The sequence below is a fragment of the Neobacillus driksii genome (assembly GCF_013409995.1).
Lineage (GTDB): Bacteria > Bacillota > Bacilli > Bacillales > Cytobacillaceae > Neobacillus > Neobacillus driksii.
Genome location: NZ_JACCBX010000009.1, coordinates 57,672 through 115,342, shown reverse-complemented (window position 1 = coordinate 115,342; position 57,671 = coordinate 57,672). Strand labels below are relative to the sequence as shown.

Here is a 57,671-nt window from a genome sequence, read left to right as displayed (position 1 = left end):
AAAAAGAATAACACTTGTATCTTCTTCCACTAATTCGAGTGTACCGTGGAAAAATTCAGCTGCATGAATCGATTTAGATTTAATCCATTGCATTTCCTCTAAAATACACATTGCGTAGGAGTACGTGTTCCCCCATAGGTTCCCTGCACCTACTAGCATGTGGTAATCCGTATCTTTATGCTTAATTGCAAATTGTTCAGCATGAGAATCGAATGCTTCCATTGCCTGAACCATACCTTCAGGTAAATTGGCAATTTGTTCTGCAAATTGATCATATTGCGGGAATTCATCATGATTATGGATAAACCGGAATGTCAGCAGCTGTAAGTAAACAAAGAAGGTATCAAATGAGTGCTTTTCATCAGGAGCCAGGATGCAGTGATCAACAGTTTGCGCCAATGGAGTATCTGGTTTAGCCACAAATCCAATGGTCGTTGCCCCCTTATCCTTACAGTATTGTGCTGCTGCTACCGTTTCCTGAGTTGTACCGGTTACGCTGGCAAATATACAAACAGAATCCTTAGAAAGATGGCGATGATTCATTACCATTAATTCCGCCGCAATCACAGCATGAACCTCGAGAGAAGAATTAGATTTTAAGATGTACTCAAATGGATACATCATCGCAACCGTACCGCCGGAGCCAATCAAGAAAATATTTTTAAACCCCTTAGCGGAAACCTCATCAACAGCCCTCTCAATTTCCCCTCTCTTCTCCAAAGATTCCTTCCCGACAATTTTCAAGAACAAATCGCGATCAAACTTCAACATAATTTCCAGCCTCCTAAGTTTGTATTTTCGGTGCTAGGCACCAATCGAAAATTATTTTAATTGCATTTCTTCCTATTAATAAGGCACTTTCCACATGTATCTTCTGGTACTAAGTGGGTGGTTGCGCTCTTTTGCCAGTTCGTCTGCGAATTGGCGGAGAAGAGCTTGTAATGCAAACGGTGCGATGTATCCTTTTACACTGTCAGCAATAGTTGTCAGATTAAGAGCTTTGGCATCAAGGACAATGACTCTTTCCCCATAATTTTGTGTGAATTCTAGTGAGCGTTCTTCTAATGGGCGGGTTTCATCTAACCCTAGTAGAACAATAAATGGAACGTTCTTATCTAAAACTTCGAACGGACCGTGGAAATACTCACCTGCATGGATCGCATGGGAGTGGATCCATTGCATCTCCATCAAAATACAGATCGCAAACCAATATGCAATTCCGTAATTAGCACCACTTCCCATCGTGTAAATTACTTTTTCATCTTTATAGGATTTTGCTAATTCTTGGGCCTGGGGTAAAAACTTCGCCTTTTCTATATCTATTAAAGATCTTAGATCTTCTAAAGAAGAAATCAGGTCCATGAACTTCCCGTTTCCATCTTTGGCAGCTAAGAGCCCAAAAACCAGTTCCAGCATGATAGCGGAAGACTCATTCAAATAACTAGCTGACTCTCGGTCATCATAGACAATCACATGTTCAACTGCTTTGGCTAATGGTGAGTCACCATCAAACGTTAACCCAACCGTTAGAGCTCCTTTGTCACGAGCATAAAGGGCGGCTTCCACTGTTTCTGGCGTTTTTCCAAAGTGTGAGCATAAAATAACTAATGATTTCTCATTAAGTTTTTTCGGATTTCGATAAAGAAACTCGTTAGAACTATAAAGATAAGAATCTATGTTTTCACTCTCTCGATCTAGCACATATTTGCTGGAGTACATAAGAGATGATGAACCGCCGCATGCCACTAAAAAGACTCTGGAAATATCTCGTTGCTTGAAAGCATTTAATGCTTTTTGTACATCTACTAACATTTTAATCCTCCTTTTATTTGTTGAACTTCACCGTTTCAGTTTCATGGTGTGTATTTAGGAGCCTTTGGTATGTTCCAAAACAAATGATGGCAAATCCACATATGAAAATACAAGAATACAAGAGTACAGATGGACCAAACCCATCATAAAATAAACCGCCTAACAAAGGGCCAATTGTTCTGCCCGCATTGGCTGCTCCACTGACCAAACCTTGATACATACCACTTTTATCATTTGGGGCTAAACGGTCCGCAATGGCTGGAACTGCTGGAAATATAAGAATTTCACCTATCGTAATAATCACCATTGCTGTTACAAATCCTCCATATGCTTGACTATTCGCAAGTACCGCGAAGGTAAGCATAAACATGATGACACCACATAATAGCTGTACCATCATTGTTATATTTAATCTGGCCATCAGCCATTGAATCAATGGCTGGCCACATAGAATGAGCAGGCCGTTAATAGTCCACAAAGTACTATAAGCTGACAAGGAAAAACCTAGCAGATGCATATAGGTTGAAATACTGGTTTGCCATTGAATATAGGTGACCCAGCAAAACATAAAGCCTAAACAAAGAATGAGTAAAGAATAAAAGCTTGGGGTATATCGCCTTTCAATTTTTAGCTTATTGACCGGACCTTTCCTATTCGTTAATTCATGAACTTGCTCTGGCTCTTTCAATCCGAACCAGATCACAAAAATAAAGATGAGATAGGTTATTCCGTTGGCCCAAAAGACATATTGGAACGAAAATTGGGCAACGGTTCCACCTTTAACGCTGTCCCTATTGCTACGCCAAGATTAAGAACAAGATAAATTAGGTTAAAGCTTTTTCTCCCGCCTTTCTTCCACACAATACCTGCAAGTGCATAGATAGGTGGAAATATGGTTCCAATACCAAGTCCAAGGAGAAACATCGCCACGATATAGATGGGCCATGGCAGGCCAATTGATATAAAGAAAATCAGTAAAGCCGATGATATGACTCCAAAGAGCAGTGTTCGTTTCCCACGAATCCGATCGTACAAATATCCGCCAAGGAAGCTGCCAAAAATTTCAGCTGCGGAATGAAACATTAAGACAAAACCAGCCTCTGATAACGTCCTGCCCATGCTTTGGGTAATATAAATGGTGTGAAGTGGCCAAAGAAAAGCCATTCCTGTTGAATTAATGAACAGTGCAATAAGTAAAACTTTAAAATTTCTTGGATAATTTCTCCAAAATGACATCAGTAAAAACCCCTTATATCAGGCTTCCAATTAAGAACAACCAGCCATTACATGAAATATGGTGACAGGGTTTTTAGAGTAGCTTCAAATGCTTTATTTGGGTCTAATAAATATTGTGAAGAAGTAAATTCTAAGGTGAGCGCCCCAATATATTGATATTTAACAAGGGTGTTAATATAGTCGTCCAATGGCAGGCTGCCATCTCCCCACGCCAAATGTCCTGTTGGATTGCCGTCAATAAAGTGAATATGAATCAAATCATCCTGCAGTTGTTCAAAATAATCCGCTAAATTCTCACCTTCCACCGCAAGTGGGATGGTATCCACCATACCTTTTAAAAAAGGTGAAGATATGGAATTTAGCATTTCTTTCAGGTCTGGTAACGTATTAATCAGGTTGGATTCAATTTTTTGTAAAGGCTCTAACGCTAAAACAATACCCTTTTTTTCAGTTAGCTGCTCGATCGAATCTTTTGTTCTATTCCAGGCTTCTTCCCTGCTTTCGTTACGATACCCCCAGCCGGCTGTTACTAATACCATAGGTGTTTCCAATTCCACCGCTGTATCGATTGACTTTTTAAAATATGCAATACTCCTTTCGCGGAGGTTCTTTTCCTTTGCCGCAAGATTAATAGGGTACATGCACTGTTCTGGAGTAAAGCAGACTACTTTCAACTCCCTCTGATCGATCTCTCTTTTAATATTGCTGATTTCCGAAATAGTTAAATCCTCAACATATAAGTGTGGTGCTGCTCCCCATAATTCAATTTGTTGTACCTGATACTTCACCATAGCATCCAAAAAACATTCTAAAGGGTAGTGTAAGTAATGAAAGTTCATCCCTGTGATTTGAGACCTCTTGATACTTCGCATTGGATTCCTCCTTTTAAAAAAATAATTTCATCATCAGTATGGTATATACCATTTATATTGCAAGTGAATCGGTATATACCATTTAAATTGCCATTAGTGATAAAAGATTGCAAGAACGAATAGGAAGGTAAGCATGCTTTCCTATTCAGTTCCCTCTAATCTTGCGGTTGCTATTACCCCTTTACACTGCCCGCTGTTAAACCGCGAACAAATTGTTTTTGGAAGATGATATAAGCAATAATCATTGGCAGAGCAGAGATTGCCAAACCAGCCAACTGAATTCCGAAATTCGTATTCAACTGACTCCTTAAATTCATAAGTCCAACAGGAATGGTTCGGAGGCTGGAGTCCTCTACAAAGACTAATGCAAACATAAACTCATTCCAGACATTCATTCCTGTTAATAGTGCACAGGAAGCAATAATCGGTTTCCCCATTGGAATAATAATATGACGGTAGACCTTCCATGTATTACATCCATCGATAATCGCGGACTCCTCTAACTCCCTTGGAATCGATAAGAAGTAAGATCGCATTAAAAAGATCGAAAAAGGTAATTGAAACGCTACATAAGGTAGAACTAATGCCCAATACGTATTGTAAAGCCCAAACCCCTGCAATAATTTATATAGAGGAATTAAGCTCACTTGCGGGGCAAGCATCAAGCCACTTAAGATTAGAATTAATACCAGGTTCTGACCTTTAAACTGAAACCGGCTTAATCCATAGGCAGCCATTGATCCCAGCAATAAGACCGTAATGACCGAGACAACCGTTACGTAAACGCTGTTTAAGAAAAACTGTCCTATTCCTGCATCCCAAGCGGCTTTGTAATTTCTCCAAAACCATTCTTCTGGAAGAGACCATGTGTTAAGGAAAAAATCACTATTTGATTTTAGTCCGCTCAGTCCGAGCCATATGATAGGGTAAATGATAACCAATGCAAAAATACTAAACCATACTAGGACAGCACTTTGGAAGATTCGATTCTTTATCGTCATGCTAAGTTTAGGGCTGCCCGGTCTAAATTCCGTGACATTATCTGTTTTAACAATCGGGTTACTCTTTGCAGTCATTCTATTACACCTCCTGTCCCGATTTTCCTAATTTTAATTGGACTAAGGAAAGGGTCAGAGTGATGACGAAAACAACCGTTCCTATGGTGGAGGCATATCCCATCTCATCGTTCCGGAAAGCAGATCGATAAAGCATGGTCCCTAAAACTTCCGTAGACCGGCCTGGTCCCCCGGAAGTCATAATATACACTTCATCAAATACCTTGAACGCACCAATAACAGTAATTACAGATCCAACTAAAAGCATTTCTTTGATCTGCGGTACAGTAATATTAAAAAATGTTTTTATCCGAGAAGCTCCATCAATCATGGCTGCTTCATAATATTCAAACGGAATTTTTTGCATAGCTATCAAAAAAAGCATAGCCATATACCCTGTGTACTGCCATTGTGAAACTGCAACCACTGCGTAAATCGCAACCTCACTATCTCCTAGCCAGGAACGAGCCCATTCCGCCTGCCCAATGGCTTTCAATGCACCATTGACTAAACCTACTTCTGGATTATAAAGTAACTGCCATAATAAGCCTACTACAGCTATGGAAATAACAGAGGGAATAAAGAAGACTGTTCGAAAAAATGGCTGAAACCTTCTAATCAATTTATCTTCTAAAATCGCGGCAATAATTAACCCGCCGCCTACTTGAAACACTAGCGAAATAATGGCGTAGAGAGAATTGTTTTTCAACGCAGTATAAAATACAGGATCCTTAAACAGCCTAATGTAATACTCCAAACCAACAAATGTTCTTCCTGCATCAAAGGAATTCCATCTAAATAAACTATTATAAAGATTTAACACAATCGGAAGAAATACCAAAGATAGGATTAGAAATAGTGCTGGTAATATATACAGTAATGCAGTGCGTCTATTTCGAAATGTTCTTGTCATACCTTCTCCCTCCTTAGAGGGGGTAAGCAGGCTGTCCCGCCTACCCTTTCTCTTTCATTTATTGTCTTCCCCTTTTGTTATTCCAGTTCACTTTGTACCTGCTTCGCTACATCTTGAACCTCTTTAATAATGGCATCAGGAGATTTCGATCCATCGAGAAGCAACTGGATATTTGTTAAATACACATCTGCTACTTTTGCGTGTACATCTGTATCAAGCCATTCTGCCATACCTTCGGCTTGTTTCATGAAATCTACACCTTCTGCTACTTCTTTTAAAGCAGTGTCTGGGTTTGTTGCCCCATCAATAGGGCTCGGCCAGCCAATTTGTTCTACAAGTTTTAAAGCACTTTCTTTGCTTGTGAGGAATTTTAAGAATTTAATCGCTTCTTCAGGGTATTTAGTTTTGGAAGAAACGATAAATCCATCTGGCGCACCTGTAATATAGTTTTGGCTGCCATTGCCATCTTCAATGGACGGCATAGGGAAGAAGCCCCAATTCCCTTTCATATTTTTATCCGCATCCGCGAATTCCTCTAACTCTACATAGAATATAGCCCCTTTTCCTGCAAAAAATAATTGCTTTGCCATATCATGGGAACTAGAGTTAGCATCTTTCATAAAATATCCTTTTTTAATTAAATCTGCGAACATTTCCATTGCCTTAACATAACCAGGATCAGTAAATTCTCCAGAACCAGGATTATAGTCTTTCATTCTTACATCCTGTGAAACCATCTTTTGGTTCAAGCCTGTTAAATAGTGTATCGCTGCCCATGGGCTTTGATTTCCGAGAATAATCGGAGTTTCGCCGCCCTTTTTCAACGTTTCCAAAACATCCAAAAATTCATCCCACGTTTTAGGGGCTTCGAGGTTATATTTTTCAAAGATTTCCTTGTTGTAGATAAAGAATTTCCCGTTAAATCGTAATGGAATACCGTAATTTTTACCATCTGACGAGAATGGCTGAAGAGAAGCAGGGATAAAGCTATCCTTCCATGCTGCATCTTCATTCAGGTAAGGTGTTAATTCCAAGGCTGCATCGGCTCGGACAAATTTTCGAGAGAATTCTCCGGACCAAGAAAACATAATATCCGGAACTTCATTTCCGCCTAGAATGACACGTAGCTTATCTTTAATTGGTTCATCTGCAATCGCTTCCATTTTAATCTTTATATCAGGGTTTTGTTTCTCAAATTCTTTTACCACTTCTTCAAAATAGGGAGCAAATTCTGGTTGAGGCCACTTATGCAAAAACTTTAACACAACTTTTCCAGATTCTTCTTCATTAGTGGATGAAGAGCTCGAACATCCAGCTACTAAAAGAGTAAGTACCCACATTGCCACTAACAAAAGTTTTGCTTTTAATTTCATTCCATTAACCCTCCTTATTTTTTTCAAAGAATGTTTGATAAAAAAATTCTAGTAATTACTCCACCCCCGGATATTTATATTTAAAATTTCTTTTCCTCTAGTAAAAGGAAATTAAAATGGGATACCGTAACCGAAAGCACCATCAACCAGGCAGGTTTTCGCTGCGAACTTTGCCCCTTCTTCTAAGCTGCTTATTAGGAGGAGAGCGTGATCTCCCTCTGGATTATCCTTTTTCCCTGCAAGATAATGCAGAATAAACTTTGTAAAAAAGGAATCCCCAGCACCAAGTGTATCCACAGGCTGTATAAAGTGCGGCTTTTGCCGGTAATAGGCTGAGCCGTCATAAACAAGAGCACCTCTTGAACCCATTGTCCCTATCACCAATTTGCTGCCATAGGAATAAACCTGTTTTAATAGATTTTCTACTTCCTCTTCATCCAACTGACCGCAGGATAAAAGACTAACATCAATATATTGACAATTCTTTTTTAACAGGGCATCGTTATAATCGCTAGAAAAATCATAAGACACCATTAGCCCCAATTCTTTTAACTTATGTAACTCTGAATCCATATCACTATAGATGCTGCTATGGGCAATTTCAAAGGTTTTAATATATTCCAGGTCTTCCTGGGTCAAAACAAGCGGATTGTCCTTTTGAATTCCCCCCTCATTCCCCCCAATAAAAACTCTGTCACCATCCACTAAATCTACTGCTGCAAATCCATTTTCACCCTCGTAGTGACGGCAATGAGAAATATCTACTTCCAACTTTTTTAACGTCTCCACTATATGTTCTGCTGCACGGTCATTTCCGAACACACCCATATAGGCTGAATCAATCCCGAACTGCTTTGCATAAACGGCAAAGTTTAAGGCATTCCCGCCTGGGTACATCGTTTTTTTATACAAATATTTATCTACTACATTATCGCCAACTCCAATTACCCTCATTATTTCCCTCCTATTTTTAAATTTGGTATATACCATTTTCTATAATTTGGTATATACCATTTTATCTAAATCTGAAATAAATATTATTTCAGATTTGTTTCAGAATAAAATTTAACAATGTCACTTCTTGTTAATGAGGTGGAGAATTCAATTTCTTTATTATTTTTATCAAATGCTACGGTTTCCTGAAAAATACATGGACTCTCAGATCGAATTCTTAACAGTTTGCTTTCAGTCTCATCAGAAAAAGTAACCTGCATAAATTCAGTACCCTTTACAAGGACGACTCCATATTCTTTTTCTAAAATTTCATATAACGAGTCATTATCCTTTATTATTTTTGATAGACCTGGGCTGTATTTTTTTGGAATAAACGATTCTTCAATAGAAATAGGGGTCTCATTCACAAAACGCAGACGTTTAAGGGCTATTACTATCTCTCCCTGGGACAAAAGAAGTTTTTGTGCTAGTTTGTGTGTTGTTTCCATCTCATTTATAGATAATATTTGTGTACTGGGAGTTAATCCTTTATTTAACATGTTTTTTGTAAAACTGTTAAAGGTAACAAAGTCCATGGTAATTTTGTTATTAGTAATGAAAGTACCTGCGCCAACTCGCCGTTCAACTACCCCTTCTCTTTCTAATACCGACAGGGTGTGCCTGGCCGTCATACGGCTGATTTTATACTGCTCGGCCATTTCCCTTTCAGATGGCAGCTTATCCCCGTGCTTGAGCCTGCCGCTCTCAATATCTTCGAGTATTTTATTTCTTAATTGTTTATAAAAAGGGACTGTCTCCTCATCTCTTATCATTCTATTCATCTTCCATTTCTCCTAATGATTTCTATAAAACTTATCATTCACTTGTGTATTATTTTACCAAAATCAAATCTCAATCACCATATGGTATATACCATTTAAGATTGATTTAAACTATAAAAACACAAATGAAAGAGATGAATAGTATACCTATAAACCTGGAAATAAAGCGTTTTCAAAGTCTGATTGATAAAATCAAGGAAAGTATATTTGATGTATTTAGATTAATTTAAATATTCAGACTTGTCAATAAGTTTCAACTTAAATTTTTAAAATATTTTTTTTGAAAATTATATTATATAAAATAATAACACTAAGGTTTTACCCTATTGCCTTTTATGACTTCAAAGAAACCCAAGAGAAATTTATCCTAGAAGTCATTGATCTCACGATAACACATATTTACACATTTAAATATATTGGAAATGACTAATCTCTGTTGTAATACACCAAATTACTTAGTGTTATCATAATTAAACCATAAGAACAGTTACTCTGGCGTTTCAAAACCCTTTCTAAACAAAAAATACTCACAAAAAGCATTTGTGAGCAATTAAAATTCTTTTATCTATATTAATAGTAACCATACGTCACTTAACCAAAAGATACCTCAACTTTTCCTAACTCGCTAAACTCAGCTGTAAAGACATCTCCCTTTTGAGCCGCAACAGCCGCAGATAGGGCTCCAGATAAAATGACCTCCCCAGCTTTTAACGTAACATCGTAGTCTGCCAGCATATTTGCCAGCCATGCAACACATGTTGCTGGATGACCTAATACATCCGCTCCTGTCCCTTTATTCATGAGCTCTCTATTTTTATAAAGACTCAATTCAATTTTCGTTAAATCCATTCCATTTGGATCCAACCTTTTACTTCCAAGAGCGAAAAGTCCACAAGAAGCATTATCTGCCACTGTATCTTCTAATTTAATTTTCCAATCGGTAATGCGGCTGTCAACAATTTCTATAGATGGAACAATATATTCGGTTGCTTCTAGTACATCTTCTACTGTAGTAGCTCGCCCGATTAAATCCTTTTTCAATACAAAAGCAAGTTCGCCCTCTACCTTAGGGTTAAAAAGGGCATCCATTGGAATAGTACCGCCATTCGGAACTTCCATACTATCTAATAAATGACCGTAATCAGGCTGGTCCACTCCTAATAGTTTTTGCATCGCAAACGAAGTTAACCCGATTTTCTTCCCGACTACATTTTGTCCGTCCTTAACCTTCTGATCAATACTTTGCATTTGAATTCGGTATGCATCATGAATGGTGATACCAGGATACAAATCCGTAAGCGGTGCAACCGACTTTTTGTTTTTTTCTGCTTGAAGTAAATGCTGATAGGCTTCATGCACTTGATTCGTTTCTTGTATATTCATAAAATACCTCCCCCGTTGATCCTTTATCTGCCGATTCCAGACTATGGTCAACTTTCCTTCAAGCCATGATGGAATCTGCTTATTACTCGTAAGCATTACGCTTTTCTCGTTTACAACCACTTCGGTTCGCAAAGAGTTTCGATTATTTTTCAATGTAACTTCATAGTGTCCAGGAGCAGGAAGTGTAAAGTTCGAATCAGGTGTTAAAACACATTCACTGTATACACATGTTAATTCGTAAGAGTGCCCGATAAGATTGCGCAGTTCCTCGACATTCCCTTCTAACAGTTGTTGTCTGATACGAGTCGAACTGATTTTTTTCCCTTTGTACTCGACCTTTTCAACCGTAGTTACTTCTATTCGCCCCCCGGAATTATGTTTCAATGTTTCCATATTCCCTGAACCGCGGCTGCCATAAGAAAAGTCATATCCCGCTACTGCATGAATAACACCCAATTTGATGAGGTATTCTTGAACAAATGCTTGAGGTGACAACCCGGCAAAGTCTTTATCAAACTCTACAAGGTAAAAAATATCAACACCTAGTTCACACAGCCTTTTTTCTTTTTCAGACTGCGGCATTAAATATTGAAAATACGTCTTCCCCTCGATGACTGTTTTCGGGTGAGGAAAGAAACTCATGACTGAAAATGGTACGTTTCGTTCTTTTGCTTCCTGCAATGCGGAGTGAATCACTTTTACATGCCCACGATGGAGACCGTCAAAACATCCAATTGCCATAACATTTGAGCTTGCCAAGACCTGATAAGCAGCCAAATTCTCCTTATTTAAATAGATAGTTTTCATGCAGTCACCTTTCATGTTCCAATGATAAAGTCAGCTTATACCAGCCAGTTCACGATATTTCCCGTTAACGAAAACAAGAGGTTCCTTTTCTTCAAGATGAATATCGGTTACTTTTCCAATAAACAACGTATGATCTCCTTCAACATGGGCCGTAGATACTTCGCAAGCCACCTGTGCACACGCACCTGCTAACGCGGGTTTCCCATCTAGACGATCAAAAACAACTTCACGTGGTTCCTTGATTTGTCCCGCAAAAATCATCGATAGGTCTTGTTGATCCGCAGCCAAAATGTTTACGGTAAAGATCTTGCTGTCCTTAATTTTATTTAAAATTTTCGCTTTTTCTCCAATTGAAATCACAACAAGCTTGGGATCAAGGGATACAGACATGAAGGCATTTGCCGTCATCCCATGTATATCTCCATCAAGTTCTGTGGTAATCACGGTTACCCCTGTTGCGAATTTTCCCATTGCCGTTCGAAACTGATGATCATCCATCACTGTTGCCTCCTAAGATTTTTTTAATAATAACGCTATTATTATTTATTGTTGATTTTCGTGTAGGGTTGATAGGCGGAGAATTTCCGGCTATTGTATATAAAGGAGGCTTTAGAAGCAGATATAAGCGGAGATATTCCGGTTAACTGCTTTAAATAAGACAAAATCCAAGGATTTGAATACAATAAGCGGAAAAACTCCGCCTATTTTTAAGGAAATATGAGTATTTCCCAATATAAACGGAAATTCTCCGCTTATTTCTAAACACAGTGAAATCAACATTCAGTTTTAACAGAGCCTTAATAATAGTAGATAGAAATTATACTTTGCGAGTGAAATTTTTAAATCCATCATTTAATAAATCTTAAAATATTCTCCACGAACGGCTCGGTTTTTTCGATTTGTGTCCAATGTCCGCACTCATTAAATACGTGTAGTTCTGCATGTGGAAGCAATTCTATAAGACGGTAGCTTGTATCTTTAATCGGAATCACTCTATCATTCAAGCCATGGAATAATAGTGTTTGCAGGTTAATGCTTTGGATTTGTTCATCACTTAATGCCAATTCGTCTAGTTTTTGTTGGCGAGGTGCTGGGAACATCGCTGAAAATGCCTCTTTCACCTCAGGTTCCATACTAGCTTCATAGCGGAGACGGACTAATTCTTCATTTTTCGCTGCTCTTTCATCGTAAGAAAATAATTCTATTAATTCGCGCATAGATTGCAAACTTGGCTCGTATCCCCAAACACGTTCTAACCCTTCTGAAATTTCGTGCTTGATGCCGACACTGCCCATTAATATTAATTTTTTCACAAGATCCGGTCTTTGATAGGCAACATGGAGTGCTAATGCACCGCCCATCGAGTTACCGACTAAGTGCACAGGCTCATCAGACACAGATTCTATAAAACTAATTAAATGTTGTACCCATAATTCAACAGTATATTGGTGATTGGGGAGTTTATCTGTCTTACCAAAACCAATAATATCTGGTGCAAATACATGGTAGGATTCACTTAATCGCGGGATAATTAAGCGCCAGTTTGCGAAGGCAGATACACCAGGTCCTGAACCATGTATTAAAATAATTTTTTCTGCACCTGTTCCTTGTTCATGATAGTGTGTGTTAATCCCACTAACATCCATATATTTTGATTGAATCGTCATTACGCATTACTCCTTCCATCTATTAAAAAAGATAGAGGAAACTATGGAAAGCTTCCTCTCGCTTTTTTGTTTCCATTCATTGTGAGCTTGTACGTTAGTGGGGAGTCCATGTTTCCCAAATCAAAAAACTCACCTTCAACTCTGCACCAACGATTATTTTATAGGTGCAGCTTCCTTTTTCCTCACCGGTGTTCCATATTCAAAGAACTCTTGTGGTAAGTTAGAGCCGTACCAAATAATTGCATGCTCTAAATCTTTCCCTTTCCATTCAACCGTTTTCCAGGCTGGATCAAAAATTTGATAACCTGTGTCTCCGAATAATTCAACACGATTGCCCCCAGGTTCGATTACATATAGGAAGTAAGCCTGCGAAACACCGTGTTTTCCGGGACCGGCTTCAATTTTATAGCCGTGCTCCACCAATAATTCACTGACATCCATTAAATGTTGAGGGTACCCATACCAGTAGCAAATATGGTGCAATCTTCCCTTTTCAGCTAACGCGTCTCCCATAATGGCAACTTCATGTACTAATGAGTTTGAACTTAACCATGCGGCAACATCTGTATTATCATTATTAAGAATACGTTCGCGCACTTTAAATCCAAGTGCATTTTCTAAAAACTCAACGTTTTTATTTGTTTCCTTCGCGAGTACATTCACATGGTCTAAGCGACGTACGGGTACACCGCGACATGGACGTTTTTGCGGACGATTCAGAAGCGGTGTTGCTTGCTCTTCAGTCGGTTTGAAATAGTCAACCTCCCAAAGAATTTCCATTTTATGACCATCTGGTGTTGTAAATTGATACGCTGGTCCATGTCCAACATCGCCTTCAATCCACCCTAGTCCATAACCTGTCGCTTCAATTTCTCGTACACGACGCTCTAGCGCTTGCGGAGAAGTGGCACGCCAGGCAACATGCCCAAGACCCGCTTCCTCATTTTCGGTAATGATCAATGTATGATGATAAAAATCCTCGTAAGCACGCATATAAACCGAATTACCTTGTCGGTGCGATTCTTCCATCCCTAAAATTTCTTTAAAAAACCAAACTGATTCTTCTACTTTCGGACTATAAATTTCAATATGTGCCAAATGTGCGACATCAAAAATAGGTTCTTTTATCATATCCATTCCCTCCAGTGTTTTAATTACCAAATTGGGTTTCCTTTAAATCCAAAGATTGACTTGCCGTATGAAGCCATTGCATCTTCGTAATGGTGCGTCGGATGAGAAGCCGCTGTCATAAGGTCACGTACAAATAATTCAGTAGGCTGACCTTTAAATACGGAGTTCCCTCCTAACGTGAGTAAAATACGTAGTGCCATCTCGGAAGTCGTTTTCGCTATATGCCCACGGATCCCAAACAATTTTTCACGTTCTTCTTCATCTAATGTTGTCATGCCATTTTGCTCGTAATACGTTAACTTCTCGCAATATTCATTTGCTAAGCCTTTTAAAGCACTTAATTGTAGTTTTAATTCTGCCAGTACTCGCTGGCTGCTGCCTGCCTCTTTTTCATTTGCATTATTATTGAAAATACGAATCCTGTTTTCTGTTTTTTCTTGGAAAATTTGAATCAACCGTTCAACCCCGCCAATCTGAATAAATTGGAAACCCATTAAAAACCAAGGGATATAGGGGACATTGAAAATTTGATAGTCCTGTTCAAAATTGCCATCTACGGCAGCAGCACCGTTAATGACACGCGTGGCATGGAAAATGTGATTCGGTGGTATGTAAACGTTGTCAACTTTTACCGCGTTACTTCCTGAGCCTCGCAAGCCCATGGCATCCCAGTTATGGATAATTTCCGCTTCCTCCTTATTCAAGATAAACATGCAATATTCCGGCTCTGTGCCATCCTTTAACTTGGCAATTGCGCCTAAACCAATCCAATCACTCCAAAGCACTCCACTGCAGAAGTTCCATTGACCTGAAAGGCGATAGCCTTCGCCATCATCTGTTACTTTCCCGACAGGAGCAAAAACGTCGGCCATTAATCCACCATGATTGTATAATTCATCACGGCTTTCTTTTGGCAAAAACGCAACCCAGGTTTCATGAATCACAAAGAAGTAACTTAACCATGCAGCAGCGACACTATGATTGGCGATTGTCCGGATGATTTCACCAAACGTAAAGTAATCCAAATATTGACCACCATAAGCTTTCGGTCGCATTAGCTTATGAAAACCAGCTTCTTTAATTTTTTCTATCACTTCATCTGGAAGCTTTGAATCTTGATCCGCCTTTAAAGCGTATTTTTCAGCCAATAATCCAACCTCTTTTGCCCTTTTAAGAAGTTCCTCTTTGTTAGGAGTCTTTTTAACTTCTAAAAGATTAACTGCCATATACCTTCCTCCTCTTAAGTAAACGTTTTCAAATCTTATAAAACATCTGCTTCTGATTTGAATTATAATATTTCGAATATTTTAAATATACATACGGAAAATATTGAATTTAGATTGTTTTTAACACATTTACTATTAAATATTTTCTTTCTATAGTTAATTGGAATGCGAAAGTCTATTTTTAAAGAAAGTATGTAAGCTAAATTGTTATGGTAAAAAGAAGAATCAAACGACCAATTTTCTTATTAACGAAGAAAAAGCCGTGTCCATTAAATGTAGGGAGGCCGGTATTGAGGTGATTTTCTAAAAATAAGTGCCAAAATGGTTGTCGTTTTGACATGGTTATTGGTAAATACAAAAGCAAAACTCGCCAAAATGATTGGCGAGTATCTTAATTAGATGAACTTATTTATTTACCCTGTTAAATCCTGATACATTTTCAGTCTTTTCCCTTATCGAATTTAGAATAGTTCTCAATCTTTGTAACCGAATAAGCTGCAAAGTAAAAAGTTAAAAAAATAATAAAATCATATAGAGTAGACCAGTCCTTAGGGTTGTAGAAGTCGATGGCATTAAAGAAATTCATTCCTCCAAATGCCGCAATTGAAGAAAATATGATACCCTTTAACAAGGGATTCATTTTTGGTTTAATTTGTAGCGCTAACATTACTGCAACTGGTGCTAAAGAAAAGTGATAGGGCAAAAATAGAAAAGGTGCTAGAGGGATAATTACCATAGGATATGACCAGAGCCCTAAAGATAGGGCAGCAAGATCTATTGTAAGTGATAATATAATAGTGAGCAGGCCGCCTAAAAGGAGCCGTCCCGTGCTATCTTTCTTCCTAAGTCTAAACCAAACAATCCATGGAACAATAAATAGTGCGAGACCAAACCACCATTGCCATGTTGTGAAAAATTCTTCCCTCACTATTTTTGCAAATAAGGAACTGACCTCATTTAACTGATTATATGCTCTTTCTGATTGAGCGAGCCCCTTCTCAAATGCCAATTTCAATACACCTCCGATAACATAGTAGTAATATAGTTTTTTACAATTAAGCATTAAATTATGTAATGGAGTTTCTTAACAAAAACAGGGGCTAGAATGAAGTGTAGGTCAAAGTTAATGAAAATCCGCTAAACCATAATAAATAACGAAAAGACGTATGCCAATTCATACGTCAATTCGTGAGTGCATTTATTAAGAAAGCTCTCGAAAAACGGAACCCTTATCAATAGACAAGACCCTATAGTTAAATCCGAATTTTCCCTTTTGCTTTTAAAATATTGATTGCTAGAAAAAGTGTGATGCCATTTTGTGTACGAAGTAAATTTCTCTGGATTTTATTCCATAAGTTAATCTGTCTTATTGTGTTAATAGTTTCTGAGCCACTATATAACCCGATCCTCCATTAATCCCATGTCCAGGCCAAGTTGCGGCCCCGAGCATGTACACATTTGGAATTGCAGTCTGATGGCCCGGCTGCCCTGGTAATGGTCTCAAAAGATAACTCTGACCTAAATCATGTGCACCGCCATACGGATCTCCCGGACCAGCATTCGGGTTATATTTAGCAATGGTGTCTGGTGTGACTACGTATTTGCCGATAATCGCGCTTGGGATGTTTGGTATGTGCTTGCTGACCACGTTTAGCACGCGTTCTGTAAAACGCTCTGTCAAATCACGCGACCATCTCCCATCCCCCACATCGATGAGATTTGCAGCATCCCCTCTTGGCCTGATAGGCACTTCTAAGACTTGAATACGCATGATGGCCTTTCCTACAGGTGCCCGCGTAGGATCAAGATTTGTTGAACAGTCAACGGTAAAGGTTGGGTTTGACGGAAGCAGATTAGCTGCTCCTTGGGCAATCGCTAAGGTAAATCCGTCTAGCCCATTTGTTAGATGTGGCTGACCGACACGGTTAAATCGCTTATCCGGCCAGTTTGGCGGCTCACTCAGAGCTAAATGTATTTGCACACAGCCTCTGCCGTATCGATACTGTTTTGCTTGCGCACGCAGTGGTGGTGATATTTCGGTATCGGCTAGTAGCGAGAGATACAGCTGGTCAGGTGTGGTTGAGGCGACAACCGCCTGTTTAGCACGATATTTTTTCCCTTTTGAGGTCCTTATGCCAACTGCTCTGCCATTTTCCACTAAAATCCGCTCGACCTGAGTCTCTGTTAGAATTTCCCCGCCTTTGTCCTTAATAAGCTGAGCTAATGCATGAACTAACTTCTCACTCCCGCCCTCCGGTGTTGGCATTCCGCCGCCCATCAATGCCATCACGGTGAGCGGCACCCAAATTCCACTTCCCACCTCATCTGGTGTGCGGCCAAGGTGAGTAACCCAAGAAGCAAGCATCGCCCTCGTCACTGGTGACTGAAGCGAACTTACCGTATTACGGGCTGTTGAAACAAGCGATGCTGCAATTGGTGAATAACCCACGCCGCCCTCGTGATGAAGTAAACGCTGGATGATAGGCGCAGCTTCCGGGCTGGAAAGATCCATGTTAAATAACCCAAAAACATCGTTTACATAAGGATTCAGCTGTTCAAACATTCCTGCCAGGGCTGTACCGTCACCAGGTGCCAACAGTTCGGCCTCAGCAATGAGCTCCTCAAAAGAAGAAGGAAGGACCGCTGTACGTCCGTCTTCCATCGAAACACCCGTCGGCAGGTTTGTATTTAAATAGCGTAGCCCGCGCGCTTCTAAGTCCTCTTTTAAATCTGCATACGCTGGTCCGGTTGTAAAAAGCGGATGAGCAGCAGCATAGACATCATGTTTGAAACCTGGCAGTGTCAGCTCTTCTGTGCGCAGAAATCCTCCCGGACGGTCATTTTTTTCTAAAACTAATACACTTCTTCCTGCCCGTGTTAAATAGGCAGCCGTGATTAACGCATTATGGCCGCTGCCAATCATAATTACATCAAATTGATCCATCATATCTCTCCTTTTACGATATCTACGTAAAAGAATATTATGGTTTTTAGATAATAAGTACTAAATGTAGGACATTAAAAAAATAATTTAGGACGTCTCTACCATTAAGGGAAGCCTTTCAAAATTTTAAGTAATCTTTCATTAAATTAAAAAGAAAAAAGAGCTGCTATTGGCAACTCAATCTACAACTCAAATTCTTGAAAGTCAAGAAACTCCTGACTAATTTTAAAGTTCTCATGAAGCATTAATAAGTGTATTTATGTCTTTATTTGTAGAATACTTCATATGTTGATTAATTAATATATCAAGACACTGACTACATTTTATTGTCTCTTCACTTTTCAAACTAGTATTTTTTTGCTAATTCAATCATTTTACTCTTCATTCTATCTATACAATTTAGAAGTATAAAATCATGTTCATCCGCATTCATGCTACCACGAGTCTCCTACACAATATTTGAATAAAAACACAAAATTCATTATAAATTAATTTTATTCAATTAAATAGTTTTTTTGGAAGAATATTAAAAAAATGTAACTACCTAACAAATTCCGAATAAACCTTGATAAATAAAGAAAAAGACGTATGCCAATTTATACGTCAATTCTTGTGTCATTTTTTTAGAAAGCACCCGAAAACGGAACCCTTTTCATTAAATCTACATTGCCTAATTGTTAAATCTCAATTTTCCCTTTAGCTTTTAAAATATTAATTGCTAGATAAAGTGTGAAGGCATATTGTGTGTCATTAAGATCATGGTTTAAAATCTCACTAATTTTGGTCAGGCGATAGCGTAAACCGCTAATCGACATCGATAATTCCTTCGCTGTATTGTTAATACTGCTTCCATTATCTATATATACAAATAACGTTTTGATTAACTCAAATTCGTTACTATCTGCTTCTAACAACCTGCCAATATGTTGATTAACGAACCGCTCAATCAACACATCGTCCTGCAATTGAAATAAAACGCTCTCAATTCCCAGATCTTCGAAATAATAGACATTTTTTCGATTGTTCGTTGTACGTAATGCCGCCAATGTTTCGTTATAAAGTGTTACCGTTTGGGCAAACTCTTGGATGACAGAGCTGACACCAACAGAGATCCTATATTTTTGGAAGCGCCGTGAACAATGTCTTAACAATTGATCAATAAACGAGGACTGAGATATATGCAGTCTTTCAAACGACGGGTACTCAATTAATATGATGATTTTGTTGAGTTTTTGTGAAACGATCGAGTTGATAGAGCGTTCTTTCAAAAACAGATGAATATGACCAATCATTTCTTCATTAAACGCTAATTCATTTTCAATGCTTGATTCCTTTACATATCGTTCAAACGTTAGCATCCAATAGGTTGAAGAAGGATTAAAATCTAAATAATAGGCGATTTTATACATTTCTTCCTTTGCTAATCGCCCTTCTAAGATATCATTTAAAAAGCTCCGTTTAATCGTTTGTTCTGTATTAACCTTTATACTTTCATTGAATAAGATCAGTGAAGACGTAATGGCTGCATTTTCAATAATCATATAATCCAGCTCATTAGGGTGATTTTCTCCTATATAAACGAAAGAACAATAGCCTTTAATTTGTTGGCCATAATAAATGGGGGTGCGTAACAATGAGAGCTTTTCGGAATAACGTACAAATGTAGTGTTCGAATCTCTATATTTATTTAAAGCAAGCTGATCCGGAAGGTTTCCTGATTTTACAATGATTTGATTATATTCATCTTCAATAAAGACGGTTAAACCCGTCGTTTCAAATAAAATATCAACCACTTTTTGTATTCCTTGGTTTGACAGTAGTTCCTTAATTAATTGCCGGTGTATATCACTCGCTTTACTTAAATGGTCCCGCTCCATTTTTAATTTTGCTGTTATTTCATCGAGTTCCTTGATCATGCTATTCGCTTGATAGTAACTTAGGTCACTTGTAATTTGATCTCCCCATTTATCAATTGGCATACAAATACATTTGCATTGCTCGTGTCCCATTGCACGGCATTCAACTTCCTTAACCAAAATTGGCTGCTGTAACACTTTCGATAAGTAACCGCTTGCATAACCGCACAAGTTGTGACAAACTGGCTCTTTACTGAGGCCTTTGGCTTTTAAATATTGGGAGGCTTCAAACGTATTAATCCAAAGGACTTCTATAAAATTGCATTTCTTTTGCTCATCAAAGCTCATTTCTAAAATCTCCACTTTATCTAAGTAACCATGCAGCATGTGGAATTTAGGGCCTGCTAATGCTAAATCTAACTCATCGTCCCATTCCAGCGACATGGCTTTTTCCGCATCACTCACCCCACAATGCCAGCCGTAGCGAATAAACACTCCTCTCGTTCGTTCTTCACCAATTATGGTAATGAGCTCATTTTTCAAATTTGTTCTTGCTTCAATCGGGATGGTAATAATTCGCTCATAAAATTCATTCACTACTTTTTCTTTCGGTAATTCAAAAGCATTCTTTATGTGCATTTGCTTAGAACTCATTATTTTACTCAACCCCTTAGTCCGTGCTCAATAGAAAAATGAACTGGTATTATATAATACTATGAAAAAATTCTATTCTCTCATTTTAACATACTCTTCTGAAATTTCAGAAACCCCAAAGGATGGGTACGCTGGGATAATAATGATTTTTCTATTATCACATAGAGGTTTTTAGAACATTTTAATTTCCATTCTCGAATGCTAACATATTCATCATAGGAATTATTGAAAAAGAAAACTCCCATCCATATTAATGACGGGAGTTTTCTTTTTGAGATTTAATTAAAACGTGCTTTTAAGTCTTCGAGAGTAAGTTTACCTGTTTTTTCAATTGGCTTATTGGATGTTGGGAAGTATGGATTGATAGACATGAAATTCTTTTCGACGTAATTGAAGTCAATAATGTCAACGACCCCATCCTTGTTAAGATCTTCTTTCAATCTATCCCCTGAAATTCCAGCATTATTTGCAATAAGCTTTGCGTCATAAATGTCAATTACATGATCTCCATTGACATCTCCAGCTGCAGCCGTATCCGTATAGAGAGTATAGAAATTGCCTTGGATTTTTCCATCAATTGTCCTGCTTAAAGTTAATTTTTTGCTGTATAGGAAATGACCAGGAATATCTACGATTAACGTATAGTCATCTTTCACCGCTGGAATATCTGTAAACGTCATATACCCATTTTCAGAAATATCCGCAGGATGGTTTTTACCGTTTTTATCGACCAGATAAGCCTTTGTTCCAATCTTTGAATAATCTAAATCATAGTTGTCTAAATTAACGGCTTCACCATGATAATAACCTTCTACCCATGAGTGCTGAGAGATGAATTTAAACCTTTCAGCAAATGTTGGTAACGAAGTCTTACTACCAGAGCTTGTTTGATAAGAAGATTCTTGATAATAGAATCCACTTTCTACAAAGTAATTATGGTCGTCGACTACCTTTAATGTGATATCTAATAAATCAATATCATCATTAATCGAAACTGGTATTTTTGTCTTTTTGTCTACAATATCTACAGCAAATGTAGAAAGATTAGACCAAGTATTTTCTGTAATTTGTGGCTTTGCAACGTTAATAGTCCAATTATTTTTCTTTGCAAGATCCTCTAGTTGTTTTGATGGCTTAACGTCTACAACTTTATAGTAATCAGGGACATCGATTGTAACTGAAGCACTTGTTAAATCTTGTGCGTTTTGAACCGTAAATGTATTGACAAACTCTGAACCAAGACTTACACCTTTTGTATTTGGTTTAATGGTAGAATATTGATCTCCTTTATCAATAAAAGTGAAGTCTGGGAAAGTCGGATTACCTGCTGTAGCGTAATCATACGTATAAATAGCTACGTTTGTTGGATTGTTTGCATATTCTTCTGGTAGGACACCAAATTTAAATTCACCATTTGCAGTTGGGAAAAATTCAGCTGTTGGCCAAAAAGAATCTTGATAAGCGTACACGTGATTTGCCTCTTGCGTGATGTCATGCCCTCTACTTTTTAAATAGTCAATCGTATCATCATACAATTTGCCATGCACCCAATACGCTGTATAATCCTGTCCATCATAACTTTCAGTGGTTAAATCTGAACTTGAAAGTTCTTGGAGTCCTGTTTTCTTATCAAACTCCAGTGTTGGAGCTGTATTATCGATCACCATGTCATTATCGATTTTATATGTTTTACCATCTTCTCCTGTACCAATATAAGAAACAATATATTTACCTTCTTTAAGTGGTTCATATTCAAGTGCTAAAGGTTTATTTGGATCACCTGTAAAATGTTTTACTTCACCTGAAAATCCGAAGAAAATTAAGTAATCCGTATCAACTGATGCATTTTCTAAATTAAACGTGCCATAAAACCCAATTGGTTTTCCTTCTACATCACTAACGACTATATCAATCGTTTTCATATGACTATTTAACTTGAAACTGACTGGTGTAAACGGCTCAATGTATGGATGGAAGTTACTAAGGTCATTCGTTATTGCATGTTTAAAAAATTCTACTTTTTCGAATCCAGGTTTTGAATACCGAACATGGAAAGGAATTTGATATTCGGCAGTTTTTGATTCATTTTCAATATAAATATATCCCTGATATACACCCAATTCTGCATTAGCTGGAATGGATATTTCTGCATTCATATTTTTACTCTCATTTCCATTCACTTCAATCGTAGATGGTAATTGAATGGTCACACCACTCTTTGCAGCATCCTTAGAGACACCATCTATTGTTAAAAATTCTACCCTTGTATTATATGTTTCAAGTTCACTACTTAAATTCTTAATAGCAATCGATGTTGTTCTGTTTTGAGTCTCACTTGATTGTGCAATACTACCAAAAGGTAAAGATCCTGAGATGTCATCGATTTCTATTTTTAGTCCTTCTTCGTCCAAGGAAGTCGTCTTATTTTGTACTTCAACTAACGTTGTATTGTGGACTGCCTCATAAGCATCTACACGTCCTGCTCCAACTTCATTCACGTTATACGTACGACCTTTTAAAGGATCAGCCGTATTCATTAGCGCTGCTTTGACATCCGCAACTGTATATTCTGGATGTGATTGTAATAATAAAGCTGCAACCCCAGCAACATGTGGTGTTGCCATGGAAGTTCCACTTAAACTCGCATAACCACTGGAATAATCGACACCATCTTCTGGACTATTAATATATTCTGGAACAGTAGAGAATGTGGACACCCCAGGTGCTACTACATCTGGCTTAATATCAAAGTTATTACTAACTGGTCCACGTGAACTAAAATCAGCTAACACATCACCTGTTGTCATATTTGACTGTAAGTCTGTAAATTTAAGTTTAGAAGTAGGGTCTGCTTTTAATTTTTCTGATAGTTTCACTCCGTCGGTCTTTAACATTTTAAAGGTTGGGACATAACCATTATTTTCACCTAAGAAAAATGGAATCTCTCCATCGGTATCATTATAAATCAATACCGCAACAGCACCTTTTTCCTCCGCAAGTCGGATTTTTTCATCAAATGAAAGCGTACCACGAGAAATTAATGCCACTTTCCCATTTACGTCTTTGCCATTGTAATCCTCTTCTGTACCAATTCCTACCTCAACAACATCATACTCTTTATCTAGTAACTGTAGATAATCGTTACCAAGACCATGCCCCATTAACGTATTTTGAATTGAAATATCTGCTAAATTTGCTTTAACGGTTGGAATATCTGTCGGCACATCACTAGCACCAACAGTGATGGCTAGTGGAGAAGCACCTGGTGAACCTAACGTACCTGGATTTGGACCTGCATTTCCTCCAGCTATAACCGGTATGACTCCTTTTAATGCTGCATTGTTGATTGCTACAGATGTAGCGTCTAGGGAATGATTATTATTATTACCTAATGATAGATTAATAATATCCATTCCATCTTCTACTGCTCTTTCTATACCTGCGATAACCGATGAATCATATCCTGAACCATACTCTCCTAATACTCGATATGCATACAAGTCAACATTCGGAGCAACACCTGTCATGGCATATTCAACATCATTTTTAGGATTAGATGCGATGGTTCCAGCGACATGGGTTCCATGTTCTGTATAGTATGCACTACCATTTATCGTTTCAGGTTGACCAGATGCAAGCCACTCGGCTCTTGTTGTTTCCATTGGATCAGAATCATTTTGAACAAAATCATATCCGCCTTTATAAACATCTTTTAAATCAGGGTGATTATAGTCAATCCCTGTATCAAGTACTCCAACTTTTATTCCTTGTCCTTTTAAGCCCTCATTATGTAAACGATCAACTCCTATATGAGGAAGCGCTGGGGGAATTAATTTTGCAAGTGTTGGTTCTTGTGTAGTAGTCGATTCATTTTTCGGTAAACGAACCACATTGTCTTTCCATATCCTTTTAACTAAACCCGTCTCAAGCAAAGTATTAATTTCACTTGTGGGAATCGTCATAGCCATTCCATTGAATACATTCTGGTACGTCTGTTTAATTTGATATTGAAGTGAATTTTCTTTTATATTTTGGTTTAACTCCACTTTCTTCTTAAAAATTTCAGTTAATCGTTGTTTAAAATATTCTTGTTCCCCTTTTATCTTTTCTGCTTTATTTTTAGATGTACCTTTTATTTTTGATGGCTGTGCATTTTCGACCGGAGCTGTTTTGAACTCAACAATGACATTGGCGGTTTTTTCTTTAAGTGACAATAAACTTGGATCAATGATGAATCCTTCTTGTGGGGTTAATTTTTTTATAGACTGTCGTTGCTCTTCAGTTAGTCCTTTTAAGATCGATTCAGCAGAATTTGAAATCGCATAAGATTTTTGCTGAGGCATTAAATAAGATGTAAGAATGCCAGAGGCTATTACACCTGATACCATAACATTAAGAAATTGTTTCTTTCGATTTTTCATTAAGTAACGCTCCTTCTACTACTTTGATTTCTGCTGCAAATTTTAAATCTATTACTTTTTAAACATAATAATCCAGCAAATTTTCCCTTTTAAAATGATTACATCTTCCTATGAGCATCACATTCCTCCCGAAAGATAGATAGTGTAAAATAAGAGTATGAATAATTAGACAACTCTATTAATTCATATTGTACTGGAGCTTTTATTTGCGGTAAATTGGGGGAATTTTTCTACTAGTTTTCCTTCTTCCACTGCAGAATGTGTCGAAAGCCTTGTGGGATATTGTCAAAATTAGAAGAATGTGAGCGATTTTTTGTAAAATCTCAACCATTTGATTTCTAGAAAATGACAATTAATAAACTATATCGAAAAAATCATTTTTGTACTTGGGGGAATCTTGGTTTTCCTACTACTCAATCACATCCAAATATTTTTCTAAAAGGAGAAATTCAATTATGAATGAGGGGAAAATCATTAAGTTTTATCGGGAAAAATACCAAATGACACAAGAACAATTAGGAAAAGGGATTTGTTCCGGAACTCATATTAGTAAAATTGAGCGTTTACATACTGAATATGCACCTGAAATTATCACCCTTTTATCCCAGAGACTAGGGATAAATATCGAAAATGAATTAATTAAGCTGAATACTATTAAAAATCGTTTAAATCATTGGCATGATGTTATTGTCATGCAATTATTTGATGAAATGAATCTTATTAATCATGAACTTGAGCAAGACGATTTAATTCAAATCTCTGATTTTATCAATCTTTACAAATTACTTAGGGTTAGATATTTACTCATGCATAATTTGACGGAAGAAGCATTAGAAATCATCAATGAACTCCAAAAAAAAGAACATAAATTATCCTCCTATGAAGCTAATCTTTTCAAACACGTTTTAGGAGTTTACTATTTAGCGAAACATGAAAATCTCAAAGCCATTCAAGTATTAAAATCAATAAATGATACAGATTACACTAATAAGGAATATACCTATCATTTAGCAGTCGCCTATCATTTAAATGAATCACCAGTTATGGCTTATTTTTTTGCAGATAAATCGCGACAATTTTTTAAAGAAATTAATAACTATCTTAGAGTCATTGATGCAGAAATGCTTATGGCGATTCAAGTAAAAGATGATGGGGATTTTAAAGAAACGATTCATAGGTTTGAAAGCTTAATCAAAAGCTGTGAACTTTGTCATTCACCTGATCGAAAGGCTAAGGTATTACACAACTTGGCTTTTGAATACTTTAGAAGAAAAAATTATGAATTAGCCCATAAATACTATAATGAGTCAATGAATCTTAAAAATAATGATTCAAGCCCTTACTTACTTTCTTTTGAAGGCTATATTAGGAGTGCATACTATGGGAGTTTACTTCCAAAAGACGAATTATTGCAATTGGCAAATGAAGGTCTCGAAAGAGCTCTAAAGAAAAATGAAGAATTATATATAAACTTATTTACTTTACTCCGTTATTTAATTCAAGATAAAGAACAGGAATACCATCAATACCTGTCCGAATATTCAATACCTTTGTTTAAAAAATTTGGTTTTGTTTATTTAATTAAACGTTCCGAAAAAGAATTATTTAATTATTGTTTTAATCAGAAAAAAACTCGCAGGGCATTAAAGATGGCACATATCTTGATTAATCAATAAATAGAAATGGCATGTCTCATTTAGCGACATGCCTCTTTTATCAAATCATTGTAACAAGGTAAAATACAGTATTAGTTTGATAGGATACATTTGGTTCTTTTAAAAACACATAACAAAAAGAGACCTTCAAACAAAAGTCTCTTTATCGTGGAATAGAGGAAATAAATGAGTTTTATAGAACTTATTATTGATAATAAAGAGAAAAGGAGAAAATGAAAATTGAGAGACCAAATAATCCCAGCGTTAATTGCTTTTGTAGTTGTTTCAATTTTATCTCCACTATTAATTGCTGCTTTGAGAAAACTTAGGCTCCTTCAACCGATAAGAAAAGAACTTCCTTCAGATCATCAGTTAAAAAAAGGCACTCCGTTAATGTTTGGGATTATTCTTTTTGTAGGAATTATGGTATCAATTCTCTTTTCACCTACTCCATTGATGTATTTCTTGTCTATTACCTACATTCTTTTTAGTTTTGTTGGCTTTTTGGACGATTTTTGGAAAGCTTCTCGTCAAGATCCAGGAGGCGTATCGGGTAAGACCAAACTTATTTTTCAATTTATTTTTACGGGTACTTTGCTGTTTTACGTGATCAACGAACTAGGAATCGACACCAGCATTACTATTTTCAAAAATATTTCCTTGGATCTTCCGATGTTGTTATATGTCATTGTCATTACGTTATTTGTCGTAGTTTCTGCAAATGCCATAAATTTCACGGATGGATTAGACGGTCTTTTAGGAGTTGTTGCAATCCCAACATACTTTTTCTTTTTTATGGTTTCAGACAGATCAGAGGTGCAAATTTTTTGTTTAATTATGATTGGATGTTTACTCTGCTTTCTCATATATAATATATATCCAGCCAAAGCTTTTATGGGAGATACGGGATCACTAGCTATAGGGGGGTCGCTTTCATTTCTTGCTGTTCTTGAGAAAGTTGAAATTTTAATTCCCATTTTATTCTTTATATATTTTGCTGAACAACTTTCGGTTATTTTACAAGTTTCCTCATTTAAACTTACTCATAAGCGTATCTTCAAAATGACACCGATACACTATCACTTTGGCTTAAAATATGGGTGGTCCGAAACTACAATTGTCACGGTTTTTGGATTTATTTCTTGGTTTTGTGCTTTTATCTGTTTAGCTTATTGGAGATTTCTTCTATATCCATAAATAACGTTATAATCATTCCAATGAATATTAATGGTAACCATCCTATGCACAATGCAGAAAAGAAATACCAAGGTCGAAAATCTGCCACCACATAAAATGATGTACTAATCAAAACACCGATAATTAAATAAACGGAGAGAATCTCCATTTTGTCATCGAACTCCTTTTTAATATTATAAAAAGGTGCACTTGTTAGGGTACTACATTTTGGCATAATGTTAAGATTTTTTATGTTAAAACGATCTTCCAATTGAAGATCGTTTTAAGTATGAACTCCGCATACCTAGCAACCCTGTATCAAAATACACACGCTATTTCTTTTGTGAAGTAGCGTGTGTATTAGTATGTTATTTGCTTGATCGCACTCCAAAAGTAAACCCGTTATAATTTGATGCCCTATTCAACATTTGAATAGGGTATTCTATTTTCGTTTACTAAAATAATGAAGAAAGAATAAAATTCCTAATTTTACACATAATTAGAAAAAAAGTTTTAGAGGGATTTTTATGAATTTAAAAAATAGTGATAAGGGCAAAGGCGAAGGCTCCAACAGGAGGACCGATCCCATTTGGCTCGAAAGATTATCCCAATCAAATGATTTCGTTCATGAGCATACTTCTTTCAGAGAAGATGAGCCTTTTTGGATTTCATACTATCGCACCCTTATTTCATCAGACATTTTACACAAAGATGTCCTACCCTATTTACAGGAACAGATTCCATTAGCTGAGTTAAAAAGTAGAATCCCCGTTCAAGAAATTATTTTATCGAAAGATACAAATGAAATTATCCAAAATATATTAAATGGACATATGGCCATTCAAAAGCATCAGTCTGATGTAGAATGCTTATTAATTAATATTGCTAATAGTAAATTTCGCGATGTCGGCGTACCAAATATGGAATCCTCGGCGCTAGGACCGCAGGTTGGATTTATTGAAGAATTAGACACTAACATCAACCTAGTTCGAAAAAGATTGCCTGTTCCAGAACTGCACGTCAAAGAAATGAAGGTCGGAGAGCTATCCAAAACAAAGGTAGCAGTCCTTTACATGGATGGAATTGCTGATCCTGAAAATATAAACACGGTCATCCAAAGAATAGAAGATATTCAATATGATCATATACAGGACAGCTCATATATCGCGTCGATGATTGAAGACAATTCTAATTCTTTGTTTCCACAATCCATATCAACAGAAAGGGTAGATCGAGTCGCGGCTGGACTCACAGAGGGAAAAATTATCATCGTAGCAGATGGATCACCCAATCTTGTCATCCTCCCCGTTACCTTAATGGAATCTTTTATAGCCATGGAAGATTATAGCTATTCTTGGATCATTTCAAATTTCTTTCGGTTATTACGACTAGCAGCTATGTTTATCTCGACAATGATAAGTCCTTTGTATGTAGCCATTATGACTTATCACTATGAATTAATTCCGGCTCGTTTACTTGAGACGCTGGTTGGCTCGAGGGCGGCCGTGCCTTTTCCTCCATTCTTAGAGGCGCTTTTTTTAGAATTGATGATTGAAATGGTCAAAGAGGCCGGAATCCGTCTGCCGCTTAAAATTGGACAATCCCTCGGTGTTGTAGGTGGTATTGTAATCGGACAAGCTGTTGTAGAAGCCGGATTAACTAGTAATGTACTGCTAATTTTAGTAGGACTGGGCTCATTAGCTTCCTACACCTCACCTGTATATAAATTTAGTAATACGATTCGGTTTATCAAGTTTCCAGTCATTTTTCTTGCCCAATGGTTTGGTTTGCTTGGGGTTTTTTTAGCCTTTCAATTAACACTGATCCATTTACTACGGTTAACGTCACTTGGGCGTCCATATTTAAGTCAGTATCCAATACGGAATACTTCCTTTCAAGATTTATGGCTTAGGCTCCCTTTTTCCATGCAAAAAGAAAACCCAACAACCTTAAGACCTCAAAAGAAGTGGAAATCAACAGGTAAAGGAAAGAAAATGGGACCGGCGAACGATTTTTATGAATAAATCGTAAAGGGGAAAACAATATGCAAGCAAATATTAGACATCAAGTTTCTCCCTATTTAGTCTTTTTTCTCATTTATAATTCGCAGGTTGGTGTGGGCATTTTAAGCTTTCAAAGGACAATTGCACAAAAAGCAGGATATGACGCCTGGATTGGTGTATTAGCTGCTGGGTGTTTAGTACAAGCGTTTATTTGGGTGCTGTACAAACTTTTGGGGAAAGCAAATGGAGATATTATCGATGTTCATACCACTATTTTTGGAAATGGACTAGGTAAATTTCTTAGCCTCTTTATCATGATTTATTATTGGTTAGCAAGTCTTTCTGTTTTAATTGGGTTTATAGAGATCATTCAAGTATGGATGTTTCCTACCATGCCTTCATGGATTCTTTCTATGATAATTTTACTATCCGTATATTATTGTGTTTCTGGAGGATTTCGGGCTGTTGTCGGCATGTCTTTTTTGTCGTTTATTTTTCCGCAAATTTTGCTTATCGCCCTTTTTATTTTCCCGTTAAAAATTGCACACTTTTCAAATTTGTTGCCGATCATGAACCATTCCTTCATGGACTTGATCGATTCTATCAAAAGCTCCCTGTATACAATAGCAGGTACCGAGGCATTGTTGATGTACTATCCCTTTATAAGAGATGCTAAAGCTTCAAAAAAATTCGCACATTTGGGTGTTTTATTTACTACTTTACTGTATACCATTTCTGCCATTGTTTCCTTTACCTTTTTTAGTGAAAAACAGTTAAAAACGACAATTTGGCCTGAACTTTCATTAACAAAAACAATTACACTGTCTTTCTTGGAGCGATTTGAATACCTATATATATCCATGTATTTGATTATTATTAGTTCTTTAATCGCACTTTTTTTATGGTGCTCCAGCAGAGGTTTAAAAATCATTTTTAATAGGAAGCAAAAGCATACATTAATCCTTCTTTGCCTTTTAAGTGTTATCATTTGTCATTTTGACGGTTCCTTTAAAGAGATGCTGAATAAATATATCATTCAAATGAATTTATGGGTATTTTACTGTTATATCCCTCTACTCTTACTTGTTTTAACTTTTTTAAAAAGGAGTAAGCAAAATGATGAATAGGTCAGCGTTTTGTTTGTTTCTTATTTTATTATTGTCAGGGTGTAGCTTTCTCCCTACCAACATTGTCAATGAAATCGATATGGCTCAGGGGGTAGGGTATGATCTGAGCGATAAAACGAACATAAAGGGAACGATTGTCTTTCCTATTTTTAAAAAAGACAAAACTTCTACCACAGAAGTCAGAGCTGCTATAGGGAAATCCAGTAAAGAGATTCGGTCTATCTTAAATAACGAAACTCGCTATCCATTGGTAAGCGGTCAGCTACGTGTAGCACTTTATGGAAAAAATCTTGCAAAGAAAGGGATTAATGATTTTGTAGATACCTTACACCGTGATCCATCCATTGGGAGCATTGTTCAAATGGCTATTGTAGATGGCAATGCGAATGAATTATATAAAATGAAAAAATATAAAAATGATAACGTTTCGGTTCATATTCAAGAATTGCTGGAGCAAAATATGAAAATGGGGCTACTTCCTGAAACGAATTTACAATCCTTTTTATTTCAATTTTTTCAAATTGGACAGGATCCATACTTACCTTTGATTAAAAAGGAAGCCGAGAACATTAGGATTACTGGCTTGGCCATTTTTAAGGATGATCGTTATGTCACATCTATTCCAATGAAAGATTTTTTTATTTTTAAAGCGTTAGTTGATAAAAACAGTTTAGGATTACGCCAATTTATTTTAGCGAATCGAGATAAGGTTGTTCTTGAAACAATTAATTCAAATGCTAAATACAAAGTGAACATTGTACATGGGCGACCAGAATTTACGATTAACTTAAAATTGAAGACAAAACTACAAGAGTTTGCTGCTTCAGAAAAAGAAAGGCAGGCTTTTGATAAAAAAAAATATCAAAAGCAGGTTGAACAGGTACTAGAAAAAAGTGCATTAAGTATGGTCTCTCAATTTCAAAAGCATAGAGTTGATCCTTTAGGTTTGGGGGCAAAATATAAAGAACATTTTCGTGGATTTAATGAAAAACAATGGAATGAGGATTATCCCAACGTAAAAGTTCATGTAAATGCAGATGTTGAAATTGTACAAACCGGGTCAATTGATTAACAATCATAGAAAAACCTATCCCTCGAGCAACGTTTCCTTTAGTAGTGCATACCAAGGCATTGGTTAGCACTACTATTTTTTATATAGTGAATAAAGAATGGGTCGTGGCATATTTCAGGGATTCGAATTAACTATATATTTTTGTTTTTTCCTTAGTTTGAGAGAGGCAGTATGTTAAAGGTACATCAAATTGGGATTCGTTTGTTAATGTTGTTTCTTCCTTATTTAACCTTCTGGGTGTTAATACATATAATGTTGAAGACATATCTAAAAAGGAGGTAAATCATATGGTATTTTTTCCACCTCAAGGTTCAATGAGACAACAACCACAATCCCCTCCACCCACATTCATTCCACAAAAGCCTACTACTCCATCATATATTATAGACTGTGTATTTAATAACACATATGTTTGGCTTATAAACGGGGAAGGTTTCTGGTTTTACCCCACTCGCGTCGAGTATGGTGAAGTTTCTGGATATAGATGGAATGGTGTAATCTGGATGTTTTATGGTATTGATCCAAGGATTATTGATGCTGTTGCCTGTTACCCTACCCCTACACTTTACTAAATAGCAAAAGCCTTGAGCAATTCAATAACACAAGGCTTTTTCCGTTTGTATTTTCCCTTAGCTTAGTTTTACCATTACGATACCTGTGATTGCTGTGATATCAGGATACAAATCCGTAAGCGGGGCGACAGACTTTTTGTTTTTTTTGGCCTGTAGTAAATGATGATAGGCTTATAAGTTTTTTACTCACCATCCTTACGCTTTTTTCGTTTACAACGACTTCTGTTCGCAAAGGGTTTCGCTTATTTTTCAATGTAACTTCATAGTGTCCTGGAGTAGGGAGTGTATAGTTTGAATAGGGTGTTAAAACCGATTCGACACATACACATTTTATTTCGTATGGGTGCCCGATAAGATAGGGCACCTCCTTGACATTCCCTTCCTAAAGTTGTTGTCTGCTGTTATATGAATTTTTAAGTACGAGGATATGTTCTCCAGATACAACTCCCCATTGTTCTTTATGGTCTTTTTCAAATCTAACCACTTGGAAACCCATCATTTCGTCTCCCTTCAAATTTAAATTTAATTAACATAAAGACTCCTTAGAAACAAGGAGTCCACCTATAAAACTCTTTACTCTAAATTGTAACTGGATTTTCATTAACTAAAGCGCGATAACGTCCGCTGTAAAAAATTAAAGGGTCAGCATTTGTAAGCTGAATATCGGTTACTTTTCCGATAAATAATGTATGGTCACCCTCCAAATACTCTGCCGACACCTCGCAAGCGATTTGGGCTACCGCCCCAGCCAAAACAGGTTTATCATCAAGCCGGTCAAACAATACTTCACGGTGTCCCTTTATTTGACCAGCAAATATCATCGATAGCTCTTGCTGATCTGCCGCTAGTATATTGACGGAAAAGGATTTGCTTTGTTTAATTTTTTCAAGAATCCGTGCCTTTTCCCCAATAGATATAACAACCAGTTTTGGGCTTAAAGACACGGACATGAACGCATTGGCAGTCATGCCATGTACATCACCATCAACATCTGTAGCAATCACGGTAACACCGGTTGCAAATTTCCCCATTGCGGTTCGAAATTCACGATCATCCATGCTAATAACCCCTCTCTGCTATTTTGAATATGTCTTCTTGGTTCTTTTTTCAACTTATGATATTTTAGAAGATTCTAAGTATGTTCGCTTATTGTTTTTTACAGACCATGTAAAGACTAATATACAACAGGCCATTAATACGCACGTTCCAAAGATATACGGGGAGTCCATGTGCCAGTCATATAAAGTACCCGCACAAATTGGACCAAATAAGTTCCCTAAACTCATGTAGGCGTTATTCAAGCCTGCAGCAAAACCCTGTTCACTACCTGCCATTCTACTAATTACGGTGTTAACTGCCGGACGGATTAAGGTTGCCGCAATCGTGTTAAGTGAAGCTACCAAAACAATCAAGAAATATCCACTTACAAAGATTAATAGAAGTAAAGTGATGGATGCGATAAACAAATTCACCATAATCATCTTAATCTCACCGAAATAGGTAAAGAGTTTTTCAATAAAAAATAGCTGTAAGATTACACCTGCCAATCCGCCAACCGTAAAAATAAGTGACATTACTAGCGGTGTGTATTGAAACTTATCATCTAAATAAAGCGACAACGTTGCTTGATAATTAGCTATTCCAAAGCTAAATGTAAACACAACGATTAAATAGATGAAATAAGTCAATTTGGTTGAGCTAAGCATTTGTTTAACCAAACTTTCTCTTCTTGTTTGAACGAACGTAGCTGTTTTTATGTCAGGTAACAAAGTTAATGAAAGTAATGCTGACAAAATTGAAATAACACCTGCACAGAAAAACGGAAAGGTTAGGTTAACGCTTGATAATAAACCACCAATCGCTGGACCAATAGTAAAACCAAAACTAATGGATGCACCAATCAGGCTCATTCCCTTTCCACGTTGTTCAACCGTTGTAATGTCTCCAACGTAAGCTAAAATGGTCGGCATAACAAAAGCGGCGCCTACCCCATTTAAAAAACGAGAAACAAAGAGTATCCAAATTTCATGCGCTAACCCAAAAAGAATTTGGCCCGTCCCATAGATCACTAGGCCGATAACTATAAATTTTTTTCGACCTAAGCGATCTGAATAGTTTCCGATAATGGGTGAAAGTATAAATTGCGCAAAAGAAAAGGTTGCAATTAAGAAGCCATAAATTTGGCCGTCTGCTTGAAATTTTTCTAAATATGCAGGCATGACAGGAACAATAATTCCCAGTCCTCCCATAGTTATGAACATATTAAACATAAGAATATATAAAATAATAGACTGACGACGTTCCATCCTTTTCGCCCCTTTTTATCAAGAAGAGACTGTGAATCTTTTCAACTTATGGGGCATTTCTCTTCAAATAGTGCCACTTACCCCATAACAAAGACTGGTTGATCAAATAAATATTTACCATATACATCAATGGCATCTTCATATAATGAGGTAACATGTGTCCCAATTGCTATTAAATCACGCGTAATCATTTCAACTGGATGACCTTTAATTAAGGCTGAAGCACCTAAGGTTAGAACACATTTCACTGAAATATCAACACAATTTTGAATAATTTCCGCCCGGATTGCTTTATATTCACTTGGATGAAAGACCTCATCCTTTGATTCCAACATTTCGATATATGTCTTCATTAGACTTTTTGCCGATTTTAGCCTTAAAGTTAACGTAGCTAGTACTCGCTGGCTTCTTGGGCTAGCCATTTCCTCTTCACCATTGAAGCGAACACGTCCCTTTGTTGATTGTTTAAATTCATATAATGCTCTTTCGGCGGCACCAATAGACATAGCTGGAAACCCAACAAAGAAGGCTGGATGGAACGGGACATGATAATATAAATAGTCTGAATCATAGTTTTCATGCGCAGGTCTTGGATTTTCTGCCATTCTTTGTAGATTAATAACCATGTCATCTGGAACAAAAACATTTTCCACTACGATACTATTACTTCCTGAGCCACGTAATCCCAAAGAATTCCAGTTTTCGATAATCTTAATATCCTTTGTATTGACAATAAATCCATGCATGGACGGATTACTAGCCCCCTCTGCCTGATAAAGTGCACCTAATCCTACCCAGCCAGAATAGTTAATTCCACTTACATAGTTATACTTTGCACTAATTAAAAAGCCACCATCTACCTTTTGAATATTGCCAACGGGGGCAAAAATATCTGCTAATAATCCACCTGATTTTACAATCTCGTGCTGACGGTGTTCAGGTAGATAAGCTACCCATGCATTGTGTAACGAGAAGAAATACGTTAACCACGCCGCTGATAAATTATAATACCCTACCTCTCGAACCATATCAGCAAACATCGTAAAGTTGATTTGCGGGCCACCAAATTGCTTTGGCAAAATTAATTTATTGATTTCCTCTTCACGAATAATATTAATAATATTTTCAGATAACGTAGAATTTAAATCCGCTTGTAATGACTCTGCTTCAGCAGCCTTCCCAATGCGACGTGCACTTTCTAAAAGCTGCTCATAAATTTCTTGATCCTTTACCTTAACTGTCACTGTCATCCACCCTTTCTCCTCTCTCTCCTGAGCGATTGTAGACTACGGCTGCTCATCTATCCATCAGCAGAGCAGCCTGAAGTCTCATTAAATTCCTTGTTTCTCTTTCACTGGTCCCGCATTTAACAGTAATTCTTTCTTACCTGTCGTGCCAGATTGCTCACCCCAGTAGGTAAAACCTACCGCCATTTCGTCAAATGTCCATTTAACCGGCTCCCAGTCAGGTTCGAAAATGAGATAGCCATTTGAGAATAGCTCTAGACGAACACCGCTACCTGGATCCAGTACATAGATATACATCGCTTGAGAAATACCATGTTTACCCGGTCCTACGAATTCAATGCCATGTTCACATAAAATATCTGCAGCACGTAGAATATCCTGTGCATTATCTAGCCAATAAGAGAAATGGTGTAACTGATGAGATGAATCCGCATTTGGTATAGACATTACGGCTACGTCATGTACTAATGGGGTAACACTCATCCAGCCAGAGATTTGCCTATCATCCGGTGCAACTAAATATTCTCGCATTTTAAACCCCAGCTTTTCAGCAAGAAAATCCGTAACAATTTTAGAATCTATATTTGTTGCGAGATTGACATGATCAATACGACGCGGTGAGATCCCCTTTGCCCATGCCTTATATGTTTGATTTTTTAACACGGCGCGTCGATGTAATTCGGGAACTGGCTTATCCATATTAAAGTAAATTTCAAAATGATGGCCACTTGGCAGTTGGAAACGGATAGCCTCTCCCTGTCCTGTCTCTCTTCCTGCTTCAACGTATTCAATTGAAACGCCAGCATCCTTTAAAAGAATGGCAAAATGCTCGACATCCTCTGGTCGCTTTGCCTTCCAAGAAATATGGTCAATACGGGATTCCGGTCCTGAGGTAATAGACATTGTATGATGTTCAAAATCACCCCACGCACGAAGATAATGAACACCGTCTACCTCAATGGTTTCTTCTAAACCAACAATTTCTTTAAAGAACCACAAAGATTTTTCTATATCTGCGGATACTAATGCCACATGTCCAAGCTTTGCAATTTCAGGTGCCTTGTCAAACTTTTTCATCGTTTTCCTCCCCTAACTAAGCATAATAAATATAATAATAGCGCTTTCATTTCATGCATTTTTTCACACTTCATTTGCTATATTTTCTATCGATACATCAATTGGCCTTTGTACTGGTGCCGTTTTTAATTTTAATAACCCTAAACTGATGATAATAAGCCCTATAAAGATGATTAAATTAATTACCCCTAATGTATGAATACCAGAGGCTACACTTTCTGCAGTAGCTTGGGCTAATAGCTCTGTGACCTCAATATTCAATTGAGCTAGAGTACTTTGAAGTTCAGATGAAGTGCTACCCGTTACCTGTGCATCTATTAATTGTCTAGCCTGATCACCTGTTAATCCTAAGCTTTCCGCTTTAGCTTGAATCGTACTTTCAAAGCCTCTTGAAGTTGACATACCGTAAATAGTCAAACCCAACGTAGCACCTACCGGCAACCCTAAATCTTTAAATAAACTGAAGGTACCGGTACTTACACCTTTTTTATCCTCTGGTGTAAAGAGGAGAATGACCTTCATCAATGAAGCATTCAAGAAGCTTGAGCAGATTCCAACAAATACCATAACAGCCAGGATATACATAATAGAAGATCCCATATGGACACCTAAATACATCCCAATCCCGATTACACCTGTTATCAGTGAAATAAAAACTAGATATACCGGGTTAAAACGATCCAATAAAACCCCGATCGTTGGTGAGAATATTGCAGCGGAGGAAAATAGCACCGTTGTAATCATGCCAACTTGTAGTGCCGTCATGTTTGGATTGTCTGCCGTTAAAAAAGTTAAGGACATTAGAATACTTAACATCATAAAGTTCTGGAATGCGATGAGAATAGCTGGAATATATACACCTTTTAGTTTTAAAAGCTGCAAATCTACTACAGGGTGTTCTGTCTTTTTCTGCATATAAATGAAAATACCGAGCATTACTGCAAAAACTATTCCACTTGCTAGAAGCATCATCAGACCAAAATTTGTTAAAACAAGCGGCATTGCCACAAAGAGTGTGATTAGTAGCATAAATAGAGTTGCTCCCTTATAATCTAGTGCCACTTGTTTTCCTTTTTCACTTTTTGGTATGAAAATACTAATAAGAACTAATCCAATAGCCGATACTGTTGCGCTAGTTGCATAGACCGAACGCCAGCCCCATACATCAATTAGAGCACCTGCTATTGCTCCACCAGTTCCTGTTGCAATATAAGAGAACAACATGAATAGACCAATTGCTCGTCCTCTCTTTTGCTCAGGAAATAGTTCTGGAATATAGGCAAACACATTCGGGAAAATAAGTGCATATCCGATTCCTTGCAATAATGCACCAATTAGATAAATCCAACTAACAGGAGTGAATACTTTCATCGTCTGTGCAAGACAGAAAACAACTAAACCAACTATAATTACTTTCTTCCTCCCTACTTGGTCACCAAGTCGACCGAATAGGGGCGCTAAGGCAATGGCCGCACCACTTGATAATAACGTTAATAAGCCGCTATTCGCAGTGCTCACACCAAAATATTCACTAATATAGGGAAGAGCAGGAGTAGTAAATGCATTCGCTTCAAGAGCAACAAAGATTCCCAGCAACAGTACTGAATAAATGAACCATGGATTTTTTCTCATATAACACTCCTTAGGCTATTAAATTAGCGAGATTTTGTTTCATCAAAAAACTGATCAATAAGTTGAATAAACCGCTCATACTTTTCGATTTGAACCCAATGTCCACATTGTTTAAGTAATACTAACTCTGCGTTCGGAAGGTGCTCTAATACTGCTAAACTAGATTCACGAGGAACAAACTGATCTTCATAGCCGTGAATTAAAAGAACCGGCTGCTTAATACGACGCAATGCACTTGGTGGAATTGTCAATTCATGAGGCATTGTCGCAAATAAGGAAGGATATAGTTCTCTGGTTTCTGGCTTCATAATGTTTTCATAACGCGTTTGAACAATTTCCTCCAGCTGCTCTTCTACAACCGATTCATCATACATAAACCACGTAATAAGATTACGAAAAGCTTGAATTGTTGGATCCCTGAAGAATTGAGTCATACGTACAATCTCAGGTGACGGACCATTCTTACCGCCGCCTCCTCCGCTGCCCATCAATACGACTTTTTCAAATCGAGATGAATCATACATTAGCGCATTAAGAGAAACTACGCCCCCCATTGAATTTCCAATTAAGCTTGCTTTTTCAATATTGTTGTAATCCATTACTTCAAGGATTTGCTCAACACGGGCAGTAGTCCATTGCCAGAAAGTTAAATTTGTATTTTCAGGTAACTCTGTATTACCAAAACCAACCATGTCGATCGCAATAACATGGAACCTATTACTTAATTCATTTAATACTCGACTCCAGTTTGACTCCGAGTTCGCTCCAGGACCTGAACCGTGTAGAAATATTAATGTCCTCTCGTTTCCTTTTCCACCTTCACAATAATAGCTATTAAACTTACCTGTCTTAACCTTCCTTGTTTCATAATTACTCACTATCATCTTCACCTCTTAAAATTTATTTACATGCATGTAACGTAATTTCATAATAATCTAAAAATTAAAACAATATAATATCGATTTTCATTGTTTTTATAGTGTAAAACATTAATTTTCATTGTTTTTTGAATTTTTAAAATATATAGTAGTTATATAAAAGGAGTGAGTATAGTGGAAAATAACAAAACGTTCCATTCTTCCGATATTATCTTCTCTTCCGAGGGCTTTGGTTTACTTCGTAAAACGCTTTACGAGAATATTGGAGAAAAGAGGGCTAAAATATTATTATTGCAATTTGGATATAAGCTTGGAAGAGAAAAGGCATTAGAATTAAAGCAATATTATTCTGATAAGAAGGAATTAATCCGTTGGGCTCCTCTAACACATATTAATTTAGGTCATGTGTCAAAGGTAGAAACTAATGGATCTTCCATACTCAATGAAAATGGCGAAATTATTTTTATTGATTCAATAGGTAAATGGTTTGACTCTTTTGAAGCAGATTTACATACTCATTATCATGGAGAATCTAACACATCTGCTTGTCACATTTTAAGCGGCTATGCTAGCGGCTATTTATCAGAGATATATGAAATTGATATTTATGTAGTGGAACAATCATGTAAAGCTATGGGCTATCCACATTGTACTTTTGAGGTAAATACGAAAAAACAATGGCTGCAAATAAACCCTTTAATTCTTAACGAATTCGATCACCAAACAGTAGCTGAAGAACTTGAAATCACATACGATAAGCTATTAGGTCAAAAACTATTACTCGACAAGGTCACTAATTATCATAGCCAGCTTACTGAATGTGTAGCGAAGAAAAATAGCTTACTTCACGTATTAACCACAGCCTATAATATTTTGAATATACCAATTATCATTAAACAAACAAATGATAAAACTATTGCTTTGCAAGGAATCGATTTAACTACTTATACTAATCTATTGGAGCAAGAACCCAAGGCCGTAACGATTAGTAAACATAATGAAACGATATTCGAAAAATTAGGCGAAATTTATAAAATGACAACCCCTATCTATTTAGATAATAAGGTATTTGCTACCTGTTCATTCCTTTATGAAAATCCTCAATCATTGGATGAGAATGATTATTTATTTTTAGAGCGCTTATCTACCGTTTGTGCTCTTTGTTTTTTAAAGGAGAAAATTAGTTTTGAGACAACTGAACGCTTAAAAATATCGATCTTGGATCGTCTTATTTATATGAAGCACGAGTCTGAAGAGGAATTCAAAACGCATTTCCGTCTTTTAACAGACAAGATGGAGGAACCTTACGCAAGCCTAGTAATACGTTGTAATAATAAAAAGGATACTTATTTACCAATTGACTACTATGATCAATTGCTTCAATTTTCACAGATATTTAAACTACACTATTTAAATGCACTTTTCAGCATATCCAACCAGGATATTTATGTGCTTTTTAGTACATCTACACATCAGAATATCGAAGAACCTTTACTAAAAATACTTAACCAAATGCAGAAAAATAATCCTGATCTTCACTATACAATTGGAGTTAGTCATCCTTTTACTCAACTCGAGCTCTTCTCCGAACATTTAAAGCAAGCCAAACAAGCCGTCTCATTACCACGCAATAAATCAATCTCATATTATAGTGAGCTTGGACTGCTCGGGGATTTCTTAAATAATATCGATACTGAAACACTTAAGAAAACCGCCTCAACGCAATTAAAAGATTTGCTTATACCCGAACCAAAAATGCAGGAACTGCTTTATACACTATATATTTACTTAATAAATGGAAAAAGGTTAGAAAGGACAATGCAAGCATTAAACCTTTCGATGGGTGGAATCCAATATCGCATTCGAAAAATCGAGGAAACTATTCAGATAAACTTAAAAGATTCTTATACCACTGCTTATTTACTACTATTAATTGAAGCACTTATTATTATGAAAGAAATTGAATTTTAACGAGGGAAATTACAAAGAAGGCAGGTTGCAAAGCAACCTGCCCTCTTCTTTACTTCTCGTTTTTCTTTAACACGTACACAATCGTTGCCTTACTACCATTCCCAACAGCGTCGGTTGCCGTCACAGTTAATAGATTCTTATGTTTTAGCTTTGGCACGGATACTTTAAAATTACCGTCTGTATCTACTACCGCTGTTCCTAGCTCCACATTACCTATCATTACCTTAACCGTAGCTCCGGCTTCTGATGTTCCTGTGACATACGTATCATTATGAATGACTGGATTGACTCGTGGTGTATCTGGTGGTGTTACGTCCACAACAGTCACTACCGTCACTTCACTTTCATTGCCAGAACTATCTGTTGCAGTAACTCCAAGTTGTGTTCCGGCTGTTTGCTTTGCAATTTCGATTACAAAGCTACCATCTTCTAATGCAGTGCTTGAACCAATAACGATTCCATCTACAGACACTTCAACTGTTGCACCTGATTCTGCTTTTCCAGTAACTTGTGTCGATTGGTCGGTTACTTCGTTTACTGAAGGAGCATCTGGAGCTGTACTGTCCGCAACTTCTTGTACGATTCTACCTTCAACCGCTGGTGAAACAGGATTTACCTTTTCTAAATAGGAAGTAAACACTTCAAAATCTACAATGTATAACTCAGAAATACGACCCTCGTCCTTCGCTGTCTTAAACATGCTGTACCCATCACCGCCGTCCGCAGTGAAGGCATTGGTTGCTACGCGATACATTTTATCCAGTTGGAGTTCTTCATAACCATCATCTGTTAAAGCCTCGACATGCCAAACACGTTCACCAACAGGTTGCGTTGGATCGTACTTGAACTTCAACCCTGAAACCTGCATGAATCCACCTGCACCAGGTGCGCTTACACTATGTTCTAATGCGGCAAGTATTTCTTCACCTGTTAGGTCAAGAGTAACTAGGTTATTACCGAATGGAAGCACTGTTAACACTTCTCCTAACGTGATATCTCCTTGATCAATGGAAGCACGGATCCCACCGCCATTTTGCATCGCAATATACGTTGGGAGGAACTCATTAGCTTTTGCCGCCATTCCGTCTGCAATTAAGTTTCCTAGATTGGTTTCCTTGCTGCGAACATCATCACGGACTCCATTTAATGCAACCGACGTATTTCCTACCACCTGTTTTTGCAGTTCTGTTAATGGCGCTTTATATTCAGCTACCTTCGCTTTGGCAGCTGCATCCTCTGCATACGTATTTACATCCTTTAATTCACCAGTGTAATCCACGATTACACCATTGTCGTCGAATGTTACATCAAGAACGCCAAGATATTTTAGATACTCATTGGCTTGAACGATTAATGTCGGCTCTTCTTTTTCTACAACAACTGGTGCATCCAGTTTTGTATGGGAGTGCCCTCCAACAATTACATCAATGCCGTTTACCTGTTCTGCTAAATCCAAATCTGGTTGATAACCTAAGTGAGATAAAGCAATAATTTTGTCTACACCTTGTGCTTCAAGCATTTCAATTGTTTGATTGGCTTTTTCAACAGCATTTTCAAAAACAATGTTATCTCCAGGATTCGCTAGGAACGCTGTATCTTCTGTTGTTAAACCAAAGATCCCTACCTCTTCTCCATCTACTTCTTTAATGATGGCTGGGAAGATTTCTCCTTGTTCATCCGTTCCTCCGATTGAGGTATTGAATAGTGGCCCTAGGTCAGCATCTTGAGCCATATTTACGTTGGCAGACACAATTGGGAACTCAGCCTGCTTAATGAAGTTCGCTAGTGTCGCCGAATCCTTATCAAACTCATGATTTCCAAGTGTCATGGCATCAAAGCCTAATTGATTCATAAAATACAAGTCTGCTAGACCTGAATACTGTCTAAAATATAATGTTCCCGAGAACACGTCCCCTGCGTTTAACAACAGGCTATTTTCCTTCTGAGAACGCATTTCGTTTACTGCCGTTATCAACTTAGGGAATTGCTCTACATATGCATGTGTATCGTTTGTATGAAGAACAGACAATGTAAATGGTCCTTCTTCTACGGCTAAATCTAATTGAGCCACAAGTGCATCATGATCACTGGCGCGGCCATGTTCTTCCATATATGGAGAGTTAACGTTCACGATATCTAGTTTCGCTGCTTCGGCTAAGTTATTGGATACTAAAATATGATCTAATACTTGTGCATTTCCTTGATAGTTGTATGTGTATCTTTCAGAAGCAGGCAGCGTTTCAACTAAGTTCGTTAAGTCATCACCTTTTAAAGCGGCTAATGGTGCAGAAAACTCAAAATCATTTAAGTCTCCTAATACGACTACATTGGCGTCTTCGTTCTTTTCTTTAATATCAGAAACAAAGTTATTAACGATGGTCGCAATTTGCACACGTTGTGCTTCACTTTCAAGGTACGGCGGTTGATTTTTTCCAAATAAAGGCTGATCCCCACCTTTTGAGTTGAAGTGATTGTTAATGACAATAACTTCTTCACCTTGGAAAGTAAACTCAGCGGCAAGTGGCTTACGGCTGCTGTTGAAGGCTGCATTTGTCGGGTCAATGCGGCCAGGGTTTAAGGTAAGAGAACCATTTTCATAGGCAACAGCGCTTGCGGCATTTCCTTTTGGTGCCTCATTTAGCGTCACACGTTCTGGATTGTATAGATAGCCTACGCGGATATTTCCTCCCGGTACTCCACCGTCTTTGCCGTCAACTGGAGCAATTTCTGTCCAAGCATAGGTTGGTCCTCCAAATTCTTTGATCGTATCACTTAAAGACTTGTAGTTTGCATCAGCTCTCACAACACCATTATTCGTTTCCCCACTTTCGTCCAGCACTTCAACTAGCCCAATTATATCGGGAGATCCTAGGTTCTCGACCATTGATTTTGCCAGCTTATCACGTTTAGCAGTGTCTGTTGCTACGAAGTTTTCAATATTGTAGCCAGCAATGGTTAGCTTGTCTTCTTCTTTTTGAATAGTGGTTACTTCATTCGTTCTTTCGCGTTCTACTAGTTTAGGTAAATCAGCTGCTTTTGTTAGAATCTTAAAATTACTAAAGGTATAGCTGACCACTCCTGTGACTGTACCATTAAATGAGTCACCCGCTTTGGTTACAAAGCTGCGATCATCAAGCTGAAGAAGCATTTTCTCAGGATTTTGATTTTCTTTTGTTAATAGAGGCGTTCCTTCTTTTGTATATGCTTTTCCATTTACTTGACCCGTTATGACAGGTACTTCACCATATTTCTGTGGACCTGTTACTGTTGGATTTTCAATAGAAACTAGCATACCTTCTAGGCTTTCATAGAAATCAATGCCATCTTCTGACGGATCAAATGTCTTGAGTTGATCGTTATCAATGACAGAAGTTGGAGGGATTACGTCCCTTCCAATGACCAGTGGAGCAGGAAGCTGATTTTCACTTGAAACCTTTGTAATTTTTCCTGATTGGGCATTAATTTCTGTCATCGCTAAATCGGTTTGGAGTTTCTCGTCGTAACCATCTAGTACCCACTCTTTTACAAGTCCTGATACGGTTACACTATCTCCGACAGCTACACCGTGAGATGGCTTATAAACGAGAACACCCTCTGATGTAGCAGAATTGTCATCTGCCGTAGGGTCCTGCATATAAAAATTGCTGCCGTCTTCTACATAGGTTACTACCCCTGGTACATCTACCACATTTTTATCTTTATAAGGTGATATATGAGATTTCCCTTGAATGTCACGAATTTTTAGTCCTGTTACGCCTATAGGATCTTCACCTGGAGGTGGTGTTGTGCCATCGAATGAAATGGCCGATGGAGATTTTAGGCCAGGTACTGAAAAATAAGTTTCAAGTGAACCAGTTACAAAAACCATCTTTCCTACGATTGATGGATTTGTAAATAATCCATAGTTTGAGCGGAAATTAGAAGAGATTTGAACGGGTAATATTTTTGTTGCATCTTTTTCGGCAGGACTGTCTGCGATGGCAAAGTTAAAATCATCTTTAAATGGAGCCTCGAAATCATATGTAGCTTTCCCTCCACTGCCACCTGATGTATAACCTACAATATATCCTGCAACAGTCGCTGTCCCCGAATTATTCGCAATAGCCTGTGCAACAGTAATTGTTTCAGCAGCTTGTGCCCGATATGGCAGCACCATCCCTAGCAACATGACAAACATTGTGGTGATAGCAAAAAACTGTTTTCTAAGTCTCTTCAAGAGTATTCCTCCTCTTAATCTATTTACCTCTATAAAAGTAGTACTTCCACATAATCTTCCAAATCTATTAAACCTATCCTCCTTTCTTATAGAGGGAAGCACCACAGATATATTCCAAACTTACCATTTCTCTTTGTTTTTTTCGTTCTATTTAACGAAAACTTTACTCACTTTATACAAATCATTAATAATATTTACATAATCTAATAATGAATTTACACTACTACACCTCTATCATACTATTAATTAATTATTCTTAAACGAGAACAAATTCCCATAACCTTCCTCCTATTTTTTGAATAAATGCTAGAAACGAAAATAGGGGCTACTTTTGCTCAACCCGAACGATCCAAATTGACATGTCAATAAAAAAACGCTCCTTACAAAATGTAAGGAACGTTTCATTCAATTAATAAAGTTCATTAGAGATAACTTACCTTCATTACTCCTGAAGTTTCACTTGTACATTTCTCTTTCTTTTTCCATCTGCTTCCCCCTCCGGCAGGCGTTTATGCTTAATGAAAAAGGAAAGAATCAGTCCTACTAAGGAAAGTACGGAAACGACCATAAAGGCGATGTTCGCACCGTGTATATCCGGATAGGCAATCTCAGGGCGCTGTTTTGCTGTATCCGCTATTGTTGTCATAACGGTAACAAGGATAGCCGTTCCAACCGAAGCGGCAATCATTTTCATCGTATTATCCATGGCCGCCCCATGGGAAATTAATCGTTTTGGCAGTTGATTTAAGGCAGCTGTTGTGACCGGCATCATTACCATAGAAAGACCCAACATTCGAATTCCATATAGGACAGTAATATAGGTCAACGTGGTCGTCGGGCTTAACGTCGTAAACGCAAATGAAGCAGCAGTCATGATGGTTAATCCAATCATCACGAGCCATCTAGCCCCAACTTTATCAAATATCCTTCCAACAATGGGTGACATAAACCCACTAATCAGTGCCCCAGGTAACAATGCGAGCCCCGCCTCAAAGGCAGAATACTCCCTCATATTCTGCATAAAGAGCGGGATGATAGTTTCTGCTCCAATTAAGCCCATAAAGCTGATCATTCCAATTGCTATGGCAAAAGGGAATATTGAAAACGTAAAAACACGAAATTCCAGCATCGGATGTTTTAGTCTTAATTGGCGGAAAATAAATACAATCAGAGATATACTGCCAATTGTAAGTGATAGCAGGGTTGCAGCATGTGTCCAACCGTAATTTCCAGCACTCGTAAATCCATAAAGAAGACCGCCAAAACCAAAGGACGATAGTAGGATTGAAATGACATCCACTTTTGGCTTGGAAACCTCTGTGACATTTTTCAAGAAAAAGAATGCGACAACAATATCGATCAGAGCTATAGGCAAAATAATAAAAAATAACACCCTCCATGAAAATTGCGATGTCACCCATCCAGACAATGCTGGTCCGATGGCTGGTGCAAAGGATATGACAAGGCCGACAAGACCCATTGCAGCCCCACGCTTATTGACCGGGAAGATTAGTAAGAAAACGGTTGTCATTAATGGCAGCATAACTCCTGCTCCTACAGACTGAATAACTCTGCCTGTGAGAAGAATTTCAAAATTAGGAGCGATTCCACTTACAACTGTTCCTAACGCAAAAACACTCATAGCAGAGATAAATAACTGTCTTGTGGTAAATTTTTCTAATAGAAATGCACTAATTGGAATCATGATCCCATTCACCAACATAAAGACTGTGGTAAGCCATTGTGCACTATTTGCGGTAACGCTCATTTGATCCATAATTGGAGGAATTGCTGTTATCATCAGCGTTTGATTCAAAATCGCGATAAAAGCCCCTGCTAGCAAAAGGACGACAATCAACGATTGTTTATTTTCTGAACTCTTCATTCATCCAACTCCTTATTAAAAAAGATACTGTTACAGATTACCTTGTTTTCCTTGTAATTTCCAATCAAACGTTTTAGAGAAGTTGTGTACTAGTGTAGAAAAATTTTTCAATTTTGTAGAAACTGTACACTTCTACCTCAATCAACAAATTCAAACAACCCAAAAAGGTGATACAGAAAAATGTATCACCTTTAAGAGGTCAAAGTTCTATTCAGCTTGACTAGGATTTTGGTAAATAGATTGTACTTGGTCTGCCGAAAGCGCTAGTCCATTATATACACGAACTTCATCTATTAACCCTTTAAAAGGTATATCCCAGTAGTTAACACCTAAACCAAATTCCGCATCAATGGAGGTGAATACATTTGGGAAGTTGGTCCCTTTAAATTTCGCTACACCATTTACATAAAACACAACTCCGCCTTCTTTTACGGTTAAAGTTAGATGTGACCATTCACCTGCAGGTATGACCCTGTCCGTAACGGCGTCATACCACTGGTCTCCGTTGTGTGACCATACCATTGTATTGCCCCATCCTGTTTTAGGTACGACACTAATCCAATTGTTCACTGTTTCTGCCCCAAAGAAGGAGGTTGTAAATTCAGTGATTTGTTCAGGCTTTAACCACAAAGATACAGTGTAAGTATCACCCGTTATTAAGCCGTTCGCTAACCGCAATCCAGAATTCCCATCGAATTTAGCTGCTTGTCCCACTTTACCTTCTGCAAACGTAATTTGTCCGCCAGTATTATTTAATCGGTCTCCTGTTACCGTGGCGTCAGATTTTTTACCAGAAGTATCTTTTAAACCATCGTTAAAGCTATAGAAAGCTGATAAGCCGCCTACTTCCTTTTTCTGTACGGTAACAGTTACTTGTAATGTTTCGCTTGCTTCACCTAATTGAATCGTCGCGGTCAATTCAACCACTGCATTTTCCGAATCTGAACTTGGTCGAGTAACCTTTCCATCAACAGACACTGCGCCTGGATTAGAAGATTCCCATGTTATTTGCGCTCCTCTTGTAGCCACAGTCGGCAGCGTCAAATCACTAATGACAGTAGACGGGAAACTTGTACTTAACTCTTGTTTAATAGCATGTACTAATTCTGTATCTGAGGACGCTTTCACATGGCTTCCCCAAATAACAATTCCTTCATCTGACATCGCACTGAACGTCATCACCCACTTTTGAGACGTAGGGTCATATTGGCGGATAAAGACGCCATCATACGTACCTTCATCATCAATTGTTAATTCTGCCCGGTAGTTGTCATAAAGTTTCCATGTACCTGTAACAGCACCAGAAATGGTGTGATCTTCGTTCAATTTTACCCATGTTGATTCCGTTAATTTACCCGTAATTTCTTCTCCATGGTTAATGTATTTATAGTCACCTGTTACATCGACCTCGGACACTTTCTCAATTGTTTCACCAGCATAACGGTACGGTGTTGGCACTGGCCATTGATCACTGTTCTTAAATGTCTGGTGGACACGAACGTCATGCATTTCCCCTTGCTGTGGGAAACGAGTATGGGTAACAATAAATTCCTTGCCTAATTCTTCGTCAATTAGGTATGAGTTATGCCCCGGTGAAAGGTAGCCTGTACCAATTCCAGTGCCTGCTTCACCAAGATCTCTTTTAAATAAGAAGTTTCCAATCATCTTATTACCGATATCTTTATGATCGTCTCTACTTGGGAAGTTACCTACACCGATATCAAATGTCTCTGGGAATACTGCAGGGTTACCTTCAGCATCTACATATGGACCATCAGGACTCTCTGATCTAAACTGTCTCATCTGGTAACCGCCATCAGATGCTAAACCTCCGTAAGTAATATATAGATAATAATAGCCTGTTTCCTTATCATATACCGCATAAGTTCCTTCAGCCGATCTGCCGTAGCCGGAGGCAATTTTTGTACCGAAATATCTGTCAATCATACGGCCATCCTCTGTTTTACCATCTTTACCTGGATACTTTGGCAGCCCTGTTTTCTTATCTAATTCTAAAATATAGGTACCACCCGACCAGGAGCCATATGTCATATATAACTTATTGTTTTTTGCCTGTAGAATGTTGGCATCAATGGCGTTGGTGTACAGTTTATTATTGTAGTCTCCATTCGCCGTAAACCAATCTGGATTTATTTCATCAATCACACCATCTTCAATAAGATCAGCGATATTCGTATTTTCCCAATGCTTATTCACGACACTGTTTCGATCATAAGCTTCTTTGTTGGTAAATCCTGAATACATAATGGTGTCGACATATTTAAATGGACCTTCAATATTCTTTGACACCGCTATCCCAATTGCAGAACGGATATACGTAGAAGACACACTATAGTAAATCATGTAGGCACCCTTTGTACCATCTTCATTTACAAAATGTTTATTCCAAAAAACATCCGGAGCCCAAACGGCAAAGCCGCCTCTGCTATCTGAATCATTTTCTCCAGCCCATATAAAAGACTCAGCAAGATTTGCTGACAAATCGCCATAAACCTTATTATCTGGAGTAGTATAGCCATTGGTGAATCGATCCCAATTGACTAGGTCTGTTGATTTTGCACCGTCAATGTGTGAACCATACACATAGTAGGTACCCGTTTTGGGATCTTTAATAATGGAAGGGTCGTGAACAGAAGCATTCCTAAACTCTAGCGGCTCAACATTACTAGTATTATTTACTTGCTTCTTCCCTAGGACACCGCTTGGTATTAACAATAGCAATACTAGAGAAAAAAATATCAATCTTTTAAAATGAATCTTCATTTCGTTCTTTCTCCTCCTTTGATAGTACATTCATTTCTATATTTTCTTTCTACCAAACTTTTATACTAGAGCATAGGTATTACTACTAGTAAAATTTACCTAATATTTTGAATAAAAGAGGTAATCCTATCCTAGTTTTTTAACATAGTAGAGCGAAAAATATCTTATTATGTAAATTCATAGCTGCGCAAATATACGGACCAATTATCCCCCAATTTGTTAACTTATACTTATCTGCCCTCCATTCAAGGAAAAGTTGTACTTACAATCAGTTAACCGCTTACATATTGGGGTTAGCAAGCTAACTACTCTTAAACAATACTATAATTCTAGTAAATTCTCAATAGCCAATCACAAACTTGTTGAACAACTTTTAAAAATAAATTTTTAACATGAACGTACAAGTTACTTACCTTAAAATAAATTCTATTATAAAAAAACCTTATCTTGTAAATATTAATATTGATACAATTTTTGGCATTCATTGGTTATAGAAAAATTTTAAGGTAAGCAGGTGAATTAGTGTGGACTTTCCCACCATCCATACGAATTTTTGGGACGCAGTAATTGCAGTTCCTATTGTGATGTTGATTACACAACTTATAAAAGTTTTATTTAAAGTGAAGAAAAAGTATGTTCCAACAATAGCTCTTATTGTTGGGTTAAGCATTTCCATTTTTATAAGCCATCGCCACTATCTTATAGCTGGTGTTTTTATGGGGTGGTTCTATGGATATGCTGCAATTGGTTCCTACGCTTCAATGAAAACAACTATATTGGCATTTAGAAAACAGAATTGAATAAAAAGGCAAAAATTTTCGGGGTGTTTGAACTATCAAAAACATATATAGAAAAAGTTTTGGACTGGCTATTTATATTCATACAAATTATTTGTATTATTGCTCTTTTTAGTGATGGGAATTTTGACTATATGAGAATGGCTTTAGGTAATCTTTTCTTCTGGATCATTTATATGATTTTAGAAAAAAAAGAAGGGTGGAGGATTCCGCTTTACATTAGGATTATCACTTTACTTTCCATAACTTTTAACGATTACTTAGGGGAATATTTAAATTGGTATGTAACATCTAGTTTATATGACCGTTTGCAACATCTTTTTGGCACCTATGCATTAACACTTTGGATATTTTTTGTAGTCCAGCAATTTATACAGCTTAAATTAAAAAACCAAAGACTGACTATTTTATATATTTTTAGTCTAGCATTAGCATTGGGAACCATATATGAATTATTGGAGTTTATAGAAGATGAAGTTTTTAAACCGAAGATAAAAAATCAACCTAGCCTCTTAGATACAGACCTTGATTTAATTTCCGACTTAGCTGGCGGTATATTAGCTGTGGTTCACTATCACATCTCAAAACATTTGAAGTCGTTTCAATTTCCTTTTGAGCAGAGGACTTCTACTAAATAATGTTCTTTTTAACAAAATTATTAGCATTAACATCAGTGTTATATGTGTGACGGAATTACACTGTTTTAAATAGTTGCATATTATCATGTATTAACAGTTTCTAAACGTCTATCTTAAATCATTTAACTAACCGTAATTGTCAACAATAAAGGCAAACCCGGCATCGAAAAGGATGCCGGGTTTACTATTATTATTCTTTTATTCGCAGCCTGTCAGCCAGCTCTTCTACTGTTATGAACAGTGGCCGCTCGGTTCCGTGCGGGGTATCAGGATAATGGGTGGAAATATAGGTTTGGCCGTCAAGGCCGGTGAAAAGGCTTGAATGCCCTGCGTTCCGGTCCATTAACAGCTCGTCTTCATGATGCCAAGGACCTTCGATTCTTCCTGACTTGGAGCGAGCAACGGCCACCGTGTAGCCTCCAAAGCCTCTATCCCCATAGTTCGGAACAGAGTAACTCGACCAGAGCATCAGAAGGTCGCCGTTTTGGGCTTGGTACATGAACGGAGCATCGGTTAGGAATCCTTTCTTTTCAATCCTTGGATCTCCGAACAGCCTAATCCATCTCATTTCCGCTGCATTTAAAATATCGACCGGTTCCCCATATGATTGCTTCAAATCATGTGTCAGTCTTAGCGCCTTGATTTTCCCCTCATATTCCTGGGTCCATTCATGGCAAAATACAATCCAGCGCTGCCCATCCTTGTCTTCATAAAAAGTTCCATCAAGGCATTCCCACTCAGCAGGTGTGACGGCGACATCACTGTGCGGAACGTATGGCCCCGCCGGATGGTCAGCTACCAAGATACCTGTCCCGCGGTGTTCGCCAATCCCACCTTTAAACGTCGCAAACATAAAAAACCGGCCATCAATCGAAAATACCTCAGGCGCCCAGTAATGGCGCACGCCCCAAAAACCGTGCGGCGGTTCAAAGGCAATATAAGGGCCTTCCCATGTCTCCAAGTCTTGGCTCACAAACACTTCAAAAACGGGATCTTTGTCACCGCAGCCATCCGCAAATGTAGTCCCAAATAAATAATACTTATTTTCCTCAGGGTATGGGAACACAAATGGGTCCCTCATATGGATTTCTTCCCGGTTCAGCTTTTGTACGGTACGGAAACCTTTTTTCATTATTTAGCCCTCCACGATTTCTGCATGCCACATATCATTAATCTTCCGGATTTCTTTCAGCTCGCATTTTGGCTTACGGTCATAGGTGAGCAATCCGTTGATTTCCTGTTCAACATCCGTTAATTGGGTATAGCAATACCCATGCAGCGCTTTTGAAGCGTACACCGCTTCCATGATTCGCTGATAATCCGCCGTAAATTCATCAGAGCCGGTAACAGAAGTGTAACCCCAGCCCGCATCTTCGCCAACTTTAAAACCAATTCCACCAAACTCGGTCAGGATGATTGGCTCTCCCTGATGTTCAAAGCCATTGGCATAAATTTTCCGTTTAGCCGGCTGAGACTGCAGAAGCTGCTCTTTCGTGGAAATGGACTGTTTATAGTGTTCATATTTTGCTTTTTCATTATCATTCCCATGATTATAATTGTGGATTGCACAAATATCAGATCGAGTAAGTTCCCAGCCGTCATTGGAAATCACAAGGCGCGTAGCATCAAGAGATTTAACAAGGTGGTACATAGCCAGCGAATGGTTTTGCTGTTGTTTGTCTTCGCGCACATTCGGGATGCCCCAGCTTTCATTGAGCGGCACCCATGCAACAATAGACGGATGGTTGTAATCACGTTCAACAATCTCTATCCATTCCCTTGTCAGTCTGGCGGCAGCTTGATCGTTAAAAGAAGGAGATGCTGCGCATTCACCCCAGACAAGGAAGCCGAGCTGGTCCGCCCAATATAGGAATCTAGGATCCTCCACTTTTTGATGCTTCCGGCAGCCATTAAAGCCCATTTCCTTTGCTAGCTCGATATCAAGCTTTAACGCTTCATCGCTTGGCGCCGTCAGCAATCCCTCAGGCCAGTAACCTTGGTCAAGCACAAGCTTTTGATAGTATGGCTTATTGTTTAGGTATACCATTCCGTCTTCAGCATGAATCTTCCTCATGCCGAAGTATGCTTCAATTTCATCAAGAATGGAACTGTTTTCTTTTATCGTCAATTTTACGTCAAACAAATTCGGGTTCTCCGGCGTCCAGCACCAGCCATTGTGGTGAAACGGAGTACGGAAAATTTTATTTTGAAATAGATTAATGGAACGCTGAGCATTTTTCTCAAATAAATGGATTACATCCTTCGCAACAGTCTCTCCTTTAAAGGAGAATTCCACTACTGCCTGTTTGCCGACAAAATCCCCTTCCACCTCTAATTCGAGGTGTACTGCACCATGATCCACATCAGGCGTAAATTTCACCTTTGAAAAATGGACTGGGTTGACCGCCTCCACCCAAACCGTCTGCCATATTCCAGAAGTCCGTGTATACCAGATTGAATCAGACTTTTCAATCCAATATTGCTTGCCTCTTGGAATCGTTTCATCGGTTGAAGGATCTTCTACTCTTACGACAACAACCTCAGTCCCGCCATTTAAATAATGGGTGACATCAAAGGAGAAGGAGACATTTCCTCCTTCATGGAAACCTACGAGCTGTTCATTCACATAAACCCACGCCCGGTAATCCACCGCCCCAAAGTGAAGGATGACCTGTTGCCCTTTCCAGTCAGACGGAACCGTAAACTCGCGGCGGTACCAGACATGGTCATGAAAGCTGTGGTCTTCAACACCGCTCAATTTTGTCTGATAGGCAAATGGAACGTTGATTTCTTTCGTAAAAGCAGCCGCATTCGTCTGCCAGGCTTCTTTTACCCCTTCATTACGATCATCAAAGGCAAACTGCCAGGTTCCATTCAAATTTAACCAATTCTTTCTTTTCAACTGTGGTCTAGGATATTCTTGACGCATCATAACATTAGTCTCCTTTAACTGCTTTATTCATGTTGAAGCAACAAACCTTTATTTAATTCCCGAGTTCGTTACACTTTTTACAAAATATTTGTTGGCCACTAGAAAAACAACGATTGCCGGGATGGTTGCTACAACGGTCGCAGCCATCATGCCAGCGGGATTGACAAAATTCGATCCTTGGATCAGCGTCGCAATTCCGAGAGTCATCGTTTTCATTTCATTAGAGTTAATCACGAGTGACGGCCAAAGGTAATCGTTATAGATCCCCATAAACGTGATAACGCCCAGTGTTACCGCTACCGGCTTGATAGCTGGGAATATGACATGGCGCAGGATTTGCATTTGAGAAGCTCCGTCAAGGTAGGCCGCTTCTTCCAGATCCTTTGGAAAACTAATAAGGAAGTTGTAGATCAGGAACACACCCATTGTGCTTGCTGTATATGGTAGAACCAGTGGAATAAAGGTGTCTAGTAAATTAAAACTTTTAAACATATAGAACGCTGGGAAAAGTGTTACTATGCCTGGAACTGTCAAGGCGATTATGATCGTCCCGATGATGATTTTTTTACCAGGCACTTGTAATCTGGCCAAAGAGTATGCCGCGAGAATATCAATGGCAACAACAAGAACTGTTCCGATAATCGTGATAACAGCTGTGTTAAAAACCCAGAGAAGGATTGGGGCATCACTAGTTGGCGAGAAAATATCGATATAGTTTTGCAGTGTCCAAACATTTGGCAGGATGGCGGAACTGGACATGGATTCACTTAATGTTTTAAAGGAAGTGAAAACCATCCAGACTAGTGGTAAAAGAAACAATACGGCGATTAGGACTGCCAGTGTGACAACGATGATGTTTTTTTGCTTTCGTCTCATGTTAATTCACTTCCTTTTTGCGGTAAGACATAAAGTACTGAGCAGCAGTTACAAGAAGCATGATAATGCCCATTAAAATGGCCATCGAAGAACCAACACCAAGCTGGTTCATACCGAAAACGGCATTCTGAATGCTCATTGTTAATGTGGTAGTCGACTGCTCCGGACCCCCTGCCGTGATGAGCCTTGACTGCCCATACAAGTTGAATGACGCGATTACAGTCATAATAATGATAAAAAATGCGACATGTTTGATCTGCGGCAATGTGATATAAATAAATTTCTTGAACCCATTGGCTCCGTCTAGGTCAGACGCTTCATAAAGACTTGGATCAACCTCATCAAGGGCATTGATGAACAGCATCATATTGAATCCAATCGTCCACCAGACAGTCGCTATAAGAACGGACACCCAAGCATAGGGCTGCTCACTAAGCCAGTTAATCGGTTTGCCCAATATACCCATACTGACCAAAAGATTATTGATAAAACCGCCATTCTCATTGAAGAGCCACAAGAAGATAGCAGATACAGCAGTTACTGAAATTGAATAAGAAACAAAGTAAATGGTTCGGAATACCGGCTTAAGCTTCGCTGGCAGATGATCGAGAATGAGCGCAAGTCCTAAAGCGATGATCACAAGCGGAGGAACGCTTATGACGACGAATACTAGCGTATTTTTCAATGCCAGCATAAACGCTTCATTATAGAGAGAGCCAGGGGTTAAAATATCAATGTAGTTTTGTAGACCAATAAAGCCGTTATTGCCCGATGAAAGATTCCAATTGTGAAGACTGACCCATACCCCTAAGAACATCGGTGCAAGCCAGAATAAAATAAAGCAAAGTATAAATGGGGAAACCATCAGGATTGCCCATGTTTTTGTCGAAGTTCCTTTGTGCATTTTATACACCCTCCAATAAGTAGGAGAACTTATGCTCACCTTTTTGCTGAATTCGTGATTTTAGCGAGAATGGCGCAGAAATTCCCGCGCCACTCTGCCTGTTTTCATGATTACTTCGGTTCTGTCTCTGCAATTTGCTGTGCTTTCTTTGTTGCAGACTCAAGTTCTTTCATTAATTGTTCTTTTGTCAGTTTTTCAGTTGTTACAAGCTTGCTGAAGACTTTTTCATTCATGTAGCGGATTTGTTCGCCATACTGATACACTTGTGGCGGAGCGACAAAAGAATCAAACTGTAATGAGTTTTGGTACGCAATTTGATACTTGTCCTGTTCAGCTGTCACTTTTTCGATAGTCTTCAAGTGAACAGGAGCTTGCCCTCCATCTGCCCAGTTGATCAGATTTTCAGGAGTGAACATATATTTGACGAACTCAGCAATTCCTTCTTTAACCTGCTCGTCTTTAACACTTGCGGAAACCGCAAGCATGTGAGCATTACCATAAGCGGCAGGCTGCTTGCCGATTTGCGGAATTGGCGCAATTCCTAGGTTATCCCCGTATTTTTCTTTGGCTGCCCCATAGAACCAAGGACCTGTAAGAGCGACTGCTGATTGAACTGCTTTGCCCGATTCTGCTTCTTTCATGAAGGTTTTAAATTCTCCATCAAGACCTAAGCCAGCTGGAGAAACTTTATCTTTCCAGACCATGTCATGGAACGTCATCAGTGCATCCGCAAATTCAGGCTGCGCAAAGTTCAAGGCATTGCCATCCTTCAGATCTACACCGTTTTGCGCAGCGATC

General features: G+C 38.0%; 42 protein-coding genes and 2 pseudogenes (2 of these 44 cut by a window edge). 9 read left to right on the top strand and 35 right to left on the bottom strand.

Features of this window, described 5'->3' with window-relative positions; genetic code table 11:
• The 21 genes and pseudogenes from F4694_RS20260 to F4694_RS20160 all read right to left on the bottom strand — a co-directional run.
• On the bottom strand, window positions 1-771 hold the 5' portion of the coding sequence (locus tag F4694_RS20260; RefSeq protein ID WP_179601294.1) for an SIS domain-containing protein. 243 nt of this gene lie to the left of the window's left edge; only the first 771 of its 1,014 coding nucleotides appear in the window; it begins with the start codon at window positions 769-771; the stop codon falls past the left edge of the window.
• A gap of 75 nt (window positions 772-846) precedes the next feature.
• Complete coding sequence (locus tag F4694_RS20255) at window positions 847-1,812, bottom strand: SIS domain-containing protein (protein WP_179601293.1); 966 nt, start codon at window positions 1,810-1,812, stop codon at window positions 847-849.
• A 13-nt stretch (window positions 1,813-1,825) separates the two neighbouring features.
• The gene (locus F4694_RS20250) at window positions 1,826-2,527 is read right to left on the bottom strand and encodes an MFS transporter (protein WP_374757440.1); all 702 of its coding nucleotides are present in this window, start codon (window positions 2,525-2,527) and stop codon (window positions 1,826-1,828) included.
• An 8-nt stretch (window positions 2,528-2,535) separates the two neighbouring features.
• Window positions 2,536-3,048, bottom strand: a complete 513-nt coding sequence (locus F4694_RS20245; RefSeq protein WP_179601291.1) for an MFS transporter — start codon at window positions 3,046-3,048, stop codon at window positions 2,536-2,538.
• 47 nt (window positions 3,049-3,095) lie between these two features.
• Window positions 3,096-3,920, bottom strand: coding sequence for a TIM barrel protein (locus F4694_RS20240; RefSeq protein ID WP_179601289.1), 825 nt, complete (start codon window positions 3,918-3,920; stop codon window positions 3,096-3,098).
• Between the two features lie 173 nt (window positions 3,921-4,093).
• On the bottom strand, window positions 4,094-4,996 hold the full coding sequence (locus F4694_RS20235; RefSeq protein ID WP_257029325.1) for a carbohydrate ABC transporter permease: 903 nt from the start codon (window positions 4,994-4,996) through the stop codon (window positions 4,094-4,096).
• A 4-nt stretch (window positions 4,997-5,000) separates the two neighbouring features.
• Window positions 5,001-5,888: a carbohydrate ABC transporter permease gene (locus tag F4694_RS20230; RefSeq protein WP_179601287.1), complete on the bottom strand. Its 888-nt coding sequence runs from the start codon at window positions 5,886-5,888 to the stop codon at window positions 5,001-5,003.
• A 77-nt stretch (window positions 5,889-5,965) separates the two neighbouring features.
• Entirely contained in the window at window positions 5,966-7,261 is a 1,296-nt protein-coding gene (locus tag F4694_RS20225) for an ABC transporter substrate-binding protein (RefSeq protein WP_179601285.1), read from the bottom strand.
• Between the two features lie 111 nt (window positions 7,262-7,372).
• On the bottom strand, window positions 7,373-8,215 hold the full coding sequence (locus F4694_RS20220) for a fructoselysine 6-kinase (protein ID WP_179601283.1): 843 nt from the start codon (window positions 8,213-8,215) through the stop codon (window positions 7,373-7,375).
• A gap of 83 nt (window positions 8,216-8,298) precedes the next feature.
• Window positions 8,299-9,036, bottom strand: a complete 738-nt coding sequence (locus tag F4694_RS20215) for a GntR family transcriptional regulator (protein ID WP_257029324.1) — start codon at window positions 9,034-9,036, stop codon at window positions 8,299-8,301.
• Window positions 9,037-9,627: 591 nt separating this feature from the next.
• A complete protein-coding gene (locus F4694_RS20210; RefSeq protein WP_179601588.1) occupies window positions 9,628-10,419 on the bottom strand; it encodes a 2-keto-4-pentenoate hydratase in 792 nt (263 codons plus the stop codon).
• Window positions 10,420-10,722: 303 nt separating this feature from the next.
• A pseudogene (locus tag F4694_RS32345) lies at window positions 10,723-11,160 on the bottom strand (adenylyltransferase/cytidyltransferase family protein); the annotation flags it as partial.
• Between the two features lie 96 nt (window positions 11,161-11,256).
• On the bottom strand, window positions 11,257-11,724 hold the full coding sequence (locus tag F4694_RS20200) for a flavin reductase family protein (protein WP_179601281.1): 468 nt from the start codon (window positions 11,722-11,724) through the stop codon (window positions 11,257-11,259).
• Between the two features lie 350 nt (window positions 11,725-12,074).
• On the bottom strand, window positions 12,075-12,893 hold the full coding sequence (locus tag F4694_RS20195; protein ID WP_179601279.1) for an alpha/beta fold hydrolase: 819 nt from the start codon (window positions 12,891-12,893) through the stop codon (window positions 12,075-12,077).
• A 153-nt stretch (window positions 12,894-13,046) separates the two neighbouring features.
• Window positions 13,047-14,024: a catechol 2,3-dioxygenase gene (locus F4694_RS20190; RefSeq protein WP_179601277.1), complete on the bottom strand. Its 978-nt coding sequence runs from the start codon at window positions 14,022-14,024 to the stop codon at window positions 13,047-13,049.
• A 23-nt stretch (window positions 14,025-14,047) separates the two neighbouring features.
• Window positions 14,048-15,250 (bottom strand): acyl-CoA dehydrogenase family protein, encoded by a 1,203-nt coding sequence (locus F4694_RS20185; protein WP_179601275.1) that lies wholly within the window; start codon window positions 15,248-15,250, stop codon window positions 14,048-14,050.
• A 439-nt stretch (window positions 15,251-15,689) separates the two neighbouring features.
• Window positions 15,690-16,259: a CBO0543 family protein gene (locus F4694_RS20180; protein WP_179601273.1), complete on the bottom strand. Its 570-nt coding sequence runs from the start codon at window positions 16,257-16,259 to the stop codon at window positions 15,690-15,692.
• A 357-nt stretch (window positions 16,260-16,616) separates the two neighbouring features.
• Window positions 16,617-18,194 (bottom strand): phytoene desaturase family protein, encoded by a 1,578-nt coding sequence (locus F4694_RS20175; protein WP_179601271.1) that lies wholly within the window; start codon window positions 18,192-18,194, stop codon window positions 16,617-16,619.
• A gap of 234 nt (window positions 18,195-18,428) precedes the next feature.
• Window positions 18,429-18,542 (bottom strand): annotated as a pseudogene (locus tag F4694_RS32980) (aspartyl-phosphate phosphatase Spo0E family protein); the annotation flags it as partial.
• Between the two features lie 329 nt (window positions 18,543-18,871).
• Window positions 18,872-20,704, bottom strand: a complete 1,833-nt coding sequence (locus F4694_RS20165; protein ID WP_179601267.1) for a XylR N-terminal domain-containing protein — start codon at window positions 20,702-20,704, stop codon at window positions 18,872-18,874.
• Window positions 20,705-20,982: 278 nt separating this feature from the next.
• A complete protein-coding gene (locus F4694_RS20160; protein ID WP_179601265.1) occupies window positions 20,983-25,125 on the bottom strand; it encodes a S8 family serine peptidase in 4,143 nt (1,380 codons plus the stop codon).
• A 455-nt stretch (window positions 25,126-25,580) separates the two neighbouring features.
• Between F4694_RS20160 and F4694_RS20155 the strand changes: the two genes are divergently transcribed.
• The 6 genes from F4694_RS20155 (at window position 25,581) to F4694_RS20130 (ending at window position 32,730) form a co-directional block, all read left to right on the top strand.
• A complete protein-coding gene (locus tag F4694_RS20155) occupies window positions 25,581-26,801 on the top strand; it encodes a helix-turn-helix domain-containing protein (protein ID WP_179601263.1) in 1,221 nt (406 codons plus the stop codon).
• 219 nt (window positions 26,802-27,020) lie between these two features.
• Window positions 27,021-27,977: a phospho-N-acetylmuramoyl-pentapeptide-transferase gene (mraY, locus tag F4694_RS20150; RefSeq protein ID WP_179601261.1), complete on the top strand. Its 957-nt coding sequence runs from the start codon at window positions 27,021-27,023 to the stop codon at window positions 27,975-27,977.
• Between the two features lie 506 nt (window positions 27,978-28,483).
• Entirely contained in the window at window positions 28,484-29,980 is a 1,497-nt protein-coding gene (locus tag F4694_RS20145; protein ID WP_179601259.1) for a spore germination protein, read from the top strand.
• Window positions 29,981-30,000: 20 nt separating this feature from the next.
• Window positions 30,001-31,086, top strand: a complete 1,086-nt coding sequence (locus F4694_RS20140; RefSeq protein ID WP_179601257.1) for a GerAB/ArcD/ProY family transporter — start codon at window positions 30,001-30,003, stop codon at window positions 31,084-31,086.
• Window positions 31,076-32,158 carry a Ger(x)C family spore germination protein gene (locus F4694_RS20135; protein ID WP_179601255.1) on the top strand — a complete coding sequence of 361 codons (1,083 nt, stop codon included), beginning with the start codon at window positions 31,076-31,078 and terminating at the stop codon, window positions 32,156-32,158. Before F4694_RS20140 ends, F4694_RS20135 begins: the two co-directional genes overlap by 11 nt.
• Window positions 32,159-32,445: 287 nt before the next feature.
• Window positions 32,446-32,730, top strand: coding sequence for a transporter (locus tag F4694_RS20130; RefSeq protein ID WP_179601253.1), 285 nt, complete (start codon window positions 32,446-32,448; stop codon window positions 32,728-32,730).
• A 578-nt stretch (window positions 32,731-33,308) separates the two neighbouring features.
• On the opposite strand, the gene F4694_RS20125 is transcribed toward F4694_RS20130, so the two are convergent.
• From F4694_RS20125 to F4694_RS20100, 6 genes are all read right to left on the bottom strand, one after another.
• Entirely contained in the window at window positions 33,309-33,788 is a 480-nt protein-coding gene (locus F4694_RS20125; protein ID WP_179601251.1) for a flavin reductase family protein, read from the bottom strand.
• Window positions 33,789-33,842: 54 nt separating this feature from the next.
• A complete protein-coding gene (locus F4694_RS20120; protein ID WP_257029323.1) occupies window positions 33,843-35,036 on the bottom strand; it encodes an MFS transporter in 1,194 nt (397 codons plus the stop codon).
• A gap of 77 nt (window positions 35,037-35,113) precedes the next feature.
• On the bottom strand, window positions 35,114-36,286 hold the full coding sequence (locus F4694_RS20115) for an acyl-CoA dehydrogenase family protein (RefSeq protein ID WP_179601249.1): 1,173 nt from the start codon (window positions 36,284-36,286) through the stop codon (window positions 35,114-35,116).
• An 81-nt stretch (window positions 36,287-36,367) separates the two neighbouring features.
• Complete coding sequence (locus F4694_RS20110) at window positions 36,368-37,360, bottom strand: VOC family protein (protein WP_179601247.1); 993 nt, start codon at window positions 37,358-37,360, stop codon at window positions 36,368-36,370.
• 63 nt (window positions 37,361-37,423) lie between these two features.
• Window positions 37,424-38,992, bottom strand: a complete 1,569-nt coding sequence (locus tag F4694_RS20105) for an MFS transporter (protein ID WP_179601245.1) — start codon at window positions 38,990-38,992, stop codon at window positions 37,424-37,426.
• A gap of 23 nt (window positions 38,993-39,015) precedes the next feature.
• The gene (locus tag F4694_RS20100) at window positions 39,016-39,870 is read right to left on the bottom strand and encodes an alpha/beta fold hydrolase (RefSeq protein WP_308806432.1); all 855 of its coding nucleotides are present in this window, start codon (window positions 39,868-39,870) and stop codon (window positions 39,016-39,018) included.
• Between the two features lie 174 nt (window positions 39,871-40,044).
• On the opposite strand from F4694_RS20100, the gene F4694_RS32735 reads away from it, so the two are divergent.
• A complete protein-coding gene (locus F4694_RS32735) occupies window positions 40,045-41,841 on the top strand; it encodes a V4R domain-containing protein (protein WP_179601242.1) in 1,797 nt (598 codons plus the stop codon).
• A gap of 49 nt (window positions 41,842-41,890) precedes the next feature.
• Here the strand turns inward: F4694_RS32735 and F4694_RS20090 are convergent, their stop codons facing one another.
• The 3 genes from F4694_RS20090 to F4694_RS20080 form a co-directional block, all read right to left on the bottom strand.
• On the bottom strand, window positions 41,891-46,057 hold the full coding sequence (locus tag F4694_RS20090) for a 5'-nucleotidase C-terminal domain-containing protein (protein WP_257029322.1): 4,167 nt from the start codon (window positions 46,055-46,057) through the stop codon (window positions 41,891-41,893).
• A gap of 442 nt (window positions 46,058-46,499) precedes the next feature.
• The gene (locus tag F4694_RS20085) at window positions 46,500-47,942 is read right to left on the bottom strand and encodes a DHA2 family efflux MFS transporter permease subunit (protein WP_179601240.1); all 1,443 of its coding nucleotides are present in this window, start codon (window positions 47,940-47,942) and stop codon (window positions 46,500-46,502) included.
• A gap of 207 nt (window positions 47,943-48,149) precedes the next feature.
• Window positions 48,150-50,726 (bottom strand): lipocalin-like domain-containing protein, encoded by a 2,577-nt coding sequence (locus tag F4694_RS20080; protein WP_179601238.1) that lies wholly within the window; start codon window positions 50,724-50,726, stop codon window positions 48,150-48,152.
• 524 nt (window positions 50,727-51,250) lie between these two features.
• Here F4694_RS20080 and F4694_RS20075 point away from each other — a divergent pair.
• Both F4694_RS20075 and F4694_RS20070 read left to right on the top strand, forming a co-directional pair.
• Complete coding sequence (locus F4694_RS20075; RefSeq protein WP_179601236.1) at window positions 51,251-51,526, top strand: hypothetical protein; 276 nt, start codon at window positions 51,251-51,253, stop codon at window positions 51,524-51,526.
• A complete protein-coding gene (locus tag F4694_RS20070) occupies window positions 51,523-52,161 on the top strand; it encodes a hypothetical protein (protein WP_179601234.1) in 639 nt (212 codons plus the stop codon). The genes F4694_RS20075 and F4694_RS20070 overlap by 4 nt, the downstream gene beginning before the upstream one ends.
• A gap of 190 nt (window positions 52,162-52,351) precedes the next feature.
• Here the strand turns inward: F4694_RS20070 and F4694_RS20065 are convergent, their stop codons facing one another.
• The 5 genes from F4694_RS20065 to F4694_RS20045 all read right to left on the bottom strand — a co-directional run.
• Window positions 52,352-53,242, bottom strand: coding sequence for a glycoside hydrolase family 43 protein (locus F4694_RS20065; RefSeq protein WP_257029321.1), 891 nt, complete (start codon window positions 53,240-53,242; stop codon window positions 52,352-52,354).
• Between the two features lie 54 nt (window positions 53,243-53,296).
• On the bottom strand, window positions 53,297-55,093 hold the full coding sequence (locus F4694_RS20060; RefSeq protein ID WP_179601230.1) for a glycoside hydrolase family 2 protein: 1,797 nt from the start codon (window positions 55,091-55,093) through the stop codon (window positions 53,297-53,299).
• 48 nt (window positions 55,094-55,141) lie between these two features.
• The gene (locus tag F4694_RS20055) at window positions 55,142-55,969 is read right to left on the bottom strand and encodes a carbohydrate ABC transporter permease (protein WP_179601228.1); all 828 of its coding nucleotides are present in this window, start codon (window positions 55,967-55,969) and stop codon (window positions 55,142-55,144) included.
• A 1-nt stretch (window position 55,970) separates the two neighbouring features.
• Complete coding sequence (locus tag F4694_RS20050) at window positions 55,971-56,873, bottom strand: carbohydrate ABC transporter permease (RefSeq protein WP_179601226.1); 903 nt, start codon at window positions 56,871-56,873, stop codon at window positions 55,971-55,973.
• A gap of 110 nt (window positions 56,874-56,983) precedes the next feature.
• A protein-coding gene (locus tag F4694_RS20045; RefSeq protein ID WP_179601224.1) for an ABC transporter substrate-binding protein crosses the window boundary here: on the bottom strand, window positions 56,984-57,671 show its 3' portion. It continues 581 nt past the right edge of the window; 688 of the gene's 1,269 nt are visible here — the last part of the coding sequence; the start codon falls outside the window, past its right edge; its stop codon occupies window positions 56,984-56,986.

Excerpts from the sequence above, each read along its gene's own strand:
- F4694_RS20055 (WP_179601228.1), bottom strand. The coding sequence starts at position 55,969 with ATGAGACGAAAGCAAAAAAACATCATCGTTGTCACACTGGCAGTCCTA.
- F4694_RS20240 (WP_179601289.1), bottom strand. The coding sequence starts at position 3,920 with ATGCGAAGTATCAAGAGGTCTCAAATCACAGGGATGAACTTTCATTAC.
- F4694_RS20255 (WP_179601293.1), bottom strand. The coding sequence starts at position 1,812 with ATGTTAGTAGATGTACAAAAAGCATTAAATGCTTTCAAGCAACGAGAT.
- F4694_RS20135 (WP_179601255.1), top strand. The coding sequence starts at position 31,076 with ATGATGAATAGGTCAGCGTTTTGTTTGTTTCTTATTTTATTATTGTCA.
- F4694_RS20160 (WP_179601265.1), bottom strand. The coding sequence starts at position 25,125 with ATGAAAAATCGAAAGAAACAATTTCTTAATGTTATGGTATCAGGTGTA.
- F4694_RS20230 (WP_179601287.1), bottom strand. The coding sequence starts at position 5,888 with ATGACAAGAACATTTCGAAATAGACGCACTGCATTACTGTATATATTA.
- F4694_RS20220 (WP_179601283.1), bottom strand. The coding sequence starts at position 8,215 with ATGAGGGTAATTGGAGTTGGCGATAATGTAGTAGATAAATATTTGTAT.
- F4694_RS20115 (WP_179601249.1), bottom strand. The coding sequence starts at position 36,286 with ATGACAGTGACAGTTAAGGTAAAGGATCAAGAAATTTATGAGCAGCTT.
- F4694_RS20060 (WP_179601230.1), bottom strand. The coding sequence starts at position 55,093 with ATGATGCGTCAAGAATATCCTAGACCACAGTTGAAAAGAAAGAATTGG.
- F4694_RS20050 (WP_179601226.1), bottom strand. The coding sequence starts at position 56,873 with ATGCACAAAGGAACTTCGACAAAAACATGGGCAATCCTGATGGTTTCC.
- F4694_RS20225 (WP_179601285.1), bottom strand. The coding sequence starts at position 7,261 with ATGAAATTAAAAGCAAAACTTTTGTTAGTGGCAATGTGGGTACTTACT.
- F4694_RS20195 (WP_179601279.1), bottom strand. The coding sequence starts at position 12,893 with ATGACGATTCAATCAAAATATATGGATGTTAGTGGGATTAACACACAC.
- F4694_RS20080 (WP_179601238.1), bottom strand. The coding sequence starts at position 50,726 with ATGAAGATTCATTTTAAAAGATTGATATTTTTTTCTCTAGTATTGCTA.
- F4694_RS20125 (WP_179601251.1), bottom strand. The coding sequence starts at position 33,788 with ATGGATGATCGTGAATTTCGAACCGCAATGGGGAAATTTGCAACCGGT.
- F4694_RS20190 (WP_179601277.1), bottom strand. The coding sequence starts at position 14,024 with ATGATAAAAGAACCTATTTTTGATGTCGCACATTTGGCACATATTGAA.
- F4694_RS20065 (WP_257029321.1), bottom strand. The coding sequence starts at position 53,242 with ATGAGGGACCCATTTGTGTTCCCATACCCTGAGGAAAATAAGTATTAT.
- F4694_RS20185 (WP_179601275.1), bottom strand. The coding sequence starts at position 15,250 with ATGGCAGTTAATCTTTTAGAAGTTAAAAAGACTCCTAACAAAGAGGAA.
- F4694_RS20235 (WP_257029325.1), bottom strand. The coding sequence starts at position 4,996 with ATGACTGCAAAGAGTAACCCGATTGTTAAAACAGATAATGTCACGGAA.
- F4694_RS20110 (WP_179601247.1), bottom strand. The coding sequence starts at position 37,360 with ATGAAAAAGTTTGACAAGGCACCTGAAATTGCAAAGCTTGGACATGTG.
- F4694_RS20155 (WP_179601263.1), top strand. The coding sequence starts at position 25,581 with ATGAATGAGGGGAAAATCATTAAGTTTTATCGGGAAAAATACCAAATG.
- F4694_RS20085 (WP_179601240.1), bottom strand. The coding sequence starts at position 47,942 with ATGAAGAGTTCAGAAAATAAACAATCGTTGATTGTCGTCCTTTTGCTA.
- F4694_RS20210 (WP_179601588.1), bottom strand. The coding sequence starts at position 10,419 with ATGAATATACAAGAAACGAATCAAGTGCATGAAGCCTATCAGCATTTA.
- F4694_RS20215 (WP_257029324.1), bottom strand. The coding sequence starts at position 9,036 with ATGAATAGAATGATAAGAGATGAGGAGACAGTCCCTTTTTATAAACAA.
- F4694_RS20105 (WP_179601245.1), bottom strand. The coding sequence starts at position 38,992 with ATGAGAAAAAATCCATGGTTCATTTATTCAGTACTGTTGCTGGGAATC.
- F4694_RS20130 (WP_179601253.1), top strand. The coding sequence starts at position 32,446 with ATGGTATTTTTTCCACCTCAAGGTTCAATGAGACAACAACCACAATCC.
- F4694_RS20245 (WP_179601291.1), bottom strand. The coding sequence starts at position 3,048 with ATGTCATTTTGGAGAAATTATCCAAGAAATTTTAAAGTTTTACTTATT.
- F4694_RS20200 (WP_179601281.1), bottom strand. The coding sequence starts at position 11,724 with ATGGATGATCATCAGTTTCGAACGGCAATGGGAAAATTCGCAACAGGG.
- F4694_RS20145 (WP_179601259.1), top strand. The coding sequence starts at position 28,484 with ATGAATTTAAAAAATAGTGATAAGGGCAAAGGCGAAGGCTCCAACAGG.
- F4694_RS20140 (WP_179601257.1), top strand. The coding sequence starts at position 30,001 with ATGCAAGCAAATATTAGACATCAAGTTTCTCCCTATTTAGTCTTTTTT.
- F4694_RS20165 (WP_179601267.1), bottom strand. The coding sequence starts at position 20,704 with ATGAGTTCTAAGCAAATGCACATAAAGAATGCTTTTGAATTACCGAAA.
- F4694_RS20120 (WP_257029323.1), bottom strand. The coding sequence starts at position 35,036 with ATGGAACGTCGTCAGTCTATTATTTTATATATTCTTATGTTTAATATG.
- F4694_RS20175 (WP_179601271.1), bottom strand. The coding sequence starts at position 18,194 with ATGGATCAATTTGATGTAATTATGATTGGCAGCGGCCATAATGCGTTA.